Raw genomic sequence first — 56,244 nt, 5'->3', positions numbered from 1 at the left:
AATTCCACGGCGTGATCGACGCGCACACGCCGATCGGCTGCTTGAGCACGAACATGCGCTTGCCGCCCTCGGGAGACGCGAGCACGTCGCCGTCCACGCGCTTGGCCTCCTCGGCGAACCATTCGATGAACGAGGCGCCGTAAGCGACTTCGCCTTTGGCTTCGGCGAGCGGCTTGCCCTGCTCGGCGGTCATGATGGCGCCCAGGTCGTCCTGGGCCTGCATGATCAGGTCGTACCAGTGGCGCATGATGCGCGCACGCTCCTTGCCAGTCCTGGCGCGCCATTCGGGCAAGGCCGCCTCGGCGGCCACCAGCGCACGTTCGGCTTCCTTGGCGCCGAGGTCGGCCACCTGGGCGATCTCGGCGTCGGTGGCGGGGTCATGTACGGCGAACGTGGCTTGCGAGTCGGCCTTCGTCCAGTCGCCGTCGATGTAGGCGTCGGACTTGAGCAGTTCGGGATCTTTCAGCTTGGCCAGCGCGGGATGGGCCTTGGGCGCCTTGGCGGAACGGCCCTGGGAACGCTGCGACGAACGGGTGGTTGACACGATCGACTCTCCTCTCGATGACCGGGCGGCGCGGACCGCTGAGCCCGGGCCGCACGGGGGCGGCAACGGATATGAACGATACGAGCGATACAGACAATACAGGCGATGCGGACGCTACAAACGACAGGAACGGGTGAATCGGATACGGCAGTCTGTCGCGTGTCGGGCGCCGGCCGATACCGGCGTCGGCCTCTCTTATGGGCGCAGAGGCTCGATGTCGCTGCGGGCGACGTGAAATGAAAAACGCCGGCAGCCGCTACGGCCGCCGGCGTTCGCTGCCCGGCCCCCGCGGGTGGCCGGGCCGGTTTTACAGGCCGAGATCCTGATAGAGCCTGGCCATGCGCGCGTCGACGTCGGCGGTCATTTCGATGGGACGTCCCCATTCGCGCGAAGTTTCGCCCGGCCACTTGTTCGTTGCGTCGATCCCCATCTTCGAGCCCAGGCCGGCCTCGGGAGACGCGAAATCGAGATAGTCGATCGGCGTGCGCTCGACGAGCGTGGTGTCGCGGGTCGGGTCCACTCGCGTGGTGATCGCCCAGATGACTTCCTTCCAGTCGCGGATGTTGACGTCTTCGTCGACCACCACGATGAACTTCGTATACATGAATTGGCGCAGGAAGCTCCACACGCCGAACATCACGCGCTTGGCATGGCCGGGATAGGCCTTCTTCATCTGCACGATCGCCATCCGGTAGCTGCAGCCTTCCGGGGGCAGGTAGAAGTCGGTGATCTCGGGGAACTGCTTTTGCAGCAGCGGCACGAACACTTCGTTGAGCGCCACGCCAAGGACGGCGGGCTCGTCGGGCGGCTTGCCCGTGTAGGTCGAATGGTAGAGCGCGTTGCGCCGCAGCGTGATGCGCTCGATCGTGAAGACCGGGAACCACTCCTGCTCGTTGTAATAGCCAGTGTGATCACCGTAAGGACCTTCCAGCGCATGGGCGTAGCCGGCCGTCGCGCCCCGGCTGGGGGGCGGCGGTGCGCCCTCGGGCACGACGGGCGGCTGCTCGGACGGGTAAATGAAGCCCTCGAGCACGATCTCTGCCCGCGCGGGCACGCGCAGCGACTCCAATCCCGGCGTGAGGCACTTGGCCAGTTCCGTGCGGCTGCCGCGCAAAAGGCCTGCGAACTGGTATTCGGACAGCGTGTCGGGCACCGGTGTGACCGCGCCCAGCATGGTCGCCGGGTCCGCCCCGAGCGCGACGGCGATCGGGAACGGCTTGCCGGGGTGGGTCTGCGCGAATTCGCGGAAATCGAGCGCACCGCCGCGATGCGCGAGCCAGCGCATGATCACCTGGTTGCGGCCGATGACCTGCTGGCGGTAAATGCCCAGGTTCTGGCGCTTGCGATGCGGACCCTTCGTGATGACGAGGCCCCAGGTGATGAGCGGGGCGGCGTCGCCGGGCCAGCACGTCTGAACCGGCAGGCGTGCGAGATCCACGTCCTCGCCCTCCCAGACGATCTCCTGGCACACCGGCGAGCCGACTTCCCTGGGCGCCATGTCCCAGATGGCCTTCGCCATGCCCAGCAGCTTGCCGGCGTCCTTCAGGCCGCGCGGCGGCTCCGGTTCCTTGAGTGTCGAGAGAAGCCGGCCGATGTCGCGCAGCGAGGCCAGTGCGTCCTCGCCTTTGTCGATGCCCATGCCGAGCGCCACTCGTTCAGGGGTGCCAAACAAGTTGGCCAGTACCGGCATGTCGTAGCCTGTCGGACGCTCGAACCGGAGGGCGGGACCGGCCGCTTTGAGCACGCGGTCGGCAAGCGCCGTCATCTCGAGCACCGGCGAGACTGGCACGTCTACGCGACGAAGCTGCCCGGATCGCTCCAGTTGCGCGGTGAAGTCACGAAGATCGAGATATTTCATGAAACAAACCGTTACCAAAAATTTTTTACAGTTTTCAAACGCCCGATGAAAACGGGCGTTTGAATCGTGTTTTGTCCGGGTGACACCCTGTAAACGCGGGGTGAGGCAGGGCATTTTACCGGTCGAGGCGGACGAACGTCACGGCAAAACCGCCGTTACAAATTACTTTTAGTAATTATTTTTAGTATTTATAGTATTGACGGTTTATATGTGACTGCTACAATCCGCCCGTTGAATCCAGAAAGGCGGCTTTGACGACGGGTAGGCCGACCCGCGTGAGCTTAGCGACAACTACAACATCGACGTGGATTTTCAGTGGCTGGTTTTCTCACCGAGGTCGGGAAACCAGTGTTTTAGGAAGCAGCGCGAGCGATAGCTCGTCAGCGCCGGGGACCTGAACAGGTCGGCGCGCTGCGGCGGTACCGGCATCGTCCATGACAACACGATGCGCCGCCTTGTCCATATGCCGTAAATGAGCGCTTCACGGGATGCCTGGCGGGCATACCGGCTCGTTTCCTTACGCCGCGGGGCCACCCCGTGGTGACGGCGTAACCGGAGTACGTAGTATGAAGAAGTCTGGTTTATCACCCTGGCTACTGGCCGCTGTCGGAGCGCTTCGTGCGCGCGGCGCGGCGACGGTAGCCGCGGCTCGCCGCGATTGGCGTCGCCTCGCATGGCACGGCGGTCGTGCTGGACTGTATGCGTCCAGCGCGGTCGGTCTGGTGGCCGTGGTCGGCACGCTGGCGTTGTGGGCCCGACCGGCCTGGCGCGCCGATCTGGCGTCGCGCGTCGGTCCGCTGCTCGAGGCAGCCACCGGTTCGGCCGACGCGACCGCCGGCCCGGGCGCCAACGGCAACGTCGTTGCAAAGGGTTCCCCGTCCGATTCGGCGATGATGGCGCAGGCCGCACAGCATGTGCCGTCCGCTGCCGTGCTTGCCGCGTATATCCCGAACCAGCGCGTAGCCGCCGATGCGCGAGCCACCAAGGCGCTGGACACCCGCGAGCAGATCGCCGTGGCCGACTATCTGGCCCGCCGCTATCGGGTCGCGGGCGATGTCACGGGCAATCTCGTCCGCGCAGCGTATTCGACCGGCAAGGAAGTGGGCCTCGATCCGCTGCTGCTGCTGGCCGTGATGGCCATCGAATCGGGCTTCAATCCGTATGCGGAAAGCACGGTGGGCGCCCAGGGGCTCATGCAGGTGATGTCGAAGGTCCATCAGGACAAGCTGGAATATTTCGGCGGTCCGGAGGCAGCGCTGCATCCGCTCGCGAACATCAAGGTCGGCGCCCTGATCCTGAAGGAATGCATCGCGCGCGGCGGTTCGCTCGCCGGCGGCCTGCGCCTGTATGTCGGCTCGACCAGCGCGGGGGATGGCGGCTATGGCGCCAAGGTGCTCGCCGAGCGTGATCGTCTGCGCAGCGTGGCCATGGGGCGCAAGGTTTCGCCCAATGCGCCGCAGGCGCCGGTGATCGTGAGCTCGGCCAAACCGGTGACGAAGCCGGTCGCGGCGGACAAGGCCGACGACACGACGCAAGCCTCGCCGGCGCCGGCAGCCGCCACGCCGACGGGCAAGGCGGCTGCGGCCAAGCCGCTCGAAGCCGACGACAGCACGGCTGCCTGAGCGAGATCGGCGGCGCCTGCGCATCGCGGCTCCAGCATCGCGGGTTGAGCATCGCGGGTTGAGCATCGCGATTGCAGCCAACAAAAAACCCATCGAATCGCTTCGATGGGTTTTTTGCTTTCCGGCGCGTTGGCGCGTTGGCTTGCGCTTCAGTTCGCCGCGAATACTTTCCCGATGCGCTCCATCGCCTCGTGTAGTTGTTCGAGCGACGTCGCATACGACAGTCGGATGTACTGGCGCGGTTGCGCGAACCCGAAGTCGAGTCCCGGCACCAGCACCACGTCGGCCTGCCGCAGCAGCGACTGGGTGAGGCGATCGCTGTCGGCGGCGTCCGGATGCGACACGCCCGTGCAGTCGGCGTAGACATAGAACGCGCCGTCCGGCATGACCGGCACCTTGAAGCCCAGACGCGCCAGAGCCGGCACGACGAAGTCGCGCCGCTGGCGGAAAGCGTCCTTGCGGGCTTCGTAGATGGCGAGGGTGTCCGGCAGAAAACATGCCGTTGCGGCGCGTTGCGCCACGGCCGACGGGCAGATGAACAGGTTCTGCGCGAGCTTCTCGAAGGTCGGCACCAGCGATGGCGGCACGACGAGCCAACCCAGGCGCCAGCCCGTCATGTTGAAGTACTTCGAGAAACTGCTCACGACGAGCACGTCGTCTCCGAAGGACAGCGCCGTCGTCGGCTTGCCATCGTAAGACAACCCCTGATAGATCTCGTCAACGAGCGTGAAGCCGCCCCGTGCGCGCACGGCGGACACGATGCGCGCCAGTTCGTCCGCTTCGATCGACGTGCCCGTCGGATTCGACGGCGAGGCAAGCAGCACGCCCTTCGTCGCCGGCCCCCAATGCGACTCGATGCGCGCCGCCGTCAATTGGAACCGCTCGGCAGGCCCGGAGGGAATCAGAACCGGCTTGCCGTCGAAGGTCGAGACGAAATGCCGATTGCAGGGATAGCACGGATCCGGCATGAGGACTTCGTCGCCCACGCCCACCAGCGCCGCGCAGGCGAGCACGAGCGCGGCGGAAGCCCCTGCTGTCACGACGATGCGAGACGGATCGACGTCCACGCCATAGAAACTGCGGTAGTAGCCGGCGATGGCTTCGCGCAGCGCGGGAATGCCCATGGCGCCCGTGTACTGCGTGCGTCCGTCGCGCATGGCCTTCGCGGCGGCTTCGATGACGGCCTCGGGCGCCGTGAAATCCGGCTCGCCTATGCCCATGTGGATCACGCGATGGCCGGCCTTTTCACGCAGCGCAGCCTGTTTGGCGAGCTCCATTACGTGGAAGGGGGCAATATCGTCGACGCGTTGCGCCAGTGTCAGCGCGGGAGCGAGGTCGGGCGTGCGGTCCATGATGTTGTCGGGGAGGGGGCGAAAGAGGTTACGGGAAGGGGGCGACGGCGGCGTCGCCCCGTCTGCGGCCCGGGTGCGGCCGGTGCGCCGCCCACCGTCGCGTTGGGGTGGGCGCCGGGCGCGTCAGGGGCGCTAGAGGCGTCAGGCGCTTTTGCCGCGGCCGCCGTTGCGATTGGCTGCGTTGGCAGCGACTTCATCCGGGCGCACCTCGGCGGCAAACTTGTCGAGCACGCCGTTCACATAGCGGAAGCCCTCGACGCCGCCGAAGGTTTTGGCCAGTTCGACGGCCTCGTTGATCACCACGCGGTACGGAATGTCCAGATGGTGGATCAGCTCGTAGGCGCCGATCACGAGCACCGCGTGTTCGACCGGCGAGAGTTCGGCGGCCGGGCGGTCGAGGTACGGCTGCAGGCGCTGCGACAAGGCGTCCGCTTCACGGATGCTGCCATGAAGCAGCGCGTCCAGGTGGGCGCGGTCGGCCTTGTCGTAGCCGGGGGTCGTGCGCAGATGCGCATCGATCTCCCCCGCGTGAGCGCGCGAAAGCAGCCATTGATACAAGCCTTGCAGCGCAAATTCGCGTGCGCGGCGGCGGGCACTCTTCATTACCGATCTTCCTCTTCTTCGTTTTCTTCCAATGCGTCGTCGTCGCCGAAAAACTGATCGACGCTTTCGAGCAGATTGGCCATTTCCACTGCCACCCGGGCCGCGTCACGACCCTTTTCCGCGGCGCGCACTTCCGCCTGCGCATCGTTTTCGGTCGTCAGCACCGCATTGGCGATGGGAATGCCGAAATCGAGACCGATGCGCGTGATGCCGGCACCGCTCTCGTTCGATACCAGCTCGAAGTGATACGTTTCGCCGCGGATCACCGCCCCGAGCGCGATGAGGGCATCGAACTGGCCGGTCTCGGCGAGCTTTTGCAGCGCCAGCGGAATTTCCAGGGCGCCGGGCACGGTGACGAGCAGCACGTCGCTCTCGTCGACGCCCAGGCGCTCGAGCTCGGCCACGGCGGCATCGCGCAGCACCGTGCAGAACGCGTCGTTGAAACGCGCCTGGACGATACCCACACGCAGGCCTTCACCGTCGAGTTCCGGCTCCAGTGTTTCGATCTTCATAATGGGCTTCCTTTAAAAAGTGCCGTCCCAGGCGGTGCGACCAACAGGAGGCCGGCACGCCCGAGACAGGCAATGCTCGGCAAGGTGGCGCCCCGCCGGCATTGGCGGCGGGGCGCAGATACGGGATTGCTCAGGCGGCGTCGGCGCCGGGCATCGGCTGGAAACCGGTGACCTCGAGGCCGTAACCCGCCATGTTCGGAATCTTGCGCGGGCTGGAGAGCACCCGCATTTTACCGACGCCCAGCTCGCGCAGGATCTGCGCGCCAACGCCATGCGTGCGGAAGTCCACCGGGCGACGCTTCGCGCGCGCGACCTTCTGCGTTTCGTCGAGCGCTTCGAATTGAGCGAACAGGTGCTCGGGCGTTTCCACGCAATTGAGCAGCACGACCACGCCCTTGCCGGCCTCGGCGATGGCCTGCATGGCCCCGGCGAGCGTCCAGGAGTGGGTCGAGACACCGGTCTCGAGCAGGTCGAACACCGACAGCGGCTCGTGTACGCGCACCAGCGTCTCGTCGGCGGGCGTGGGCGTGCCGCGCACCAGCGCCAGATGCGGATTGCCGCTCGGCTTGTCGCGGTAAAGCGTGGCCTGGAACGGACCCCATGCGGTCTGCATCTCGCGCGTGGCGACCGTCTCGATCATCGATTCGGTGCGGCTGCGGTAGTGGATCAGATCGACGATGGTGCCGATCTTGATGTCGTGCTGCTCGGCGAACTCCAGCAGCTGCGGCAGACGCGCCATCGTGCCGTCGTCGTTCATGATCTCGCAGATCACGGCCGCGGGCGTGAGGCCGGCCATGGCCGTCAGGTCGCAACCGGCCTCCGTGTGGCCGGCGCGCACGAGCACGCCGCCGGGCTGCGCCATGATCGGGAACACGTGTCCAGGCTGGACGATGTCTTCGGGGCGCGCGTCGCGCGCGATCGCCGTCTGCACCGTGTGGGCGCGATCGGCCGCCGAAATCCCCGTCGTCACGCCTTCGGCCGCCTCGATCGACAGCGTGAAGGCCGTGCCGTATTGCGTGCCGTTGCGATAGGTCATCAGCGGCAGGTTGAGCTGCTTGCAGCGCGCCTGCGTGAGCGTGAGGCAGATCAGCCCGCGACCGTACTTCGCCATGAAATTGATGGCCTCGGGCGTGGCGAACTCGGCCGCCATGACCAGATCGCCCTCGTTCTCACGATCTTCCTCGTCGACGAGGACTACCATGCGGCCGGCCTTCAGCTCGGCAATGATTTCTTCTGTAGTGGCCAACGGCATAGCGGGCAACGCGGGGGCTGAATTTGGAAAGGCTCTATTCTACGCCAAGCCGGTGTCCGGCAGCGGCCGAATCTCTTGCCGCGGCAGCCTGACGACGTCGGGCAATGCTGTTTCAGGCGCCGTCCGAATCGAGGGCGGACGGATCGCCCCCCGAAATGCGACATCGATATCGCCATCGTCGGAACATTCTGAAAACAAAGGCATTGACCTAAGTGATATCCGGCTCTATAGTTAGGTACATGACTAACCAATCGATACCGCTCGATCGTATTTTCCAGGCGCTGTCGGACCCGACGCGCCGGGCGGTCGTCGAGCGTCTCACGCTGGGGCCGGCGTCGGTGAGCGAGCTGGCGCGTCCGTTCTCGATGGCGCTGCCGTCGTTCTCGCAGCATCTGAACGTGCTGGAGGAGAGCGGTCTGGTGGTCTCGCGAAAGCAGGGCCGCGTGCGCACGTACTCGCTCGAGACCGAAACGCTGGCCGGTGCGCAGGACTGGCTGCAACGGCAGCGCGACACATGGACGCGCCGCCTCGATCAGCTCGACAACTACCTGTTACAGATGAAGGAGACGTGAACATGAGCCGTGCCAATCTTTTCTCCGTCGACCCGAAGCTCGACCTCGTGCTCGAGCGCTACATCGACGTGCCGTGCGAGCGCGTCTGGGCCGCGTGGACGCAACCCGAGCACATCAAGAAGTGGTTCACGCCAGCGCCCTGGAAAACGGTCGACTGCGAGCTCGATCTACGCCCGGGCGGCTTGTTTCGCACGGTGATGGCGTCGCCCGAAGGTCAGCAGTTTCCGAACGACGGCTGCTATCTGGAAGTCGTCGAAAATTCGCGCCTCGTCTGGACCAACGCCATGTTGCCGGGCTTTCGTCCCGCACCGCCGCCCGCGACCGATCACTGCGGCAGCTTTCTGTTTACCGCGGCGGTGCTCATGGAGGCGCACGGCAAGGGTACGCGCTACACGGCGATGGCAATTCATCGCGACGAGGCCGCACGCGCCCAACATGAGGCGATGGGCTTTCACGAAGGCTGGGGCAAGGCGCTCGATCAGCTGGTCGAATTGATGCAGTAAGGCGGGCGCGGCACGGCGGAGCGCAGCTTACCCGCTCTCGCCGTCACGGCGCAAACAGATGCTCGGCGGTGAAGTCGACGAAGGCACGGATCTTCGGCGACAGGTGGCGGCTCGATGGCCACAGTACGTGGAACACCATTTCCTGCGCCGTGTACTCGTCGAGCACGGTCACGAGGCTGCCCCGTTGCAATTGAGCGCGAACGGCAATTTCAGGCACGCACGCGACGCCCAGTCCCTGCTCGGCGAAACACACCTGCGGATCGAGCGTATTCGTCACCATGCTGGGAGGCAGTTCGATCGCGGGCGTCTCGCCCGACGGGTTGCCCAGCGGCCACACGTCGAGCTTGCCCGTGCTGGGGTAGCGATAGAGCAGACAGGCGTGCTGCGCCAGGTCTTCCGGGCGGCGCGGCGTTCCGGCCACGGCGAAATAGGAGGGTGAGCCCACGACGACCTTGCGGCACGTGCCGAGCCGTCGCGCAATGAGCCGCGAGTCGCTCGGCGGCCCGGTGCGAATCACGGCGTCGAAGCCTTCCTCGATGACGTCGACGAGCCGGTCCGAATAATCGATGTCGAGCTCGATGTCCGGATACTGCCGTTTGAAATCCCCCAGCTTCGGCATGAACACGGTCCCGACGGACGGCAGGCTGATGCGCAGCTTGCCGCGCGGGGCTTCGCGCGTTTGCATCAGTTCCGCTTCGGCCGATTCCACTTCGCAGAGAATGCGCCGGCAGCGCTCGAGGAACATCGCGCCCTCGGGGGTGAGCGTAACGGTCCGCGTAGAGCGGTGAAACAGCCGCACGCCGAGCCGCGCCTCGAGCCGGGCGATGGCCTTGCTCACGGCCGACGCCGAAATGCCCAACTGGCGGCCCGTCTCGGTAAAGCTGCGCGACGTGCAGACGCGAACGAACGCATCGAGCGATCCCAGATTCTCCATCCGACATTCCCTATTGATGACTTTGGTGTCACAAATATTTTGCACTGTAGCCTGTTTTTCTTCGATACGGAGGTCGGCACCATGGCGATGTGTCGCCCGACGGGCGTTGGAATGGTCTGGAATCGAGGAGAAGCGTTCATGAATGAATTGACGGCAGGCGCATTGCCGAAGGATGTGGAGCGGTTGCCCCTCGGCGGGCTGCTCGCGCTGGCCATGGCAGCCTTTATCACGCTGCTGACCGAGATCATGCCGGCGGGCTTGCTGTCGTCGATCGCCCGAGGGCTCGACGTGACGGACAGCCTCGCCGGCCAGTTCATCACCGCTTACGCGGCCGGCGCGCTGGTGGCGGCGATCCCCGTCACGGCGCTCACGCAAGGTGTGCGGCGGCGCGCGTTGCTGCTGAGCGCGATCGCCGGCTTTGCCGTCGTGAACCTGGTGACGGCGCTCTCGGGCTGTTACGCCGTATCCCTGGTTGCCCGATTCCTTGCCGGTGTGTTCGGCGGCATCGTATGGTCGCTGCTGGCAGGCTACTCGGTACGGATGTCGCCGGCGCGCTACGCCGGACGCGCCATTGCGATCTCCGGGGCGGGCGCGACGGCCGCACTGGTGCTCGGTGTACCCGCGGGCACCTTGCTGGGACGTGTGATCGGCTGGCAGGGGGCGTTCGGTTTGATGTCAGGGCTGTGCGCGCTGCTGATTGCGTGGGTGCTGGCCGTCGTCCCCGATTTCCCGGGGCAGTCGCGGCAGCAGCGCCATGCGCTCGGCAAGGTGATCGCGATGCCCGGCATCCGGTCGGTACTGTTTGTGGTGCTCACCTTCGTGGCGGCTCACAACGTCCTCTACATCTACATCGAGCCGTTCCTGCAGCCGTCGGGCCTGTCGGCGAGCGTCGGCGCCGTGCTCTTCGTCTTCGGGGCCGGCTCGATCATCGGTCTGTGGATCGCGGGCGCCATCGTTGACCGCGAGTTGCGGGTGCTGACGGTGTCCGGCCTCGCAATGTTCGGTCTGGCCGCCCTGCTGCTCGGCCTGTGGGGGCACAACCCCCGCGTGGTGTACGTGGCGGCGCTTGTGTGGGGCCTCGCCTTCGGCGGCTTCTCGACGATCACCCAGACGGCGCTTGCCCGTCTTGCGGGCGATGCAATGGACGTTGCGCAGTCCGCCTACGTGACCGGTTGGAACATCGCGGTTGCGACGGGCGGCGTTCTGGGCGGCATGCTGCTCGATCGCGCCGGCTCCGGCGCGTTTGCATGGGCGATGATGGCAATGCTGCTGACGTCGTGGGCAGCCACGGTGTTCGGCATGAACCGGGCGCTCTCGTCGCGCTCCGCGTGAGCCGGCGCCGGCGATAAAAAAAGACGTGCCCATGGGCACGTCTTTGTCCTCCAGCGCCAGCGCGTGGCACGCGCTGTGGCGTGCCCGCATCAGCTGCTTGAATCAAGCGCCAAGATAGGCGCGCTTGATGTCGTCGTTGGCGAGCAGGTTTTGCGCGGAATCGGCCAGCACGACGCGGCCGGTCTCGAGAACATAACCGCGATCGGCCACATGCAGCGCCTTGTTCGCGTTCTGTTCGACGAGGAATACCGTCACGCCTTCGTCGCGAATGGCTCGAATGATGTCGAAGATCTGGGCGATCACGAGCGGGGCGAGGCCAAGCGTCGGTTCATCGAGCAGCAGCAGGCGCGGACGGCTCATCAGCGCTCGGCCGATCGCCAGCATCTGCTGCTCGCCGCCGGACATCGTGCCCGCGCGCTGCTTGCCGCGCTGCGCAAGCCGCGGGAACAGCTTGAAGACATGCTCCATGCCGGCATCGATGTCTTCCTTCGAGGCGAAGAACCCGCCCATCTTCAGGTTCTCGATGACGGTCAGGCTCGGGAACACGCGCCGGCCTTCCGGCGAAATGGCGAGCCCCATGCGCATGATCTCGTGCGTGGGGCGGCCGGTGATGTCGTGGCCTTCGAATGTCACGCGCCCGCTCGAGGCGCGCGGCGTGCCGCACACCGTCATCATGAGCGTGGTCTTGCCCGCGCCGTTGCTGCCGATGAGCGTGACGATCTCGCCCTTGTTCACTTCGATCGACACGCCCGAGAGCGCCTCGACGGCCCCGTAGTGGGTGTGGATCTGTTCCAGCTTGAGCATTATTCCTCTCCGAGGTAGGCCTTGATGACGCGCGGGTCGTTGCGCACCTCGTCGGGCTTGCCGATCATGATCGGCTTGCCGTGTTCCATCACGAGAATCCGATCGGAGACGCCCATCACGAGACTCATGTCGTGCTCGATGAGCAGCACCGAGATCCCGAACTCGTGGCGCAGATTGTCGACGAGCTGCTGCAGCTCGATCTTCTCCTGCGGGTTCAGGCCGGCGGCCGGTTCGTCGAGCATGAGCAGACGCGGCTCGGTGATCATGCAGCGCGCGATTTCCAGGCGGCGCTGATGACCATACGAAAGCGTGCCCGCTTCGCGGTTGGCCACCGCCGTGAGGCCCAGGCGGTCGAGCCACGCCTTGGCGCGCTCCAGCGCCGTGCGCTCGGCGCGACGGAACGCTCCCGTGGAGAAGAGTCCCTGCAGGAAGCCGCTGTGCACGCGCATGTGCTGCGCCACGAGCAGGTTTTCCACGACCGTCAGTTGGCGGAACAGGCGAATGTTCTGAAACGTGCGCACCAGACCGCGCCGCGCGACCATGTGGCTTGGCAGACCGGTGATGTCGTCGCCGTCGAGCGTGATCGACCCGCTCGTGGGACGGTAGAAGCCGCCCACGCAGTTGAACACCGTGGTCTTGCCGGCGCCGTTCGGGCCGATGATCGCGAAGACTTCGTTCTTGCGGACGTCGAACTCGACGCCGTCGACAGCCAGCAGGCCGCCGAAGCGCATCTGCAGGCCGGAGAGTTTCAACAGTTCTGCACTCATTGCGGCAACTCCACATGCGGGCGGGTGGCGGGCAACAGGCCCTGCGGACGCCACATCATCATCAGCACCATCACCAGACCGAAAATCAGCATGCGGTATTCGGCGAAGTCGCGCGCGACTTCCGGCAGGATCGTGAGCAGGATGGCCGCGAGAATCACGCCGATCTGCGAGCCCATGCCGCCGAGCACCACCACGGCGAGAATGAGCGCCGATTCGATGAACGTGAACGATTCGGGCGTGACCAACCCCTGCCGGGCCGCGAAGAACGCGCCGGCCAGGCCCGCGAACGACGCCCCCAGCGTGAACGCCGAGAGCTTGATGCGGGTCGGGTTCAGGCCCAGCGAGCGGCATGCGATTTCGTCTTCGCGCAGTGCTTCCCATGCGCGGCCGATCGGCATGCGGATGAGGCGGCTCGTGACGAACAGCGTAAAGCCCACGAGGGCGAAGGCGAGCAGGTACAGGAAGATGACCATGTGCGAGCCGCTGTAGTCGAGCCCGATCAGTTCGTGGAAAGTCTTCGCACCCTCGACGCTGGAGGAGCGTGCCATTTCGAACCCGAACACGCTCGGCTTCGGAATGCCCGACACGCCGTCGGGACCGCCCGTGATGCTGGTGAGGTTGTTGAGCAGCAGGCGGATGATTTCACCGAAGCCCAGCGTCACGATGGCCAGATAGTCGCCGCGCAGGCGCAGCACCGGGAAGCCGAGCAGAAAGCCGAAAGTGGCCGACATGAGCGCGGCGATCGGCAGGCATTCCCAGAACGTGAAGCCGAAGTACTGGTTGAGCAGCGCATACGTATAGCCGCCTACCGCGTAGAAGCCGACGTAACCGAGGTCGAGCAGGCCGGCGAAGCCCACCACGATGTTCAGGCCAAGGCCGAGCACGCAGTAGATGAGGGCGAGCGTCGCCACGTCCACCGCACCGCGCGAGCCGATGAACGGCCACACCAGACCGACGGCGAGCAGCACCCACATCGCGCTCAACTGCTGCCGGCGGCCCAGGGCGGGCACGCTCGGCACCTTGATCGCGCGCGTGGAGCGCAGCAGCAGCGGCTTGATCAGCTGGAACACGAAGACGACGGCCGCGGCGATCCAGACGGGGCGCCAGTGTTGCTCCAGCACGACCTTGTAGCCTTCGAGCTTGAGTTGCAGGCCCAGGATAGGGGCCGTGAGAACGATCGTCATGAGCGCGGAGATGACCGCGCCCTTGAGCGTATCGCCTGCCGGCGCGCGTTGTGCGGTGCCGGACTTTAGCGTGAGTTGTTGTGTCATGGTCGACCTCAGACTTTCTCGACGTCGGGCTTGCCCAGCAGGCCGGTCGGGCGGAACAGCAGCACGAGCACTAGCAGGCAGAAGGCCACGATGTCCTTGTACTCGGAGGGCATGTAGCCCGAGGCGAGGGTCTCCGCCAGCCCGAGCAGCACGCCGCCGAGCATGGCGCCGGGAATGCTGCCGATACCGCCGAGCACTGCCGCGGTAAACGCCTTGATGCCGGCGATGAAGCCGATGTACGGATTGAGCTTGCCGATGGTCAGGCCGATCAGCACGCCGCCCACGGCCGCGAGCATGGCGCCGAGCACGAACGTGAACGAGATCACGCGGTTCGTGTCGATGCCGAGCAGGTTGGCCATGCGCATGTCCTCGGCGCAGGCGCGGCAGGCGCGGCCCATGCGCGAGTTGGCGATGAACAGCGTGAGCAGGATCATCAGCGCGACCGTCACGCCCACGATCAGCATGCGAGCATAGGGAATGGTCACCGTGAACTCGCCCATCGGAATGTCGATGGCGCCGGAGATCAGCATCGGCACGGAAACGTCACGCGCGCCCTGGCCGATCTGCACGTAGTTCTGCAGGAAGATGGACATGCCGATCGCGGAGATCAGCGGTCCGAGGCGAGGTCCGCCGCGCAGCGGGCGATACGCCACGCGCTCGATCGCGAAACCGTAAAGGCCCGTGACCAGCACCGACACCAGCAGCGCCGCCCCGAGCACGAGCGGCAGGGGGTAGCCCGCTGCGGTGCCGATGGCAGTCAGTGTGACGAGCCCGACATAGGCGCCGATCATGTAGATCTCGCCGTGGGCGAAGTTGATCATACCGATGATGCCGTAGACCATTGTGTAGCCAATGGCGATCAACGCGTAGATCGCGCCCAGCGTCAGGCCATTGACCAGTTGCTGGGCAAGCTGTGGGAAAAAATCGTTCATGCGGGAAGCCTCGCGACGAGCGGGGGCCGAACGCGAATGCGCGCCGCCCGCCAGAGGCGGCGGGCGGCAGGGGGTGATTCGCTGGCCGGTAAAGCGTCAGGGAATCAGTTGGCGGCGGTCTTGGTGGCGTCCTTGTGCCAGGTGTAGACCACGAACTTGAACGACTTCAGGTCGCCCGCCGCGTCATACGCGACCTTGCCGATCGGGGTGTCGAACGTGTTCGCGTGCAGGTACTTGGCCACCTTCTCCGAGTCCGTGCTCTTGGCGCCGGCGATGCTCTTGGCGATCAGTTGCACGCCCGTGTAGGCCGGCATCTGGAACGGGCCGTTCGGATCGCGCTTGGCGTCGGCGAAGGCCTTCACCAGCTTGGCGTTGGCCGGATCGGCGGCGAAGTCGGCCGGCAGCGTGACGAGCATGCCTTCCGAGGCCGGGCCGGCAATTGCCGTCACGTCCTTGTTGCCCACGCCTTCCGGTCCCATGAACGTGGCCTTCACGCCTTGTTCGCGTGCCTGGCGCAGCAACAGGCCCATTTCCGGGTGGTAGCCGCCGAAGTACACGAAGTCCACGCCTTGCGACTTGAGCTTGGTGATCACGGCCGAGTAGTCCGAGTCGCCGGCGTTGATGCCTTCGAACAGCACGACCGGGATCTTGGCGGCGTCGAGGTCCTTCTTCACCGAAGTGGCGATGCCCTGGCCATACGACTGCTTGTCGTGCAGCACGGCGACCTTCTTCGGCTTGACCTTGTTGATGATGTACTGCGCGGCGGCCGGGCCCTGCTGATCGTCGCGGCCGATGGTGCGGAAGATGAAGTGGCGCTTCTTGCCTTCGGTGAGCTGCGGCGCCGTGGCCGACGGGGTGATCATCACCACGCCTTCGTTTTCATAGATGTCCGACGCCGGGATGGTCGATCCCGAGCACACGTGCCCGATCACGTACTTGATCTTCTGGCTGACGATCTTGTTGGCGACGGCGACAGCCTGCTTCGGCTCGCATGCATCGTCCATCATCACGGCTTCGAGCTTGTTGCCGTTTGCGCCTCCTGCGGCGTTGATTTCCTCGATCGCGGTCAGCGCGCCGGCCTTGACCATGTCGCCGTATTGCGCGACCGAGCCGCTGAACGGGCCGGCGATGGCGATCTTGACGGTTTCGGCATTGGCAGCCGTGCCGATCACGGCGAGGGCAGCGGCGACGAACAGGGATTTGTGACGGAACTGCATTGTGGACATCTCCTTGATTTGTATTTTTTGACTACCCGAGCGTGCGGGGTCTCGATCGACTGCTGAACCTGTCGGAATTTGATCATTCTTGCCAATTCAGGCGCGAACGATGCGCCATAGTAGCGTAATACGACGTTAATTTGGAACAGATGTGCGGAAGGCCTTCGAGACCCGCATGAATAAAGGATTTCAAAAGGGTCGGAAGCGGGAAATAAGAGTCGTCACACGGCTTCTCGGTAGTACTACGCAGATCGCGAAATGCGCATCCATGCGCCTTCGGCATAAATCGGGGACACGATGAATCCCGGCCATCGGCGCCGAGCCGGGCGGGAATCAGGACATTTTGGATACAATCCGCGCGCCAGGGGTATCCAATTCGCCCGCTTTGCATCCGATCCGGCATGGGCGGCATGAGGAGATATGGGCGATTCGTATGCTGCGCAGCCGCAGCCGCAGCCGCAGCCGCAGCCGCAGCCGCAGCCGCAGCCGCAGCCGCAGCCGGGGCTGTCGTCACATGGCGAGCGCGCGGCGCTGGGTCCGCGACTGGCGGATGAGCGCCAGAAACGCTGCCAGAATCGGCGAGTCGTCGTCGCGCCGATACATGCAGTTCAGTTCGATGGAGCGCAGGTTCGGTGACTTCAGCGGCCGGTAGACCACGCCGGGCAAGCGCAGGTTTGCCGCCGACTCCGTGGTCACGCATACGCCGAAGCGGCTCGACACCAGCGCCATCGACGTCACCACGTCCTCCACTTCCTGCTCCACGCGCAGCGTCACGCCCTCCGCGCGAAAGGCCGCGGCCACCTCTTCGGCGAGGCCGGGCACCGGCGCGTTCGGATAGAGGATCATCCGTTCGTTCTCGAGATCGGCCAGGCTGAGCGTGGCGCGCTCGCACAGCGGATGCCCTTCGAAGAGCGCCACGAGAAACGGCTCGCGATGAATCCAGTCGACGACCAGGTCCGGCTCGTCCGGGATCAGGCGATTGAAGCCGATGGCGATGCGACGCTCGCGCAACGCGGCAATCTGCTCGGTCTTCGAGAGGTTGTGCAGGCCGATCTTCACCTCGGGCCGCTCGGTATGGAAGCTCGCGAGCAGCCGGGGGATCACGTTGAGAATGCCGGAGCTGAAGATGCCGACGTCGAGCCGCCCGATATAGCCCAGGCCGGCCAGCCGCGTCTGCTCCTGAGCGCGGCGCGTGAGTGCGAGGATGTTCGGCACTTCGGCGAGCAGCGTCTGTCCGGCTGCGGTCAGCGTGGCGCCCTTGGGCGTGCGCACGAACAGCGGTGTGCCCAGTTGCGCCTCGAGTGCGTGGATGTGGCGCGTGAGCGGCGGCTGCGCCATGTTCAGTCGCTCGGCCGCGCGTCCGAAATGCCCTTCCTGCGCCACGGCCAGGAAGTAGCGCATTTGCTTGATGTCCATGAAATCCTCGTTGCCCTTTGCGCAGCTTTGCAGCAGCGTGTGTGCGGCTCGCGTGCGACGTGCGCGCCACAGCGGCGCAATGCCGCCAAACTCGATACCGAAATGGTATCGCAATTGGGAAATTTGGTATTGGACGGTATCCTGCCGCTCGCGCATCATGGAGCGACGACGTTGCTCCATTCGGCATTTTCAGGGGACAGAATCATGCCAATCGTACATATCAATCTGGTGGAGGGTCGCGACGACGCCACCGTGAAGGCCTGCGTGAAGGCCGTGGCGCGCACCGTGCACGAAACGCTCGGGGCGCCGCTCGAGTCGATCCGCGTGTACGCCACGCAGGTGCCGGCCGCGCACTGGGCCGTCGGCGAGCGCACCAAGGACGAGCCGGCCGCGCCGGCCAGGGCGGGTGCGTGATGGCCGCCCAAACGCAAACCTCACAAGCCGCGCCGCGCGAGGCCGCCACGCAGGCGCGCCTGCAGCAGGCTGCCGACGCGCTGCTCGAGGCCGAGCGCTCGCATCGGTTCATCGCACCGTTGCGCGACACGTATGCGCCGCTCACCATCGAAGACGCCTACGCCATCCAGCGCATCAACACCGAGCGCCGTCTGGCCGCCGGGCGCCGCATCGTCGGCTGCAAGATCGGCCTCACGTCGGTCGCCGTGCAGAAGCAACTGGGTGTCGACCAACCCGATTTCGGCATGCTGTTCGACGACATGGGCTATGGGGACGGGGAGCCGATTCCCGCGTCGATTCTCACGCAGCCGAAGATCGAAGCCGAGATCGCGTTCGTGATCGGCCGCGATCTGAACGTCGAAAACCCGGGGCAGCTCGACGTACTGAACGCCATCGACTACGCGTTGCCGGCGCTCGAAATCGTGGGCAGCCGCGTGGCCGACTGGAACATCCGCATTACCGACACGATCGCGGACAACGCGTCTTCGTCCGCGTATGTGCTCGGCAACACGCCCAGGAAGCTCTCGGAATTCGACGCTCGCATGTGCGGCATGGTGCTCGAGCGCCGCGGCGAGCCCGTCTCGGTCGGCGCGGGCGCGGCCTGTCTGGGCAGCCCGATCAACGCCGTGGTGTGGCTTGCCCGCACGATGGCCGCCGTCGGCACGCCGCTCAAGGCGGGCGACCTCGTGCTCTCGGGCGCACTCGGCCCGATGGCGGCGGTGACGCCCGGCGACATCTTCGAGACCCGTATCAACGGCCTGGGATCGGTCCGCGCCGTCTTTGAACCTGCCAGCGAGGCTGCACGATGAGCCACATCCAAGACTACGCCAAGCTGCTCGACGACGCGGCCCGTTTCGCCCACGAAGTCGAGCAGTTCGACACCGACAACCGTCTGTCGCTCGAGGACGCCTATGCCATTCAGAAGGCGTCGCTCGCGCGCCGTGCCGAGCGCGGCGAGACGCGTGTCGGCGTGAAGATGGGCTTCACCAGCCGCGCAAAGATGATTCAGATGGGGCTCTCCGACGTCATCTGGGGGCGCCTGACTTCGGGCATGCAGGTCGAAGAGGGCACCGCCATCGATTTCAAGCGCTACGTGCATCCGCGCGTGGAACCGGAGATCGCGTTCATCCTGAACAAGCCGCTTGAAGGCAACGTCACCGGTCCGCAGGCGCTGGCGGCGGTCGAGGCGATCGCACCGGCCATCGAGATCATCGACTCGCGTTACAAGGACTTCAAGTTCACCCTGCCCGAGGTGATCGCGGACAATGCGTCGTCGAGCGGCTTCGTGATCGGCGCCTGGCACAGCCCGCACGTCGATTTCTCGAATCTGGGGCTTGCGATGACGATCAACGGCCGCACGGTGCAGGTCGGCTCCACGGCGGCGCTGCTCGGCCACCCGCTGCGCTCGCTGGTGGCGGCGGCGCGGCTGTCGGCCGCGGCCGGCGAGCCGTTGCAGGCCGGGTGGATCGTGATGGCGGGCGGCGCTACGCCGGCCGAATACATCCAGCCGGGGCAGTACGTGTGCGTGGAGATGGAGACGCTCGGTCGCGTGGGTTTTCACGTCTGAGCGCGAGGCGCGGATGAGCGGCCGCGCAGCGGGCGGCCGCCGCGAAGGACGGCGGGGTGTGCCGGGCGGCGCACGCATTTTCCATGTTTTCCGCGTCTTGCACTTTCCCGTTCGCGGCGAGGCAGCCCTCCGGCGCGCTAGCCGCAACGTCACTTACTGGCGGCGAAAACGCGCCATGATGCGCAGGTCCTCTTCGATCATGCGCACGTCGGTGAAGGACAACGCGAGCTTGTCGTCGAGCGAGCTCAGCGCGGGCAGGTTGAACATGCCTTGCGCGTCGCCCACGAGGCAGGGGGCAAGATAGGCCAGCAGCTCGTCCACGCAGTGCTCGCGCAGCAGCGAGCCATTGAGCTTGAAGCCGGCCTCCACGTGAATCTCGTTGAGCTGGCGCTCGCCGAGCGCGCGCAGCAGCGCCGGCAGTTCGACCTTGCCGTTCGCATTGGGCAGGTCGAGCACTTCCACGCCGAGCTGGCGCAGACGCGCGGCACGTTCGGCGTCGCCGTTCGCGCACACGACCAGCGCATTGCCGTCCTTGAGAACCCTGGCGGACGGGGAGATGTCGAGCCGCGAGTCCACGACGATGCGCAGGGGCTGACGCGTGGTTTGCACTTCGCGCACCGTGAGCGCCGGATCGTCCTCGCGCACGGTGCCGATGCCGGTGAGGATCGCGCACGCGCGTGCACGCCATGCGTGGCCATCGGCGCGCGCCGCCGGCCCGGTGAGCCACTGGCTCACGCCGTTGTGCAGCGCCGTCTTGCCGTCGAGGCTTGCCGCGACTTTCATGCGGACCCACGGCGTGCCGCGCGTCATGCGCGCGACGAAGCCGATGTTCATCTCGCGTGCTTCCTGTTCCAGCAGACCGCAGCGCACCTCGATGCCGGCCTCGCGCAGCATCGCGAGACCGCGCCCGGCCACCAGCGGATTCGGGTCCTCCATGGCCGCAATCACGCGTTTGACGCCCGCTTCGATCAATCCTTTCGCGCACGGCGGCGTGCGGCCGTAGTGGCTGCACGGCTCGAGCGTGACGTAGGCGGTCGCGCCACGCAGCGCTTCGCCGCGCACGCGGGCGTCCTTCATTGCCTGCACCTCGGCGTGGTCCTGGCCGGCGGGCTGAGTGAAGCCTTCGCCGATCACACGCCCGTCCTGCACGATGACGCAGCCCACGCGCGGGTTCGGCGAGGTCGTGAACATCGCGCGCTCGGCCAGCGCCAGCGCGCGGCGCATATAGGCAAAATCCTGGTCAGAAAACATGAGGCGTCAGATCATCAGCGGCCGGTCGGTCAGGGCATTGTCCGACTCGGCGCCGGCGTGAGCCGGCAGGGATTCGCGCGCAATGCCGCGCAGGGTGTCGAGAGCGCCGAGCACGCTCTCCACATAGCGTTCGTCACGGAAGCCGGCGCTCATCTGCGCGACGACGGCATCCCATTTCCGGGCGGGCACCAGCGCGTTGACGCCCTTGTCGGCCACTAGCTCGATATCGTGGTCCGCGACGTTGATATACAGCAGTATGCCCGTGCGCTCGCCGGTGTGCGCAATGCCCAGCTGGCGAAACAGATGCACGGCGCGCTGCCGGCAGCTCTGGCCTTGCCACACCGCCGCGAGCGGCATGGCCGCCTCGATGACCAGACGGATCTCGCAGCGGTGCTCGCGCTCGGACGCGCGGATCGCGGCTTCCAGCGCGTCGAGCGCCTTGTCGGGAAAAAGCCAGCGGGCGTGGGCGCGCCAGGTGCCAAAATGGCGCAGCCAGCGTGAGATGTCGTGTGGCTTGTGCTGCATCGCGATTGCCTCGTGTGTCATGGCCGTCACCAGTTCCCGGACGAGCCGCCGCCGTCGAAGCCGCCACCGCCGCCGCCGCCGAAACCGCCGCCACCGCCGCCGCCGCCGCCACCGAAGCCACCGAAGCCACCGTCGCCACCGCCGCGCCCCCAGCCGCCAAATCCGCCCAAGCCGCCCCCCAGGCCGGTCCCGAAGCCGCCCGCGCCGATGCGGCCGCGCTGGCCGGTGAGCACGCGCGAGCGCGGGTCGTTCAGGTCGGCGCCGGGCAGCCCCGGCCCTCGGAAGCGCCGACGGCTCTCCATGAGCACCACCATGCCGATGATGAAGACAATGAAGAGCAGCGGCAGGAAGTCGGACAGATCGCCGTGCGGCGCGCGCGTCGACGGCAGGTTCGGCGCCGGCAGCGCCTCGTTGTTCATGGCCGCCTGCACCGCTGCGACGCCGGCGGCGAGGCCGCCGAAGAAGTCGCCGCTGCGCAAGCGCGGCGCCATCACGTCACGCAGGATCCGGCCGGCGATCGCGTCGGTGAGCGAGCCCTGCACGCCGCGTCCGACCTCGATGCGCATCTTGCGCAAGTCATTCGGATTGTCCTTCGCGATGAGCAGGATGACGCCGTCGTCCACGCCCTTGCGCCCGGCCTTCCATGCGTCCGCCACGCGGATGCTGTACTGGTCGATGGTCTGGGGCGCGGTCGTCGGCACCATCAGGATGAAGATCTGGCTGCCGCGCTGCTGCTCGTATTGCGCGAGCTGGGTCTCGAGCGCGTTGCGCTGCTCGGCCGTGAGCGTGCCCGTCAGGTCGGTGACGCGCGCGGTGAGGGCGGGCACGGCCACCCCTTCCTCGGCGCTGGCGGGCAGCGCGAACCAGCACAGGCATGCCAGCAGCACGGCATAGAGCGCACCAAGGCAGGCGCCAAGGAGCGAACCAGACGACGAACCGGGCGACGAACCGGGCGACGCGCCGAGCGGTGCGCGGCGTGCCAGCCTTGGCGCCGGCACGTCCGTGCGCGGCCGACCCAGCCGGTGCGGCAGGTGCGCCGCGGCGGGCGAGGACGATGACCGGAACAGCGCAACGGCGGCCATGGCGCGACTCTCAGAACTTGACCGTCGGCGCCGTCGAGATGGCTTTCTCGTTCTCGACCGTGAAGTTCGGCTTCGGTCCGTAGCCGAACATCTTGGCGGTCAGATTGTTCGGGAATTGGCGCACGTACACGTTGTAGTCCTGCACCGACTGGATGTAGCGATTGCGCGCTACCGTGATGCGGTTCTCCGTGCCTTCGAGCTGCGACTGCAGATCCCGGAACAGGCCGTCGGCCTTCAGGTTCGGGTAGTTCTCCGACACGGCCATCAGGCGCGAGAGCGCGCCCGAGAGTTCGCCCTGAGCCTGCTGGAATTTCTTGAATGCTTCGGGATCGTTGAGCGTCTCCGGCGTGACGGTGATCCTCGTCGCCTTGGCACGGGCGTTGATCACGTCGGTGAGCGTCGTTTGCTCGTGCGCCGCGTAGCCTTTCACGGTGTTCACCAGGTTGGGCACCAGATCCGCGCGCCGCTGGTACTGGTTGACCACTTCGCTCCACGCCGCCTTGACGGCTTCGTCCTTGACCTGGATTTCGTTGTACCCGCACGCGCTGAGCAGCGACGCGAGGAGTCCCATGGCGAGCCAGCGCAAGATCGACTGAGGCAGGCGGGTCGGCAGCAGCATTTGCATGATGAGTTTCCTTGTTATGGTCGAACGGAATGACCGGTAGCGGGATCGGGCGTGCGCCGCGCGCACATGACGCTCATGCGAGCGTGCGGAATGCGTCGCGCGCGGCCTCGAGGGTCGCGTCGAGGACCGCGTCGTCGTGCGCGGCCGAGACGAAGCCTGCTTCGAATGCGCTCGGTGCGAGATAGACGCCGCGATCGAGCATCGCGTGGAAGAACTTGTTGAAGCGCGCGACGTCGGAGGTCGTCACCTCGGCGAAGCTCTGCGGCACGTTCGCACGGAAGTACAGGCCGAACATGCCGCCCACGCTGTCGCCCGAGAACGGCACGCCGGCGGCCTGCGCCGCCTCGACGAGGCCTGTCACCAGTTTCGACGTGCGCTTGGCCAGATCCTCGTAGAAGCCGGGCGCCTGAATGAGCTTGAGCGTCGCGAGGCCCGCGGCGACGGCCAGCGGGTTGCCCGAGAGCGTGCCGGCCTGGTAGACGCCCCCCAGCGGCGCGAGGTGCGACATGATGTCGCGGCGTCCGCCGAAGGCCGCGGCCGGCATGCCGCCGCCGATCACTTTGCCCAGGCACGTGAGATCGGCCGTGATGCCGTAGAGCGCCTGCGCACCGCCCAGCCCGACGCGGAAACCGCACATCACTTCGTCGAAGATGAGCACGGCGCCGTGGGCCGTACACAGCTCGCGCAGCGTCTGCAGGAAATTACGCGAGCCGCGCACGAGGTTCATGTTGCCGGCCACGGGCTCGACAATCACGGCCGCGATTTCGCCGCCCTGGCCGGCGAACAGTTCGCGCAGCTGCTCGACATTGTTGTACTCGAGCACGAGCGTGTCGCGCGTGACCTCGGGCGGGACGCCGGCCGACGACGGCGCGTTGCGCGTGGAGTCGGCGAACGTGAGCAGCCCCGAGCCCGCCTTGACGAGCAGGCTGTCGGCGTGGCCGTGGTAGCAGCCTTCGAACTTCACGATCTTGTTGCGGCCGGTGAAGCCGCGTGCGAGGCGCAGCGCGCTCATCGTCGCTTCGGTGCCCGAGGACACCAGGCGCACCTGTTCGATGGACGGTACGAGACGGCAGATTTCCTCTGCCATGGTCACTTCGGCCTCGGTCGGCGCGCCGAAGCTGAAGCCTTGCGACATGGCGTGCTGCACGGCGGCGACCACTTCCGGGTGGAGATGGCCCACGATCATCGGTCCCCACGAGCCGATGTAATCGATGTAGCGCGCGCCTTCGGCGTCCCACATGTACGGGCCCTGGGCGCGGGCGATGAAGCGCGGCGTGCCGCCGACCGAGCGAAACGCGCGCACGGGCGAATTCACGCCGCCGGGAATGGTCTGCTGGGCGCGCTCGAAGAGCGCGGCATTCGTGCTGTGTTCGGACATGGTGCCTCTTTACCTGATAAGGCCGGCACGGGCGGGGCGTACAACGCGGGCGGGCGAGCCGCGGCGTCGTGCAGCGCGTTGCCGGCACGGGAAATGAAGGATGCGTCTGGCCGCCGGAGGGCGTTGCGGCGCGGCAAAAACGGCTGCGCGACGCAGGCCCGGCGGGCGGTCCCGAATGCGTCGATTCTAGCGGATGCGGCCAGAGTCCGGGACTTCTCGCGGCGCGGGCCTTCTGTTAGATTGAAGGCAATTCACTCAACGTCAAGGAAAAACAGGCCCATCGACATGTCCACCGTCAACTCGCAACGTCCTTCGATCACTGTCTCGAGCCTCGACCTCGATCGCCTCGAGGCGCTCATGGCGCAGGCGCCGCGCGCGGCATTGCCGTATGTGGAGGCACTCGAAACAGAGCTCGCCCGGGCGAGCGTCGTCGAGCCGGAGCAGATGCCGGCCGACGTCGCCACGATGAATTCGGTGGTGCGCTATCGCGATCTGGCCACGCAGCAGGAGCATCGCGTGACGCTGGTCTATCCGCAGCATCTCGCGAACACGGAGAACGGTATTTCGGTGTTGGCGCCGGTGGGCAGCGCGCTGCTCGGATTGCGCGTCGGCCAATCGATTCACTGGCAAGTGCCGGGCGGTCATCGCATCGAGCTCGAACTGCTCGGCATCGACTACCAGCCCGAAGCCGCCGGCGAATACCACCGCTGATTTCCCTCCTGGCAACGCCATTGGGAGATTCGGATCTCCCGAGTCTCCCAACCTCCCGCCCCCTCAGCCGTTTCGCGACACCTTCGCGCCGCTCCCGGCAAATTCCTGACAAGGCTTCAGACAATCTTCGGCAGATCGACGACCGGTCCGGTATTGGCGAGCATTGGCGGGCATTGGCGGGCATTGGCGGGCATTGGCGCCTGGGCGCTTCGCGTCATCGACGCAGCCAGCCGCGCGCGATCGGCCAGGCCAGCAGGCGGCGGTAGACGCCTTCGAGCACGGCGGCGGCAATGCGGCTCGTCTCGCGCGCGGCGCCCGTGCGCATGACGAGCGCGGCGACGATCGACACGCACAGCCCGCCGAGCATGTCGATCGGCCAATGCACGCCAAGATAGACGCGCGCCCAGCACACGGGCAGGGCGCAGAGCAGCACGAGCTTGCCGAGCATACGGGGCGTTCGCGCCACGGTGCCCATCAGCACGAACGCCGAGGTGAACATGATCGACGCGTGATTGCTCGGAAACGCGCTCGTCGGCGCATGCGCCAGCAGGTTCGTGCCGAGGCCGACGACGAACGGACGCGGCTCGAACCACGCCAGCCCGATGACGAAGTTGATCAGCAGCACCAGCGCCACGCCGAGCAGGCCATGCACGGCTCCTTCGCGATCGCGCCCGCCGGCGAGCCACAGCGTGACGAGCCCGGCCGGGAGCAGCAGGATCAGGTACTTGGCGAGGAATACGGCGATGGCCAGTTCGCCTTCGCTGACGTTGGGCGAGGCGTTGATGGCCAGAAAGACGGCGCGGTTGAGCGATTCCATGAGTTCCGGAGCGATGCCGGCCGCGGGGCCGCCATACCGTCCGGCAGCATGGGGCTTCACGCGCGATGCCGGCGTATCGACGGCCGCCGGCAGGCGGTTGATGACGAAAACGTGACAGATTCTGACTGAGTCGCCGCGCACTGCAAAGTTTCCATTGTCATCATTTTGTAACACCTTGAATTGTCACTTTTCTTTCGACGCACTCGAGGGTAGAATCGCGCCGTCATAGCTCTCAGGAGATCCTTCCGTGGACAGTTGTTCTAGTGGTAGTTGCCGGTCGACGCAGGTCGACACCACCACCGCGAGTTAGTCCCCGGGATTTCCCCGCCGCTGACTCGCATAGCCGGGTTGGCGCGCACCTCTGATGTTCGTCTCGAGTTCGCCTCAAGTCCGTCGCGGATTGTCTCGATTCGCGGATTTCGCTGATTCCTCTGGCCTTCGCGCGCCTGGCGCGCGGCGACGCGCCGGATCGCAGACGTTCATCGTTCGTAGCACGCTCCCTAACCAGTTTTACGTTTGCCGCACGGGCGACTCGGCCGTGCGCATGCGCTTGCTGTCCGACCGTTCGCCCCGGGTCAGATGATCCGGGCGGCGGCGGCGACCGCCCGCGCATGATGCGCGCCGGGCGCGACGCCGTGAGGCCGGGAGATTCGTCGTGTTCCGTTATTCCATGACCCTTCGCGCGGGCAATCCGCAAGCCCTCATGCTGCCGGCCGAGTGTCTGCATCACTATCGCGTCGGTGCGCCCCCCGAAGCTGGCGAGGCGCGGGGCGAGCGTGGCCGGGGCTGGGGCGGTCTTGGCCCTCTTGATCGTCTCGGTCGTCCCGGTCGTCTCGGTCGGTGGCTGCGCGCGCAGGTCCGTCGCGCGAAAGCGACCCGCTGACACACCGTTTCATGACTTTGGCGAGGCGCGGCCGACGCGCCCGCCTCGCATTTCCTCAAGGATGTATCCGATGCAACAAGCTCTCACCCTCGGCGAGCGTTTCATCGCGGTGCTGGGCGCGCGCCTTGGCCTGCGCCTTTTCCGCCGCGGCGACATGCTCGAAACCCTCGATGCGCCGAATGCCGGCCACCTGGCACCACCCGGTCTGCCCGGTCTGCTCGATGCCGCGCGCGAGACCGGCCCGGATCTGCTCGCGCGCCTGGGCACGACCCGCCAGGGCCTGTCCGACGACGAAGCCGCGAGCGTGCGCGCGCACGTTGGCACCAACGAAGTGGAGCACGAGAAGCCTCTGCCGTGGTGGCGTCATCTGTTCCAGTGCTATCGCAATCCGTTCAACCTGCTGCTCTCGGCGCTGGCCGCCGTGTCCTATGCGACCGACGACACCGAGGGAACGATCATCATCTCGTCGATGGTGATCATTTCCACGGTGTTGCGGTTCATGCAGGAGGCGCGCTCGAACAAGGCGGCGGAAAAGCTCAAGGCGATGGTGAGCACCACCGCGACCGTGCTGCGCCGCGAAGCGCTGAGCGGTGCGACCGCAGGGCTCGACAATGTGCGGCACCTGGGCCGCATGGGGCGCGAGATTGCGCTCGCGCAGCTCGTGCCCGGGGACATCGTGCTGCTCGCGGCGGGCGACATGATCCCGGCGGACGTGCGCATTCTCGCGGCCAAAGACCTGTTCGTCTCGCAGTCGGCGCTCACCGGCGAAGCGCTGCCGGTGGAAAAATTCGCGCATGCGGGCGAGGGCAGCGTTGGCGACAATCCGCTCACCTACGACAATCTCGCATTCATGGGCACCAACGTGGTGAGCGGCTCGGCCACGGCGGTCGTGGTGGCGACGGGCGCGCGCACCTTCTTCGGCTCGCTCGCCCAGCGCGTGACGGCGCAGCGTCCGGCCGTCACGTCGTTCCAGCAAGGCGTCAATCGCGTCTCGTGGGTGCTGATCCGCTTCATGCTGGTCATGACGCCGATCGTGCTGGTCGTCAACGGCCTCACCAAACACGACTGGCTCGAAGCGTCGCTCTTCGCGCTGTCGGTGGCCGTGGGTCTCACGCCCGAGATGCTGCCGATGATCGTGACCGCCACGCTCGCCAAGGGCGCGGTGGTGCTCTCGCGCAAGAAAGTCATCGTCAAGCGGCTCGACGCGATCCAGAACTTCGGCGCCATGGACGTGCTGTGCACCGACAAGACCGGCACCCTCACGCAGGATCGCATCTGCCTGGAGCGCCACACCGACGTGTGGGGCCACGCCAGCGAAGACGTGCTCGAGTACGCCTACCTGAACAGTTTCTACCAGACCGGTCTGAAGAACCTGCTCGACGTGGCCGTGCTCGATCACGCCGAGCTGCACCAGCGTCTGGACGTGGTGAACCGCTATCGCAAGATCGACGAGATTCCGTTCGACTTCGAGCGCCGTCGCATGTCGGTCGTCGTGAGCGAGAACGGCGAGCATCACGAGCTCATCTGCAAGGGCGCCGTCGAGGAAGTGATGGCGGTGTGCAACCGTGTGCAGCACGGCGCGAACGTCGAGCCGCTCACACCGGACGTGCTCGCCCGCCTGCGTCGGGTAACCGCGGACCTGAACGCCGAAGGCCTGCGCGTGGTAGCGGTGGCCACCCGCCATCTGCCGCCCGTGCGCGAGCGCTACAGCGTTGCCGACGAGCGCGAACTGGTGCTCGTGGGCTACATCGCGTTCCTCGATCCGCCCAAGGAGTCGACCGCACCGGCGCTCCAGGCGCTGGCGGCTTGCGGTGTCGACGTGAAGGTGCTCACGGGCGACAACGACCTCGTGACCGTCAAGGTGTGCCGAGAAGTGGGGCTTGCGGTGACCGGCTGCGTGCTCGGCGATGAGATCGAATCGATGAGCGACACCGAACTGGCCCGCACTGTGGAGCGCGCCAACGTGTTCGCGAAGCTCACGCCGGCCCACAAGGAGCGCATCGTGCACATGCTGCGCGCGAACGGCCACGTGGTGGGCTTCATGGGCGACGGCATCAACGACGCGCCGGCACTGCGCGCGGCGGACATCGGCATTTCCGTGGACACGGCGGTGGATATCGCGAAGGAAGCGGCCGATCTGATCCTGCTGGAAAAGAGTCTGATGGTGCTGGAGCAGGGGGTGATCGAAGGGCGTCGCACCTTCGCGAACATGCTCAAGTACATCAAGATGACGGCCAGCTCGAACTTCGGCAATGTCTTCTCGGTGCTGATCGCCAGCGCCTTCCTGCCGTTCCTGCCGATGCTGCCGCTGCAGCTGCTCACGCAAAACCTGCTCTACGACCTGTCGCAGACGACGATCCCGTTCGATAACGTCGACCCCGAGCAGCTCATGCGCCCGCAGCAATGGAACCCGGCCGACCTGTCGCGCTTCATGGTGTTCTTCGGGCCGATCAGCTCGATTTTCGACGTACTGACGTTCGTGGCGATGTGGCATCTGTTCGGCGCGAACGGCGCCGCGCACCAGAGCCTGTTCCAGTCGGGCTGGTTCGTCGAGGGCCTGCTCTCGCAGACGCTCATCGTGCACCTGATTCGCACGCGCCGCATCCCGTTCGTGCAAAGCCGCGCCGCGTGGCCGCTCCTGCTCATGACCGGCGCGGTGATGCTGATCGGCGTGATGCTGCCGCTCTCGCCGTTCGCCGAGACGTTCCGGCTGCAGGCGCTGCCGCTCGCGTACTTCCCGATGCTCGCCGCGATCCTGCTCGCCTACGCGGTACTCACGCAGATGATGAAGGGCATGTTCGCGCGTCGCTTCGGGTGGCAGTAACGCGCGAGCGCCGGTTCGGCGACACGGCGATGTCGAGCGCCGCGTAGAGCTCGTCGAGCGCCTCGCGCGTGCCGACGAGCCGCGCGGTGACCTCGCCCGTGAGGTCCGTGACGACGCTCACGAGCATTTCCTGGCGCGTTTGGGCCTGACACGCCTCGCGTGCGGCCACGAAGCGCGTGGCGGTGAGCGCGGCGAGGGTGGCGAAGCGCTCGGCCTGCACGAGCCCGTTGATCCGAAAGACGGGCTGTGCCGCCCCCGGGGCGCGCGGTGCGAGGCGCACGTGCGTGCCGTCGCTGACCGCGCCGAGCGCGGCAAGCAGCCTGTCACGGGACGAAGCGCCCAGCACGCAGCGCTCGCCGTGGACCCAGCGAGAAATCGTGCTGGCGGCGATTCCGCTCGCGCAGGCGAGCCGCGCCAGCGTGGTGCCCGAGAGCTTGATGAGCAATCGGGCGACGGTGCGGTGGCGTTGATCGATGTCATCCATGGGCGAGCTCACGCAAGGGGAAGGTCGCGTGTGGCGGTGCGGCTCAAAAGGCCATCGTCACTTCGAGCTGCGCGTCGATGTCCCGGCGAAGCCCATCGGTACATGGCATGAGCGGCCGGCGCACGGCCGGCCCGCACAAGCCGAGCGAGGCGAGCGCGGCCTTGATCGCTACCGGATTCGGTTCGCTAAAGAGTCGCCGGATGAGCGGCCTCATGCCATTGAAGAGCGTCGCGGCGCGCGACAGATCGCCATCGCGCACGTACCGCACGAGCTTCAGATAGAGATCGGGGCGCACATGCGCCGCGGCCGAGATGCCGCCGGTGGCGCCGGCGCGCAGCGCGGCGAGCAGCTGCATGTCGTCGCCGCACAGCACGCGCAGCGTCGTCTGCGACGGCAGATGCACGAGCGGATGCGCGTCGCATTCCTTGATTGCGGCGAACGCGTCGTGCGATGCCAGCTCGCGAATCGTCTGCACCGCGAGCGTCACGCCGGTGCGCAGCGGTACGTTGTAGAGCACGAGCGGCTTGCGCGTGCCGGCGGCGAGCGTGCGGTAATGCCACAGAATGCCTTCCTGCGACGGACGCAGATAGTACGGTGGCGGCACGAGGTAGCCGGCAAGCGGCAAATCGTCGAGATGGCGCATCTGCCGCGCTGCATTGGCGGTGTCGGCCGCACCCACCCCGGCGAGCACCGGCGCGTGGCCGTGCGCGAGATGGCATGCGGTCTCCACGAGCCAGCGGCGTTCGTCTGGCGCGAGCAGGGCGCCTTCGCCGGTCGTGCCGGCCACCACGAAGCCGTCCACTCCCGCAGCAAGGTAGTAGTCGACCAGCCGCGCGAATGCGTTGCGATCGATGTCGGCGCCATTGGCACCGGTCATTGGAGTGACGAGCGGAATCCACACGCCCTGAAAAATGGTTGCGTTCATGGTGAGAAAAAACGGAAACGAATCGGGGCGACGCCAAAATGGGCCGGACGGCCTGGCGCTCAGGCGGCAGGCTGCCGGCGCAGCGCGCCGAATTCGGCCTCGGGCAGCGACTGCATGACCACGTGCATGGCATGCGAGGCTTGCCCGCGCGGCAACGCGATCGACACGACGGCCGCCGTGTCGCGCCGGATCGGACGGATCGTCTCGACGCGCCACGGCAGCGGCAGGCTCATCGCGAGCGTGATGGCAAGCGAGGAAACGGCGGCGCGGCTCAGCGTGATGTCCAGCGTGGCGTCAAGACGCAAGCGCGGGGAGGTCGCGCGGCGCGCCCGCATGGGCGAGGCTGGCGCATCGGGTGCACCGGGTGCATCGGGTGCATCGGGAGGTTCGAGACTGGCGCGTTCGGCAATGACGGGCATGGCGGCGTGTCGATAAAGACGGGAGTGAGGACGAAGCCAGTCTAGGGACGCGCGAATAAAAAAGGCGTCAAGATTCTTGACGCCTCGATTCCTCGATTTTGGCGGTGGCGCGGCCGTCTCAGAACGCGTCGGGATGCTGCGCGTCGCCGTATTGCGCATCATTGAAGAGCACGCACGCGCCGTGCGGCGCTGCACCGACGTTGTCGCGAAACAGTTGGAACAGGTTGCGCCACGGATCGAACGGCCGCGGCGGCACCGGCTCGGGCGCGCGGGCGGCGAGCGTGGCGTCGTCCACTTCGCAATGGAGCAGGTTCTTCTCGCAGTCGATCGAGATGATGTCCCCGTCCTGCACCCTTGCGAGCATGCCCCCGTCGTGCGCTTCGGGCGAGAGGTGAATGGCCGCCGGCACCTTGCCCGACGCTCCGGACATGCGGCCGTCGGTCACGAGCGCCACATGGTGGCCCTCGTCCTGCAGCAGGCCGAGCATCGGCATGAGCTTGTGCAGCTCGGGCATACCGTTCGCGCGCGGCCCCTGGAAACGCACCACCACGATCACGTCGCGCGTGAGCTCGCCCGCCTTGAATGCCGCCTGCGCCGATTCCTGATCGGAGAACACGCGTGCCGGTGCGCGCACTGTCCGATGCTCCGGCTTCACGGCGGACGACTTGATCACCGCCCGACCGAGGTTGCCGTGGAGCATGCGCAGGCCGCCCTCCGGCGCGAACGGGCGCGAGGCCGGCCGCACGATGGTCTCGTCGAGACTCTGTGCCGGTGCCTCCTGCCACGAGAGCACGTCGTCGCGCAGGAAGACTTCCTGCGTGTACGCGCGCAGGCCATGCCCCATGACGGTCGTCACGTTCTCGTGCAGCAGGCCGGCGTCGAGCAGCTCGCGGATCAGGAAGTTGAGCCCGCCCGCGGCGTGGAACTGGTTCACGTCGGCCTTGCCGCTCGGGTAGACATGCGCGAGCAGCGGCGTGACATTCGACAGATCGGCGAAATCCTCCCAATCGAGCAGAATGCCGCCCGCGTGCGCCATCGCCACGAGATGCAGTGTGTGGTTCGTCGAGCCGCCGGTGGCGTGAAGTCCCACCACGCCGTTCACGAAGGCGCGCTCGTCGAGAATTTGCGACGTGTTGATGCCCGACCTGGCGAGCGCCACGGCGCGCGCGGTGGCCGCCTGCGTGAGCGCGTGCCGCAGCGGCGTGTGCGGGTTGACGAACGACGCGCCGGGCAGGTGCAGGCCCATGAATTCCATGAGCATCTGATTGCTGTTGGCCGTGCCGTAGAACGTGCAGGTGCCCTGGGTATGATAGGCGGCCAGCTCGGCGTCGAGCAGCGCGGCGCGCGTAATGCGTCCGGCCGCGTATTCCTGCCGGATGCGCGACTTTTCGTCGTTCGGCAGGCCGGAGGGCATGGGGCCGGCCGGCGCGAATACGGCCGGCAGATGGCCGAACGCCTGCGCGGCGATCACGAGCCCCGGCACGATCTTGTCGCACACGCCAAGGAACATGGCGGCGTCGAACGTCTGGTGCGAGAGCGCGACGGCCGAGGCGAGCGCGATCACGTCGCGCGAGAACAGCGAGAGCTCCATGCCGGCGTAACCCTGCGTGACGCCGTCGCACATCGCCGGCACGCCGCCGGCGACCTGCGCGCTCGCGCCGTGCGCGCGCGCGGCGGACTTGATGATGTCGGGAAATTCGGCGAACGGCGCGTGCGCCGAGAGCATGTCGTTGTAGGCGGTGACGATGCCGATGTTGGGCGCGCGTTCGGTGCGCAGCTTGAGACGGTCGTCGGCGGGCGCGGCGGCCATGGCGTGCGCGAGGTTGGCGCAGCCGAGCTTCTCGCGCCCGGGCTGCCCGTGCATGGCGCGCGCGACGCCTTCGAGATACGCCTGGCGGGTCGCCCGGCTGCGGCGGATGAGTCGCTCGGTCACGCGCTCTACCACGGGATGCAGCGACACGTTGTGCGAAGACTGAGTCATGGTGATTCCGGGACGTTGTGGGTCGCCCCATGCGGGTCACGCGCCCGAAGCCTGCGGCGTGTCTCGCATGCTGGCTGGGTGCGCCTTGCGCTGCATCGCCTTCGATGTAGTCAAAGCACGAGATTTTGTTGATTTGCAGTGTAGTTAAACTACAATGCAGTGTCAAAGTTGCGCTTTTCCGGTGACGCCGACCGAGTCCATCCGCGCTTTGCGCAAGCCTCGGACGCGTCTGACTGCACGGAGTCCACGCTGTCCATGAACACGCTTTCACCCTATACCTTTGTCCTCTTCGGCGCCACCGGCGATTTGTCGCTGCGCAAGGTGCTGCCGGCCCTGTTCCGGGCGTTCTGCACCGGGCAACTGGAAGCCGGCGCGCACACCGACACCGCCGGACGCATCCTGGCCGTGGCCCGCACCTCGATGGACGCCGCCGGCTATCACGCCTGGTGCGAGCAGCACGTGCGCGCGCACATCAAGCCGGACGTGTGGGACGAGCCGACGTGGAAGCGCTTTCTCGCCACCATCGATTACATGCCGCTCGATCTCGGCCGCGAGGCCGAGTTCCGGGTGCTGGCCGAGCGGCTGTCCAGGCGCCAGGGCGTGCGCATCTTCTATCTGGCGACCGGGCCGTCGCTGTTCATCCCGATCTGCGAGGGCCTGCGCAGCGCCGGGCTCAACGAGAACAGCCGCATCGTGCTCGAAAAGCCGCTCGGCAACGATCTGGCGTCCTCCGAAGGCATCAACGACGCCGTCGGCGCCATCTTCCGCGAAGACCAGATCTATCGGATCGACCACTACCTCGGAAAGGAGGCGGTGCAGAACCTGCTCGCGCTGCGGTTCGGCAACGCGATTTTCGAGCCGCTGTGGCGGCGCGAACTGATCGATAGCATTCAGATCACCATCGCCGAGGCCATTGGCGTGGAAGGGCGTGGCGAGTTCTACGAGCAGACCGGCGCGTTGCGCGACATGGTGCAGAACCACTTGCTGCAACTGCTGGCCATCGTGGCCATGGAGCCGCCGCTGTCGATGAACGCCGATGCGGTGCGCGACGAGAAGCTGCGCGTGCTGCGCTCGCTGCGGCAGATGGACGACGAGAGCGTGGCGCACAACGTCGTGCGCGGCCAGTACGGCGGCGGCGCCATCGACAAGTCCGCCGTGCCCGCCTACGTGGACGAGCCCGGCGTGCCCCCGGACAGCCAGACCGAGACGTTCGTCGCGCTCAAGGCGGAGATCGACAACTGGCGCTGGGCCGGCGTGCCGTTCTACCTGCGCACGGGCAAGCGGCTCGGCGAGCGCGTTGCGGAAATCGTCGTCAACTATCGCGCCACGCCGTACCCGCTGCTTGGCGAAGCCACCGCGCAGCCCGGCGCAAATCGTCTGGTGATCCGCCTGCAGCCCAACGAGTCGATCCGCCTGTACTGCCTCGCCAAGCAGCCGGGCGAAGGCATGAACCTGCAGACCGTACACCTCGATCTGGCGTTCGACCAGTTCTTCAAGGGGCACCGGATGGACGCCTACGAGCGGTTGCTGCTCGACGTGATCAACGGGCGTCTCGCCCTCTTCGTGCGCCGCGACGAGCAGGAGCAGGCATGGCGCTGGGTGGCGCCGATCCAGGCGTACTGGGCGCGGCAGGCCAAGGGGCCGAAGCGCTATGCCGCCGGCACGTGGGGGCCCCCGGCGGCGAGCGCATTGCTCGCGCAGTCGGGCCGATGCTGGGTGGAAGAAGAGAACTGACGCCACCCCGGCGAACGGGCCGGGGCGCACAAGGGCAAAGCCCCAAGTCTTCGGAGACGGACGCGCATGATCCGCTGGAGAACCTATCCTACGCGCGAAGCGCAGGCGCTCGCGCTGGCAAACGCCGTCGTGGCAGGCATCGACGAAGCGCTCACGATCCGGCCGCGCGCGTTGCTCGCCGTCTCGGGCGGCACGAGTCCGCGGGCGTTTCTCGCGCAACTGGCGCGCCTGCCCGTGGCGTGGCGCGACGTCGACATCACGCTGGCCGACGACCGCTGGCTGCCGCCCACGCACGAACAGAGCAACGCACGCCTGCTTGCCGAGACGCTGCTGCCCGGCGCAACGGGGGCGCGCTGGCTGCCCCTCGTCGACACGTCGAGTGCCGCCGCGCTGCACGTGCGCACGCTCAACGACACATGGACGCACGGCGTGCCTCAGATCTGCGTGCTGGGCATGGGCGAGGACGGCCATACCGCGTCCCTGTTCGCGGATGCGCCGCAGTGGCGCGAAGCGATCACCACGCGCGACAAGTTCGTGCTCGTGCAGCCGCAGCGCGCGCCGCATCTGCGCGTGTCGTGGTCGCTCGCCGCGCTTGCCTCTTGCGAGCGCCTCGTCCTGCAGATCCAGGGCCCGGCCAAGCGCGCCGTGCTCGAGGCGGCGCAGGCCGAGCCGCAGGACAACGCCATCTCCCGGTTGATTCACACTGAAGGAGTCTCGATCGATGTCTTCTGGAGTGAGACATAGTCCACCGCACGTGAGCGGCCCGCGTCTTCTGGCCGACATCGGCGGCACCAACGCCCGCTTCGCGCTCGAGATCGCGCCCGGCGAGCTCGTGGAGATCCGCGACTACGCCTGCGACGACTTCGCCGGCGTGCCCGAAGTCATCCGCGCCTATCTCGAGGACGCCGATCACGCCGAACCCGTGCAGCACGCGGCCGTCGCCATCGCCAACCCGATCGAGGGCGACGAAGTGCGCATGACCAACCGCGACTGGCACTTTTCGATCGAGGCCACGCGCCGCGCACTGCGCTTCGAGACGCTGCTCGTCGTCAACGATTTCACCGCGCTCGCCATGGCGCTGCCTTATCTGTCCGAGCACGAGAAACGCCAGGTGGGCGGCGGCGAGCCCAGGCCCAACGGCGTGCTCGGCTTGCTCGGACCGGGCACCGGCGTGGGCGTCTCCGGCCTGATTCCGGCCGGCGATCGCTGGATCGCGCTGGGGAGCGAAGGCGGGCACACGACCTTCGCGCCGGCCGACGATCGCGAGATCGACGTGCTGCGTTACGCCTGGAAGCACTTCCCGCATGTGTCCTTCGAGCGTCTGGTGGCGGGGCCGGGCATGGCGCTCGTCTATCAGGCGCTCGCCGCGCGCGAGGGGCGAGCGCTCGACGCGCTGGAGACGCCGGCGATCGTGAAGCGCGCGCACGCGGGCGATGCGCTCGCGCGCGAGACCGTCGACTGCTTCTGCGCGATGCTCGGCACGCTTGCCGGCAACGTCGCGGTGTCGCTGGGGGCGGTCGGCGGCGTGTATCTGGGCGGTGGCGTGATCCCCAAGCTCGGCGAACTGTTCGAGGCGTCGCCGTTTCGTCAACGCTTCGAAGCCAAGGGGCGCTTCGAGGCTTATCTGAAGAAGATTCCGACGTTCGTCATCACGGCCGCACACCCGGCGTTCCTCGGCACGTCTGCGATCCTTGCGGAGCAGCTCGGCTCTCACGCGGCCGGCGCGGGGGCGTTGATCGACCGGCTGCACCGGTTGCGCGATCGCCTGAGCCCGGCGGAGCAGCGCGTGGCCGACCTCACGCTCAAGCAGCCGCGCGCGCTGCTGGCCGAGCCGGTGGCGGACATCGCGCGTCTCGCACGGGTGAGTCAGCCCACCGTGATCCGTTTTTGCCGCAAGCTCGGCTGCCAGGGACTGTCCGACTTCAAGCTCAAGCTGGCGAGCGCCCTCACGGGCACGCTGCCGGTGCGTCACGGTCAGGTGCACGTGGGCGATTCGGCGGCCGAATTCAGCGCGAAGGTGCTCGACAACACCGTGTCGTCGATCCTGCAGATGCGCGAGCATCTCGACGCCCGCACCGTCGAGGCGGCGGTGACGCTGCTCGACGGCGCACGCCGCATCGAGTTCTATGGCCTCGGCAACTCGGGTGTCATCGCGCAGGACGCGCACTACAAGTTCTTCCGCTTCGGCATGCCGACCATCGCCTATGGCGACCCGTACCTGTTGCAGGCGTCGGCCGGGCTGCTCGGGGAAGGAGACGTCGTGGTTGCCATTTCGGCGTCGGGCCGTTCACCGGATCTGAATCGCGCCGTCGACATCGCGCTCAAGCGCGGTGCGAAGGTGATCGCGCTCACGGCGCGCAATTCCCCGCTGGCGCGCAAGGCAACGCTGGTGCTGCCGAACGATCACGTCGAGACGATGGGCGCGCACGTGACGATGATCGCGCGCATTCTGCACCTCGCGGCGATCGACGTACTGGCCGTCGGCGTGGCCGTGCGGCGCGCCGGACCGGGCAGCGAGGGCAGCCGGGGCGAGGGCGCGCTCGACTGGCTCGGCCATGGCAGCGGTCGCGATTCGGACGTGCAGGCCGCCTGAGTCGCCGCGTATTCCGGTGCGCGAAACACGCCGGGAACCTCCCTGAACCGGCAAGCGCCGCGAGCGGGCGGCCCACCGGCCGCGGCGCCGGTTCCGGCTTGATATCGCTAAACATGTTTAGCATAATGCGGCCTATGAAAGTGTCCGATTCCGCCCAACGTTTCGGCTTTCTCGTGGCAGACATCCAACGTCTGTTCGGGCGCCGCTTCGAGCAGTTCGCGCAACGCACGCTGCCGATGACGCGTGCGCAGTGCCGCTTGCTCGTCTACCTCGCCGACAATCGCGGCGTGAGCCAGACCGTGCTGGCCGACATTCTCGAAACTCCGCCGCAGACGCTCGCCCGCATGCTCGAGCGCATGGAAGAGGCGGGCTGGGTGCGTCGCCGTCCCGACGCGCGCGACCCGCGCATCGAACGCCTGTTTGTCACGCGCGCCGCGGTCGAGCAACTGAAGATCGCCCGCGCGCTCTCAGACGAAGTGCGCAACGAGGCGTTGCACGGGCTGACGGCCTTCGAGACGGTGCAGCTCACGCAGTTGCTGCAGAAGGTGCGCCGCAATCTCGTCAATGTCGTTCCGACGCCGCTCGACACCGTGGTGCCGGCCGTGCTGCGTCGCGCACAGGAGGACGCGCAGCGCTTGCCGCACGCGTGTGCGCCCGGGCTCGAGCGCGACGACGGGGCTGCCGGCCGTCCCGGTGGCGACGCGCCCGATGACACCCTGTCGGAATACACCGACTTGCGGCCGCAGTAGCATGCGCCTAGGATGGAAAGTCTCCTCACTCACCCGGAGACTGTCATGACCGATCACGTCTACAAGCACATCGAGCTGACGGGCTCGTCGACGAAGTCCATCGACGACGCCGTCAAGTGCGCCATCGAACGCGCGAGCAAGACGCTGCGCAACCTGAACTGGTTCGAGATCACCGAAACGCGCGGCCATATCGAAGACGGCGAGGTCGCTCACTGGCAAGTCACGCTCAAGGTGGGCATGCGGCTCGAGGACTGAGCGCTGCCTCGCTGTCGTCGCATTCGCGCGGGATGGCGCGGGATGGCGCGGGGCGGCGCGGGCCGGCGCGGGCCGGCACTTTCGGCGGCACACGCATGCCTCGCACGCCACCGCGCGCGTCATACAGTCGTGTCACAATAGGCGCATACTCGACATCATGAAAAAGACAGAAGAGGTTTGCGCATGTCAGAACAAGAACCGGTCCATGCCACCCGATCGATCACCGATCCGGTGGAAGCCGTCGCCTACCTGAAGACGATCTACGACGCTAACACGGCCTATCTGCGCGCCGCTTTCGAACGATTCTCGACCGACAAGGATCTCGCGCGCCGCGTGAGCGCGCATTACCCGTTCATCCGCATCACCACCGAAGAGATCACCCAGCTCGACAAGCGTCTGTCGTATGGCTTCGTGTCCGGGCCGGGCAGCTACCAGACGACCGTCACGCGTCCCGACCTGTTCGAGAACTACTACGTCGAGCAGCTTCGCCGGCTGGCGCACAACCACGGTGTGGCGTTCGAAGTGGGCGTCTCCGACGAGCCGATCCCCGTGCACTTCGCTTACCAGGACGGCGTGTATCTGGAAGGCGACCTCGACCAGACGCACCTGCGTGCCATGCGCACCGTGTTCGACGTGCCTGATCTTGCGACGATGGACGACAGTATCGTGAACGGCACGCGCGACCCGCTGCCCGACGAGATCCTGCCGCTGGCGCTCTTCACGGCGCCGCGCGTGGATTATTCGCTGCACCGCCTGCGTCACTACACGGCGACCTCGCCCGAGAATTTCCAGAACTACGTGCTTTTCACGAACTACCAGTTCTACATCGACGAGTTCGTGGAGTTGGGGCGGGAGTTGATGAGTGCGAGCGACGATCCTGCCGTGCGCGAATACCGCAGCCAGTACACGGCATTCGTCGAGCCGGGCAATGTCACGCACTGGAATCAGAACATCGCCGCGCGGGCGTCGGAAGGCACGGCGCCCGCGCGCCTGCCGCAGATGCCGGCGTACCATCTCGTGCGCCCCGACAACACGGGCATCACGATGGTGAACATCGGCGTCGGTCCGTCGAACGCCAAGACGATCACCGACCACATCGCCGTGCTGCGCCCGCATGCGTGGATCATGCTCGGCCACTGCGCCGGGCTGCGCAACTCGCAGCGTCTGGGCGACTATTGCTTGGCGCACGGTTATGTGCGCGAGGACCACGTGCTCGACGACGATCTGCCGCTGTGGGTGCCGGTGCCGCCGCTGGCCGAGGTGCAGGTCGCGCTCGAGCGGGCCGTCGCCGACGTCACGCAACTGGACGATTTCGAGCTCAAGCGCGTGATGCGCACGGGAACGGTCGTTACGGTCGACAACCGCAACTGGGAGTTGCGCGATCACCGCGAGCCGGTACAGCGCATGAGTCAGAGCCGCGCGATTGCGCTGGACATGGAAAGCGCGACCATCGCGGCGAACGGTTTCCGCTTTCGCGTGCCATACGGCACGCTACTGTGCGTGAGCGACAAGCCGTTGCACGGCGAGCTGAAGCTGCCCGGCATGGCCGACCGCTTCTACCGCGAACGCGTCGACCAGCATCTGAAGATCGGCGTGAAGGCAATGGAACTGCTGCGCGACAACGGCCTGGACCGGCTGCACAGCCGGAAACTGCGCAGTTTCAACGAAGTCGCGTTTCAGTAACGTCTGGCGGACGGCGTGTTCGCTCAGGCGAACACGCGCTTGGCGTGAATGCCGAGGCCCAGCGCCACGCTGGCCAGACGATCGCCGAAGACCGGCGCCGCGTTGGGGAATGCGGCGCACATGGCGCCGGACAGACAGCGAAGACCGGTCGAGCCGCCGGTGAAGTAGAGCGCATCGACGTCCTCGGCCCGCAAACCGGCCAGCGACGCGGTATGCACGGCGCCCGCCGTAATGCGCGCGATCTCCTCGCTCACCGCTTCCACCAACGAGGCTTCCGAAAATGCCACGCCGAGGTCGCGCTCGATGACGCCGAGGTCGATGCGCGTCTCGCCGCCCGAGGCGACGTCGATCTTCGCAGCTTCCGCATGCCCCACCAGCGCATGGCCGAGGCGCTGCTCGACGGTGCGCATGAGGCGACGATGATGCGCCGGATCGGCGTACAGATGCGCGGTGAGCGCGAGTTCACCCACGCGCTTGGGCGTGTACACGGTGTTGATCAGGTGCCAGGTGGCCAGATCGAAATAGATCCGGCTGGGCACCTCCTTGCCGTCGGGGCCGAGCGACTTGTAGCCGAGCTCGCGCAGGATCGTGGCGAGCTCGATGCGGCGATCGAAGTCGGTCCCGGCGATGTGCACGCCGTGATGCGCCAGCACGTCGTCCTTGCGGTTCAGATGGCGCGCACGTTCCGGACCCACGCGAACGAGCGAGAAGTCGGACGTGCCGCCGCCGATGTCCACGACGAGCACCTGCTGCTCCTGCGTGAGGCGCGACTCGTAGTCGAAGGCCGCGGCGATCGGCTCGAACTGGAACTGCACGTCCTTGAAGCCGACGTCGAGAGCGCTCTGTTCGAGCGAGCGCTGCGCGGCGGCGTCGGCGCGCGGATCGTCATCGACGAAGAATACCGGCCGGCCGAGCACCACTTGCTCGAGGTCGCCGCCGCTCGCCCTGAGCGCGTGCGAGCGCAGGTGGCGCAGGAACGTGGCGATGATGTCGATGTAGCGCATTGCGCAGCCGTTGCCGAGATCGGTGGTGCTCTCGATCAGGGACGAGCCGAGCAGGCTCTTGAGCGAGCGCATCAGGCGGCCGTCGTATCCGTCGATATATTCGGAGATGGCCTGACGGCCGAACGACGCGCGACCGCCTTCGTCGGCGTTGAAGAAGACGGCGGTCGGCAGCGTGCCGTAGCCGGCTTCGAGCTCGACGAGACGCATGGCCGCGCCGTCTTGCACGGCGACGGCGGAATTCGAAGTGCCGAAATCGATGGCGCAGAAACTCATGGCATTTGCGGCCCGCGCGCGCGAGCCGTAAAAGGTCGGCAGTGTAGCACGGCCAGGCGGCTGGCCAGATGTCGGCCCGGCACGCGTGCGGGCGCGGGCGTCATCCGCGTGCGGAGCGTGCACCCGGCTGCGCGGACGGCAGCGTGCGCAGGCTGCTGACGACGGCCGCAACCGCGGCGAACGCCGCGGCCACGTAGAGCGATGCGCGCGTGCCGGCGCCCTGTGGCGCCACGCTGAAGACAAGGGCGACGAGTGCCGCGCCGGTCGTCTGTCCGGTCAGGCGCGCGGTGCCCAGCATGCCGCTCGCGCCGCCGCTGCGGTGGGCCGGCGCGGACATGAGCATCGCGTAGTTGTTGGGTGACTGGAACAGGCCGAAACCGAAGCCGCACAGCGCCATGCGCCATACGATGTCGCCGGTCGTCGCATGCTGTGGCAGCAAGCCGAGCGCGAGCAGGCCGAGCGCGAAGGCCGCAAGTCCCACTGCGCCGAGCAGGCCCGGCTTGTAGTGTTCGAGCAAACGTCCGGCCATTGGCGCCACGACCATGATGGTGAGCGGCCAGGCGGTCATCAGCAGGCCGGTCTGCACGTGGTCGAAGCCGAGCGTGTCCTGCAGGAAGAAGGGCAGCGACACGAACGCGAGCATCTGCGCGCAGAACGACGCCATCGACGTGCAGATCGACAGGCCGAAGATCGGGATGCGCAGCAAGTCGACCGGCAGCAGAGGTACCGGCTGTGTGCGTTGACGGCGCACGAACACCGTGCCGATGACGACCGCCGCGGCCAGTTCGAGCCCTACGAGCCAGCGGTCCTGACCGTGCCCGAAAGCGTCGATGCCGGAAATCAGCAAACCGAAGGTCAGCGCGCTGAGCACGGCGCCAGTCCAGTCGAACGCATGCGAGGCGCGCTTGCTGTCGGGCAGCGAGCGCACGGCGATCGCGAAGGCGACCACGCCCAGCGGCACGTTGATCGCGAAAAGCCATGGCCAGTGCGCGACCGAGAGCACGCCCGCCGCGATGGTCGGACCGGCTGCCGACGAGAAGGCGACGATCAGCGAGTTGAGCGCGACCCCGCGCCCGAGCCAGCGCGACGGGTAGATCGCCTTCACGAGCGCGGTGTTGACGCTCATGATGCCGGCCGCGCCGAAGCCTTGCGCCACGCGGGCGACGGTCAGGGTGACGAGCGAGTCCGAGAGTGCGCAGGCGAGCGATGCCAGCGTGAAGAGCGCCAGCCCGACGGTGTAGACCTTCCGATAACTGACGATTTCGCCGAGCGCGGCGAGCGGCAGCAGCGAGATGGTGATGGCGAGCTGATAGGCGTTGACGATCCAGATGGATGTGGCGGGGCTCGCGTTCAGATCGCGCGCGATGGTGGGCAATGCCACGTTGGCGATCGCGCCGTCGAGCACCGAGAGCGAGATGGCAAGCATGACGGTGGCGACCGCCCAGACTCGGGCGGGCATGGGCATGCCGTCGGTTTGTGTGTTGGACATGAGTGCGATGCTGGACAAAACGGATCGCGTGCCCACAAAGAACGGCCGCGGCGCGCGCAGACTTGCATCCTGCCTCAATTTCGCCAATGCGGCGGCGACGGCCCGCAACGCCTTGTCGTTAAAGGCTTTCCGATTTTGACTGCGTGTTTTGTCTGATGAAATTTAAGTTTCGTCCAATAAAACAAATGCTCCGACGTGAAGCGACGAATGTATCAATCCGCCGGCGGCATGAAGCGGGCGATGCGGATATTGCTCAGCGGATGGTAGGTGATGCCGGCGGCCACGGCGGGCAGATCGATGCCGGAATCGAGTACCGTCTGGACGCCGACGGCCGCGATCGTGCCGGCGGGCGCGCGGCCCGGGCAGGCATGTGCGCCGCGACCGAAGGTCCAGGCGCTGTCGTCCGCCGCGGCGCTGGGCGCCGCCGACGCCAGCACCACGAGCACCGATTCACCTCGCGCGATCGTGCGCTCGCCGATGACGGCCGGCGCATGCAGGAAGCGGCGCGTGTTCTGGACGGGAGGGTCGAAGCGCGTGACGTCCGCGATGGCGCACTGGGCGTGCCTGAAGCTGTCCGGCGGCGGAGCGTGGTCGGATGTCAGCGGCCCGCGAGCACGCGTTTCGCGGCGCGCGAGCCAACGCAGTCCGTTCGCCACGAGCCCTGCGGTGGCGTCGTGCGCTTGCGTGAAGAGACCGACGATGTTCGCCGTGAGCCCGCCGAAGTCGATGGCCTCGTCGCGCTGCGCGCCGCGTGCCGTGGCGTGCAACCAACTGCCGGACGCGGCGTCGCCGTCGAGCCAGCGAGTCGCGCGAGCCTGCATTGCCGATGCGGCGTAGTGTCCGCGCGCGATCGTGTCGTCATCGAGCGTCGGGCGCGCCGCCCGCGCCACGGCGGCCACGAGGCGCCGGACGTCGTCGTGTATGGCGCGCCACTGGTCGTGCGGCACGCCGATCCACGCGGCGAGCGCATAGACGGGCTGGCGGAAGACGAAATCGTCGAGCCGTGCGGGCAGGGCGCTGGCGTCGGCCGCCAGGGATTCGGCGGCGTGGCTCCAGGCACACCGGCTCGCAAGCCGAAGCCGCGCCAGCGCATTGGCGTCGGGCTGCAGCGTTGCGAGCCGCGCCTGCAGCCAGGACTTGAGCGCCGCATGCCCCGGGCCGTCGTTCATGCGAACGAGGGCGCCGAACCACTCGCCCGCGGCGCCTCCCGCCAGCGCCGCAGGAACGACGGCCCCCGCAGGGCGAACGCCGCACGCCGGATGCCGGAGCACGGCGCTCACTGCCTGCTGTCCGGCCGCGATCCACATGCCGAGCGATGCGTCGAAGTCGAACGAGCGGCACGCGGCCAGTGCCTCGTAGTAGGGATAGGGGTCGGGATGCGCTACGGCGGCCAGCGCGTTTGCCGGTGCGCTTGTTAGTGCGTCGGTTAGTGTGTCGGTGAGTGCGTTCGTTGGCGCGTTTGCCGACACCGGCATCGCATCGGAACTCGTGTGAACGTCGGACATGAAGGCACCTCCGGTGTGGGGTAGTCGAAGATCGCGGTGAAATCATGTTGCGACAGTCGATGCGCGGCACGTTTCACCACGCGCTGAAGTATCGAACGCGCAGGCCGGCCTATACTGCGGGCATGTACGGCAAAGGAGCGGTGCGATGGACGTTGCACGAGACCATGCCCCGAGCGTCAGTTCGCTGGCGGCGCTGCTCGCCGACGCGGGGCGCATGACGATGCTCTGGGCATTGATGGACGGTTCGGCGCGCCCGGCCGGAGAGTTGGCGCTGGCGGCCGGCCTGTCGCCGTCAAGCGCGAGCGCTCACCTGGCGAGACTGGTCGACGGCGGCGTGCTGGCGCAGGAGGCGCGCGGGCGTCATCGGTACTTTCGCATTGCCACGCCGGAAACGGCCGCGGCAATCGAAGCGCTGGCGAGCGCGGTGCTGGCCACGCAACAGGTGCGCCCACGTCCGGCGCCGGTGAGCCGCGCCACCCCGGCGCCGCTGCGCCACGCGCGCACCTGCTACGACCACATGGCGGGCGAGATTGCCGTCGAGTTGTTCGCGCGCATGCGTGCGCACCGGTGGATTCGCGTCGACGGCAGCGACGTTGTGCTGACCGACGCGGGCACGAGCGGCTTCGCCGCGTTGGGCGTCGATCTCGACACCGCCCGCGCTCGCCGCCGTCGTTTCGCCTGCACCTGTCCCGACTGGAGCGAGCGCAAGCCGCATCTCGGCGGCGCCTTGGGGGCGGCGCTGCTCAGCGCCTGTCTCGAAGCGAAGTGGCTGGAGCCGGCGAGCGAGCCGCGCGCCTTGCGCGTCACGCCGCTCGGGCAGCGCGAGCTTGCCGCCCTTGCCGTGTGATCCGATTGCACGACGCATCATCCGCACGATTCCGGCCATCAAAAAAACACCCCGCCCAGATGCGGGGTGTCATTCACTGCCGGCGAGCTATCGGCCGATCAGTTGCCTCGATAGGTCGAGTTCATCAGCACGGTCGAGCCCTGCACACGCGCGGCGAGCGGCGTGCCGTAGGGTTTCAGGACCGGATACTGGCTGTCGGTTTGCGTGAGCGCGCCTTGCGCGTCGATCAGCGCCTCGCGCACCTGCGCGCGCGGCACGGCAAGTTTTTCGCTGTACACGCTCGACTGCCAGAAGAGATTCTCGTCCGGATAGCCATTGCCACCGGTGCCGGCGAACGCGGCCGGAGCAGCGGCCACGGCAAGGGTCGCGGCCAACATCAGACGGGTAAGTGTGCGGCTCATGATTTTTCTCCTGTCATTGCTTTCCGGGTGGTCGGCCGGCGCACTCGAGTGCCCGGCACCGCCTACGCTTCTACGGTAGGACGACCACGCCGCGGGAGAAACCGCACGCGACGCAACAGTGAATTGCGGATAACGCATCGCCGCGAAGCCCTTGCCATGCAAGGGCTTCGGGCTCATCGCGCTCATCGGGCTCATCGTGCATTACGGAGGCAATCGAGCCGCGACTCTAATGAAGACGTCAACTCCCCGCGACGCGACGAACTGTCGCAGGTGGCGACGGCGACGTCGCTGCGGCTCAGAACCGGTCACCCACAGCCGCGAGGAAGATGTCGCTGTCGCGGTCGTAGCCAGCGACGACGCGATTATTGTTGGCAGGGTCCTGACTTCGCGAGTTCGGCGTCGATGGCGGCGAGCAGGCGCGGGTCGTCGGCCTTCACGTCGGGTGAAAAGCGCGCGACCACCTGACCATTGCGGCCGATCAGGAACTTCTCGAAGTTCCACAGGATGTCGGCGGGGTTCTCGCGCTCGATGCCGAAGCCCTTCAGACGCTCCCGGAACGGGCCTTCGCCGATGGCTTCCGGCTTTGCCTGGACGAGCGCCGTATACAGCGGGTGACGATCGTCGCCGAGCGCGGAAATCTTGGCGAACAGGGGGAACGTGACGTGGTACTGCGTGGTGCAGAAGTCGCGGATCTGCGCATCGGTGCCCGGTTCCTGGCCCTTGAAGTTGTTCGCCGGGAATGCCAGCACTTCCAGACCCGCCGCGCGTTTCTCTTCGTACAGGCGCTGCAGCCCTTCGTATTGCGGCGTGAGACCGCACTTCGAGGCGACGTTGACGACCAGGCGCACCTTGCCGGCGTAATCGGCCAGTGACGCGTCGCTGCCGTCGTTGCGCTTGACGGCGATGGTTTCGATGTTCGTGCTCATGAGATTCCCTGTGTTGAGTCGTTCGCCGAGTTTAGTCGAGGTGGCGGGAGTTCGCTGGAGGGACTCGGCGCGCCGGATTGACATGGCCGCGACCGGCATGGAAGTATCGCGCATTGTCCGGCGCTCCCCGATCCCTTTTCAATGTCTTCCTCTTCCCCCGGTACGCTGACGTTCGCGCAGGCGATGGCGCTGGCGAATTCCCATTGGCAGGCCGGACAGGCGGCGCAGGCCGAAGCCTTGTGCCGGCGGGTGCTGGCAGTCGCTCCCGAGCATCCTGACGCCCACTATCTGCTGGGGCTCATGGCGCACGCTTACGGCAAGCGTGACATGGCGATCGGGCATCTGGAGACCACGTGCCGGGCGCCGCATGCCCACGCCGCATGCTGGTCCGATCTCGCGGAGATGTATCGTCAGGCGGGGCGGCTCGAGGACGCGGTGCGCGCCGGGCGGCGCGCCGTCGAAATCGATCCGGCCTTCGCCGCCGGCTGGAACAACCTCGGCATTGCCCTGCAGGAAACCGGACAGCTCGAGCAAAGCCTGTCCTGCCTCACGCGTGTGAGCGAGCTGCAACCCGGCTCGGCCGATGCGTACAACAATCTCGGCAACACGGCGCGCTTGCTGCGCCGTTTCGATTTGGCCGAAATGCATTACCGCCAGGCGCTCGCGCTTGAGCCGCAGCGCGCCGATACGCTGAGCAATCTCGCCTCGCTGCTCAGTGCGCTGCGGCGTTTCGACGAGGCCGAGTCGCTGGCGCGGCGCGCCATCGACCTCGCGCCGGACTTTGTCGACGCTTACCGGAACCTGGCCGATATCGAGCTGTCGCGAGGCAACGTGGCGGCGGCATTGCAGATCGTCGAGGTGATGTCGGCGTTCGCGGCGCAGCACCCGTCGACGCTTGTGGCGCGCGCCACGGTTCTGCGACTCGTGGGCCGTCTGGACGAGGCTCTGGCGAGCGCACGCGCCGCGGTCGAACTCGTGCCGGAAAGCGCCGGCGCGCGGGCGGCGCTGGCGGCGGCAGAAGCGGCGGCAGAAGCGGCGGCAGAAGCGGCGGCGCAAGCGGCGGCGGGAGGGCGTGCGGCGCGAAGCGCTTCGGACACCGCGACAGCGCTCGTTGCACCGGTTGCCAACGCGTCGCAAGGGCAGACGACGCAGACGCTGGCCGCCATCCACGAGGCGGCCGCCAAGCGCATCGAATCGCAGGATTTCGAGGGCGCGGAGGCACTGCTGCGGGAGGTGGCTCGCGCGGGAGCGGCACCGATGTCGGTGTGGCGCCTTTTCGCGCTGGCCTTGCGCGCCCAGGGCAAGGCGCATGAAGGTCGGGACATTCTCGAGATGCTCGCACGCCAGGTGCCGGGCGATCTGTCGAATCGCTTCGATCTTGCCGAGACGTTGCTTCTGCTGGGCGACTTCGAGCGCGGCTGGCGGGAATATCGCTATCGCTACAGTCTCGTCCACACCCAGTCCATCGAGCGCAAGGTGCAGCGTCCGCGCTGGGAGGGGCAGCCGATTCCGGGGCAGACGCTGCTCATTCACGACGAGCAGGGCTATGGCGACACGTTCCAGTTCATGCGCATGGCGCGATGGGCTCGCGAGCGCAGCCAGGCGCGCGTGATCTTCGAGGTCAATCCGCAAACGCTGTCGATCGCGAAGCGCATGTGGGGCGAGGCGGACCTCGTCGCGCGCGGCACGCTGCCGGTCGCCTTCGATCAGCACTGCGAACTGATGAGTCTGCCCATGGCCATGGGCCTCAAGCTGGAGGACCTGCCGGGCGACACGGCGTACCTGAGCGCCGATCCCGCCCGGGTCGCACATTGGCGCGATCGCCTGGCCGACGTGCCCAGACCGTGGGTCGCCGTGGTGTGGGCCGGCAGGCCCGAGCATCCCAACGACCGCAACCGCTCCATGACGCTCGGACAGCTCGCGCCGCTGGGTGCGAGCGGCGCCACGTTCCTGTCGATTCAGAAAGGCCCGGCCTCCGCGCAGGCCGCTACGCCCCCGGCAGGCATGTCGATGGTGTCGCTGAGCGACGAGATTCGCGATTTTGAAGACACGGCCGCCATCCTGCATCTCGCCGATCTGCTGATCTCCGTGGACTCGTCGCCCGTGCATCTGGCGGGGGCGATGGGGCGTCCGGTATGGGTTCTGCTGCCGTTCGTTCCCGACTGGCGCTGGCTGCTCGATCGCGACGACTCGCCGTGGTATCCCGGCATGCGCCTGTTCCGGCAGCCGGCATTGGCACAGTGGCAGCCCGTGGTGGAGCGTGTCGCAAAGGAACTGGCGGCTTTCGCGAGCGCCTGTCGTCATGGCCAAGGCTGAGGCGCGCTCGCACCGGCACGGGGCCGTGCCGCATGCGCTTCATTCGCTTCATGCGGCTCGTGCGGCTCGTGCGGCTCGTGCGGCTCGTGCGGCTCGTGCGCCGTGGCGCATTCCAGGTCGTGTGGCGGCGCTTGTCGCGCTGACGCTCGTTTCCGGCTGCGCGAGCTTCGATCGCAACGCTCACGCCGACTCGCTCGCGCGGCCCGCAGGACTTCGCCGGGAAGTGATCACGGCGGGGGAATTCAAACTCACGGCCTTCTCCCGAATCACGCGTGCAGACGCGCCGGTGCGCATCTATATCGAGGGCGATGGACTGGCGTGGGTGTCGCGCACGGAGCCGTCGCTCGATCCCACGCCCGTCGCGGCGACAGGGCTCGCACTCGCTGCCGCCGACCCGGCCGGGAACGTGGTGTATCTCGCGCGTCCGTGCCAGTACACACCGATGGAGGACGACCCGCACTGCGAGACGGCGTACTGGACGGGCAAGCGGTTTGCGCCGGAGGTCGTCGCGTCGATGGATGCGGCCGTCGGACAAATGGCGTTGCGCGTGCCGGGCCAGCCCGTGGAACTGGTCGGTTATTCGGGCGGCGGCGCAATTGCCGTGCTCGTCGCGGCGCGCCGCCGCGACGTGGCATCGCTTCGCACGGTGGCCGGCAATCTCGACGTCGAATACGTCAACCGAATGCATCGGGTCTCGCCGATGCCGGCCTCGCGCAACCCCATCGACGTCGCCCGCGAGGTGGCGACGATCCCGCAGACACACTTCAGCAGTGCGCAGGACACCGTGGTGCCGCCCGAGGTCGCACGCCGATTTGCGCGGGCGGCAGGCGGCACATGCGTGAGAACGCCCGTGGTGCCCGGTGTGGCGCACGACGGCGACTGGGCGCGACGATGGCGCGCGCTGCTGGCACAGGCGCCGTCGTGCGGTGCGCCGATGGCGCGCGCTGCTGGCACAGGCGCCGTCGTGCGGTGCGCCGTGAGCCGCCTGCGCGCAGCAGGTGCGTTGACGATATCCCGCCTCAGCTCTCGCGCACGAGGGCCGCGATGGCTTCGTTGAGCGTGACCTCGCCGCGCAGGGCGTGCTGCCCGCCGTCGCGAAAACGGAAACTGCCGTCGTTGAAGCCGTCTAGCATCTGAATGCGCGGCAGCGGATTACGCATGCCCTGCGCACGAAACAGGGGGTCCCAGGCGGCGCGCGGTACGGCTTCGGCGTGCACGTCGCGAACGAGCGCACGGGCGAGGGCGGCGGCGATGTCGTCGGGGGAGTAGCGCTCGGGCCCTTCGATTTCCCAGATGCGCTCGTCGTGGAAGTCGTCCTGCATGGCGCGCGCCGCGAAGTGTCCGACGTCGCTCGTCGACACCATCGGAATCGCGCGGTCAACCGGCTGCAGATAGCTCGGGAACACGCCGCGCTCGCGCGCCGGGGCGATGTCCCATGCGAAGTTCTCCATCAGCCATGCCGGGCGCAGGAACGTCACCGGCAGCGCGAGCGACGTCATTGCCGTCTCGAACATGCCCAGCGCACTGAGCAGGCTCGGCGCGTCGCGGTCCGCGCCGATGCTCGACAGGCACACGACGCGCTTCGGGCGCGCGGCCGCCAGTGCTTGCCGGACGGCGTCGATCAGATGCCGCGCGTGCGAGAAGTCGGGTTCGGGATCGGCGTTGGGCGGCAGCATCACGAATACGGCCTCGCTGCCGCGAAACGCATGGGTGAGCGCCTCGACGTCGCCGTGCTCGGCCACGGCGATCTCGCCGCCCAGCGTCGCCCATCGGCTCGATCGGACAGCGTCCTGAACGACGGCCCGCAGCGGCAGTCCCGCCGTGAGCAGATCATGCCCGATCACCCCGCCAACCCGCCCCGTGATGCCCATCACCGTGTACATGGCCACTCCTCGCGCGCTTGAACGTTGCCGTAAAAGTAACACGGGAGCGGTGGTGGCTCACAGGTGAATGGCGTCCGCGGCGGAGCTCACCCGCGCTTGCGGCGGCTGGCGCCGCGCGTTGAGCAGCGCTGCCCCGGCATCGGCCAGGCGCACGGCTTCGCGCGCACGCTCACACATGTCGCGCTCGTGCGACGCGATGGCTTGCGCGAGCGTGATGTGTCCATCCGCGACATGCTGCAGATGCGCCGCCAGCCGCTGGGCGTCGCGCAGCGCGGTATTGGCGCCAAGGCCGCCCGCGGGGCTCATCGTGTGGACGGCATCGCCGAGGCCCGTCACGCCGTCGATCTGCCACGGCAGCGGGCTCGCCGTGCTGCGCACCGGCATTGTGCGGACGGTGTCCGGGGCGGCGTGCGTGAACAGCGAGCGCAGGTGCGGGTGCCACGTTTCGGTCAACGATTCGATGCGCGCGAGCGGCGCGCAGCCGCTGAACTCTGCGCTGACGGGGGGCGGGCCCAGCAACGTCTCCGACGGGCCCGCGAACGCCCAATAGAGGTAATCGGTCACGGGCGAGAGCGGCATGTGCTCCGGGCCGGCGTGCGCGGGCACGGACGGCGCCGGGCGGCGGAACAGCATGGCGTCGATGACGACGGCGAAGCCGTCGGCGAAGACGACCGTGCTGCCTTCCATCACCGTGGCTTCACCTTGCCGGTCCATGAGCACGAGCAGTGCGGTGGTGAGCGGCGTGAGGCCATAGACGCACACGTCGCCCGTGGTGCGCGGCGCCATGCCCGGCAGCACGTACTCGCGCACGCGCGAGTGCGTGCCGTCGGCGGCGACCACGAGGCCCGGCGCGCTGCGCGTGCCATCTTCGAAGTGAGCGATGCGACGGCCGTAGTCGTCGGTCGTCGTGCGCACGAAGGTCTTGCCGAAATGGACGCGATCGAGAATGCCGTCGAGCAGGATTTCACGCAGCGTCTGGCGGTGCAGGCTGAGGTCGCCGGGAATGCCGTCGGATGCCGAATCGCGGCGTGCCGCGGCTGACGGCCCGCGGCGGCCATGGCCGCTCACGCCTGCATCGGTGTGCGCGTCATGCCAGCTCGGCGGCAGCGCGACGTTGGCCGCGTCGAGTTGCGGCGTGACGAAGCGCCCGCCCATGCGCGCGACGGCGGCACGCTCGCGCAGGCGCTCGGCGTGCGCTTCGGGCACGCATTGCGAGAGCGCATCGAAGCCGTCGGCGTCGATGCGCAGACGGTATCCCTGAAAGCGGGCGGCGGGCGCTTCGTCGCGCTCATAGACGTCGAACGAGATGCCCGCGCGGCGTAGCCCCTGGGCAAGGCACAGGCCGCCAAGACCCGCGCCGACGATGGTGACATGCAAGGCTGACATGGTGTAAATGGGCCGCCCCGAGGCGGCCGGCAGTGGCACTTCCGCCATTGTCTGCGCGCTCGACGTTGACCTGATAACATCGTTTGGTCATAAAACAATGTGAAACGGACAAAGCGATGCTGACCGATCTGTCACCTGTGCCGATGTTGACGCCACGGATCGCGCTGGACGATACGCCGCTCGCCCGCGCCAAGCCGAACGACCGCCTCGATGGCCCGCCCGTATGGGCGTTCGGCGGACGCGACCAGGAGCGCAGCCTTTTCCGCGTGGGCACCCGCGAGCTGGACTGGCATTCGCACGTGCGCGGGCAACTGTTCTGTATTCATTCAGGGCTCGTTCAGGTTCACACGCCAATGGGCGCGTGGCTGCTGCCGCCGTATCGGGCGGGGTGGATTCCGCCGGGGATGACGCATCGCGTGTCGCTCACCGGCGTGGTGAGCGGATGGATCGTGCTGGTGGCCCCGCATGCGGCGGCGGGGCTACCCGACGCGCCGCGTGTGGTCGGCGTGTCGGAGTTGCTGGCGGCGCTCGTCAATCGGGCGTGTTCGTGGGCCGCGCGCGAGACGTTGAGCGAGGACGAGATGCGTCTGTCGCAGGTGCTTGTCGACGAGATCGGGCGCTCGCCGGCCGAGCCGCTCGGGCTGCCGATGCCGAGTGACGCGCGGGCGCTGCGGATCGCGCGCACGGTGCTCGGCGATCTGGGCGCGCATACGCCGCTCGAGGCGCTCGCGCGGCGCGCCGGTGTGTCCTCGCGCACGGCCAGGCGGCTGTTCGTTGCCGAGACCGGTATGGCGTTCACGCAGTGGCGTCAGCAGGCGCGTCTGGTCAGCGCGCTCGAGCGGCTGGCCAACGGCGAGCCGGTTGGCACGATCGCCGACTCGCTGGGTTATTCGACGCCGAGCAACTTCATTGCGATGTTTCGGCGCGCGTTCGGTGAGTCGCCGGGGCGCTATTTCCGGCAGGTGGGGCCGCGCGTGCAGGCGCATGAGGAGGACGCGGCATGACCGGGCGCGACGCGGCAGCGATGCGGCACGTCGATACGCTCGTGGTCGGCGGCGGCCAGTCGGCGCTCGCAACGGCATATTTCCTGCGTCGCTGGGCGGTGGACTACGTCGTACTCGACGATCAGCCCGCGGCGGGCGGGGCGTGGCAAAACGCGTGGCCGTCCTTGCAGCTTTTTTCCCCCGCGCAGTGGAGTTCGTTGCCCGGCTGGCCAATGCAAGGCGGCGAGCGGCACTACCCGTCGCGCGACGACATCGTGGCGTACTTGCGCGAGTACGAAGCGCGCTACGCCATACCGGTGCGCCGGCCCGTCCATGTGTCGACGATCGTCGCCCGCAACGACGGGCTTCATGTGCGGACCGATCACGGCGACTGGCTGGCGCAAACGGTCGTCAGCGCGACCGGGTCGTGGCGCGCGCCGTATGTGCCGGCATATCCGGGGCAGGAGGCGTTTCGGGGGCGTCAGATGCACTCCGCAGACTACCGGGGGGCGCAGGCGCTGCAGGGGCCGAAGGTGCTGGTCGTCGGGGGAGGCAATTCCGGGGCGCAGATTCATGCCGAGGTGTCGCGATGGAGCGAGGCGACATGGGTTACGCTCGCGCCGCCGTCGTATTTGCCCGACGACGTCGACGGGCGGGTTCTGTTCGAGCGTGCGACGGCGCGATGGCAGGCGGCGCAACGCGGCGAGCCCGATCCGTACCCGAAGGGCGGCTTGGGCGATATCGTCATGGTGCCGTCGGTGCGCGAGGCACGCGCGCGGGGTGTGCTGCACGCGGTGCGACCGTTCTCGCGCTTCGTCGATGACGGCGTGGTGTGGCCGGACGGCACGCATTCGCACGTCGACGTCGTCATCTGGTGCACCGGCTTTCGCCCAGCGCTGCAGCATTTGGATGGGCTGCAACTTGCCGACGCGCAGGGGCGAATACGCGTGTCGGGAACGCGCGCCGCCGACGAGCCGAGGTTGTGGCTGGTGGGCTATGGCGAGTGGACGGGGTACGCGTCGGCGACGTTGATCGGTGTCATGCGAAGCGCGAGGGCAACGGCGCAGGAAATCGTCGCCCATCTCGAAGGACGGCCAACGTTGGGAGATTCAGGCGCGCCAGGTGAACACGCGTGAACGATCGTTTCCACGAGAGCCTGAAGCTCCTCTTGTTTGTCCGTCGAGGACGCATCAAACGGTTCGAAAACCGAAAACGCCCAGGCCAGCAAGCGTGGAGAGTACCGAAAGTGCGCCCCTTCGGATGCGGACGATGCTCGTTGAGCTCAGGAAAGGTTCTCAGGAACGTGGCAAAGAACATCCTGTCCCCGGTCTCGCGCTTCGCGCTTGCACATGCGGAAAACATCAACGCACGACGCGATTCCTCAATACGCCGATGCCCTCCACCTCCAGCTCGACGGTATCGCCCGGCGAGAGAAACCGCATAAGCTCAAGTCCGCAACCGCCTTCGACGGTGCCTGACCCGATGAATTCGCCCGGGTAAAGCGTTTCGCTGCGCGAGATATGCGCGATCAGGTCTTCGAACTTCCAATACATCGTGTTCGATCGGGCACGTGTCCATTCTTCGCCGTTGACGCGGGCAATCATCGTCAGGTTATAGGGGTCGGTGAGTTCGTCGGCAGTGACGAGGCAAGGCCCCATCGGATTTGCCGTGTCGAAATCCTTGCCTTTTGCAGGACCCAGTTGACCTCCCATTTCGGCAGTCTGTGCGTCGCGGGCGGTCATGTCGTTGAAGATCGTATAGCCGTATATGTAGCTGCGCGCCGCTTCCTTCGACACGTCCGTGGCTTGCTTGCCGATGAAGAAGCCGAACTCCAGCTCGAAGTCCAGGACATTGCTGTAAGCGGGCCAGCGAACATCGTGGTCGGTGCCGATCACGGCGAACCGGTTGGCCTTGTAGTAGATGGGCTGCTCATAGAACGTCTTCGGAACGGCGAGAATGCCCTCGCGCTCCAACTCGGCGAACTTCGCTTCGGGGTCGGGAAACTGCTGCGCACGCAGCCTTCGGGCATTGCGAAACGCCTGGACCAAATGGCCTTCGAAGCACAGGCAATCTCTCATCTGTACGGGGGGCTGAACCGGGGCGTCCAGAATCACGTCGGCGCGCGGAATGCGGGCGCTGGCGGGAGCACTTCGGATAGGGATTTCGCGCTCGCTGTTCCACTACGAATCACGCCGCCGAGTTGACGACGAAGCGCTGACTGGCCGGATGATGGCCATCGCCGCGCAGAAGCGTCGCTACGGCTATCGCCGGATTCACGTGCTGTTGCAGCGGGATGGGCCTACGAAGCCGGTGTCACGCTGTCGTTCATTCGGCCTGGCAAGCCGGTGGAGAACGCCTATATCGAGAGCTTCAACGGGCGGTTCCGCGATGAATGCCTGAACGAGCACTGGTTCGTCTCAATGCGCCACGCCAAGCGACCGATTGAAGAATGGCGTATCGAGTACAACACCGAGCGGCCTCATAGTTCGCTCGGCTATCTGACGCCTGTGCAGTTCGCCCGGGCGCACGACGCGAAGCAGTAGTTTTTAACCTCGAGCTCTAACTGCAGTCCGGACTAAAACCGGAGGCAGGTCAATCTCGATAGAAGTCCGATTACTGGGATGCACTGCTCCTCACGCTTGCCGACAGAGTAATGGATCGAGGCAAAAAGCCACATCCCTGATCGGGGCATTGCAGCGTGCTCCATGGCGATTTTGCGGAATATTCCGCAATCTGTGGATAACTACGTTGGTGAGTGCTTCGGCGGAACGCCAAGAATTCTAGTGGTGCCCAGGGCCGGA

51 protein-coding genes and 2 pseudogenes (1 of these 53 only partly in view) are annotated in these 56,244 nt (G+C 67.0%); 22 read left to right on the top strand and 31 right to left on the bottom strand.

Translation table 11 applies throughout. The features are described from left to right. Together CDN36_RS16530 and CDN36_RS16525 are read right to left on the bottom strand one after the other, a co-directional pair. A protein-coding gene (locus tag CDN36_RS16530; RefSeq protein ID WP_287497336.1) for an NAD-dependent succinate-semialdehyde dehydrogenase crosses the window boundary here: on the bottom strand, positions 1-475 show its 5' end (the start). It extends 977 nt beyond the left edge of the window; only the first 475 of its 1,452 coding nucleotides appear in the window; it begins with the start codon at positions 473-475; its stop codon lies off the left edge, out of view. Positions 476-851: 376 nt separating this feature from the next. After that, entirely contained in the window at positions 852-2,402 is a 1,551-nt protein-coding gene (locus CDN36_RS16525) for a UbiD family decarboxylase (RefSeq protein ID WP_150556522.1), read from the bottom strand. A 566-nt stretch (positions 2,403-2,968) separates the two neighbouring features. Between CDN36_RS16525 and CDN36_RS16520 the strand changes: the two genes are divergently transcribed. Beyond that, complete coding sequence (locus tag CDN36_RS16520; protein ID WP_287497307.1) at positions 2,969-4,024, top strand: transglycosylase SLT domain-containing protein; 1,056 nt, start codon at positions 2,969-2,971, stop codon at positions 4,022-4,024. A 149-nt stretch (positions 4,025-4,173) separates the two neighbouring features. Here CDN36_RS16520 and CDN36_RS16515 read toward each other — a convergent pair whose 3' ends face one another. The 4 genes from CDN36_RS16515 to ribBA all read right to left on the bottom strand — a co-directional run bounded on the left by CDN36_RS16515 (position 4,174) and on the right by ribBA (position 7,743). Then, positions 4,174-5,376 (bottom strand): pyridoxal phosphate-dependent aminotransferase, encoded by a 1,203-nt coding sequence (locus CDN36_RS16515; protein ID WP_150556524.1) that lies wholly within the window; start codon positions 5,374-5,376, stop codon positions 4,174-4,176. 141 nt (positions 5,377-5,517) lie between these two features. Next, the gene (gene nusB, locus CDN36_RS16510; protein WP_150556525.1) at positions 5,518-5,979 is read right to left on the bottom strand and encodes a transcription antitermination factor NusB; all 462 of its coding nucleotides are present in this window, start codon (positions 5,977-5,979) and stop codon (positions 5,518-5,520) included. Then, positions 5,979-6,491: a 6,7-dimethyl-8-ribityllumazine synthase gene (ribH, locus tag CDN36_RS16505; protein ID WP_150556526.1), complete on the bottom strand. Its 513-nt coding sequence runs from the start codon at positions 6,489-6,491 to the stop codon at positions 5,979-5,981. The genes nusB and ribH overlap by 1 nt, the downstream gene beginning before the upstream one ends. 130 nt (positions 6,492-6,621) lie before the next feature. Next, on the bottom strand, positions 6,622-7,743 hold the full coding sequence (ribBA, locus tag CDN36_RS16500; protein ID WP_150556527.1) for a bifunctional 3,4-dihydroxy-2-butanone-4-phosphate synthase/GTP cyclohydrolase II: 1,122 nt from the start codon (positions 7,741-7,743) through the stop codon (positions 6,622-6,624). A 239-nt stretch (positions 7,744-7,982) separates the two neighbouring features. On the opposite strand from ribBA, the gene CDN36_RS16495 reads away from it, so the two are divergent. Then, entirely contained in the window at positions 7,983-8,315 is a 333-nt protein-coding gene (locus CDN36_RS16495; protein WP_150556528.1) for an ArsR/SmtB family transcription factor, read from the top strand. Between the two features lie 2 nt (positions 8,316-8,317). Continuing rightward, entirely contained in the window at positions 8,318-8,818 is a 501-nt protein-coding gene (locus CDN36_RS16490; RefSeq protein WP_150556529.1) for an SRPBCC family protein, read from the top strand. A gap of 43 nt (positions 8,819-8,861) precedes the next feature. Here the strand turns inward: CDN36_RS16490 and CDN36_RS16485 are convergent, their stop codons facing one another. Next, positions 8,862-9,752, bottom strand: a complete 891-nt coding sequence (locus CDN36_RS16485; protein WP_287497306.1) for a LysR family transcriptional regulator — start codon at positions 9,750-9,752, stop codon at positions 8,862-8,864. A 138-nt stretch (positions 9,753-9,890) separates the two neighbouring features. Between CDN36_RS16485 and CDN36_RS16480 the strand changes: the two genes are divergently transcribed. Continuing rightward, entirely contained in the window at positions 9,891-11,084 is a 1,194-nt protein-coding gene (locus tag CDN36_RS16480) for an MFS transporter (protein WP_287497305.1), read from the top strand. A gap of 102 nt (positions 11,085-11,186) precedes the next feature. Here the strand turns inward: CDN36_RS16480 and CDN36_RS16475 are convergent, their stop codons facing one another. The 6 genes from CDN36_RS16475 to CDN36_RS16450 all read right to left on the bottom strand — a co-directional run bounded on the left by CDN36_RS16475 (position 11,187) and on the right by CDN36_RS16450 (position 17,491). After that, entirely contained in the window at positions 11,187-11,888 is a 702-nt protein-coding gene (locus CDN36_RS16475; protein WP_150556531.1) for an ABC transporter ATP-binding protein, read from the bottom strand. After that, complete coding sequence (gene livG, locus CDN36_RS16470; protein ID WP_150556532.1) at positions 11,888-12,655, bottom strand: high-affinity branched-chain amino acid ABC transporter ATP-binding protein LivG; 768 nt, start codon at positions 12,653-12,655, stop codon at positions 11,888-11,890. The genes CDN36_RS16475 and livG overlap by 1 nt, the downstream gene beginning before the upstream one ends. Next, positions 12,652-13,926 (bottom strand): high-affinity branched-chain amino acid ABC transporter permease LivM, encoded by a 1,275-nt coding sequence (locus CDN36_RS16465; RefSeq protein WP_287497304.1) that lies wholly within the window; start codon positions 13,924-13,926, stop codon positions 12,652-12,654. The genes livG and CDN36_RS16465 overlap by 4 nt, the downstream gene beginning before the upstream one ends. 8 nt (positions 13,927-13,934) lie before the next feature. Further along, complete coding sequence (gene livH / locus CDN36_RS16460) at positions 13,935-14,858, bottom strand: high-affinity branched-chain amino acid ABC transporter permease LivH (RefSeq protein WP_150556534.1); 924 nt, start codon at positions 14,856-14,858, stop codon at positions 13,935-13,937. A gap of 104 nt (positions 14,859-14,962) precedes the next feature. Beyond that, positions 14,963-16,075 (bottom strand): branched-chain amino acid ABC transporter substrate-binding protein, encoded by a 1,113-nt coding sequence (locus CDN36_RS16455; protein WP_287497303.1) that lies wholly within the window; start codon positions 16,073-16,075, stop codon positions 14,963-14,965. A 510-nt stretch (positions 16,076-16,585) separates the two neighbouring features. Then, the gene (locus CDN36_RS16450) at positions 16,586-17,491 is read right to left on the bottom strand and encodes a LysR family transcriptional regulator (protein ID WP_287497335.1); all 906 of its coding nucleotides are present in this window, start codon (positions 17,489-17,491) and stop codon (positions 16,586-16,588) included. 204 nt (positions 17,492-17,695) lie between these two features. Here CDN36_RS16450 and CDN36_RS16445 point away from each other — a divergent pair, with 204 nt between their 5' ends. From CDN36_RS16445 to CDN36_RS16435, 3 genes are read left to right on the top strand one after another with little or no spacing between them, the layout of a single operon-like run. After that, positions 17,696-17,905: a tautomerase family protein gene (locus tag CDN36_RS16445; protein WP_150556536.1), complete on the top strand. Its 210-nt coding sequence runs from the start codon at positions 17,696-17,698 to the stop codon at positions 17,903-17,905. Then, positions 17,905-18,753, top strand: coding sequence for a 2-keto-4-pentenoate hydratase (locus CDN36_RS16440; protein WP_287497302.1), 849 nt, complete (start codon positions 17,905-17,907; stop codon positions 18,751-18,753). Before CDN36_RS16445 ends, CDN36_RS16440 begins: the two co-directional genes overlap by 1 nt. Then, positions 18,750-19,511, top strand: a complete 762-nt coding sequence (locus CDN36_RS16435; protein WP_287497301.1) for a 2-keto-4-pentenoate hydratase — start codon at positions 18,750-18,752, stop codon at positions 19,509-19,511. The genes CDN36_RS16440 and CDN36_RS16435 overlap by 4 nt, the downstream gene beginning before the upstream one ends. Before the next feature lie 153 nt (positions 19,512-19,664). On the opposite strand, the gene ribD is transcribed toward CDN36_RS16435, so the two are convergent. The 5 genes from ribD to hemL all read right to left on the bottom strand — a co-directional run bounded on the left by ribD (position 19,665) and on the right by hemL (position 24,372). Beyond that, the gene (ribD, locus tag CDN36_RS16430) at positions 19,665-20,762 is read right to left on the bottom strand and encodes a bifunctional diaminohydroxyphosphoribosylaminopyrimidine deaminase/5-amino-6-(5-phosphoribosylamino)uracil reductase RibD (protein ID WP_287497300.1); all 1,098 of its coding nucleotides are present in this window, start codon (positions 20,760-20,762) and stop codon (positions 19,665-19,667) included. 6 nt (positions 20,763-20,768) lie between these two features. After that, positions 20,769-21,308 carry a TPM domain-containing protein gene (locus CDN36_RS16425; protein ID WP_287497299.1) on the bottom strand — a complete coding sequence of 180 codons (540 nt, stop codon included), beginning with the start codon at positions 21,306-21,308 and terminating at the stop codon, positions 20,769-20,771. Between the two features lie 5 nt (positions 21,309-21,313). After that, positions 21,314-22,369, bottom strand: a complete 1,056-nt coding sequence (locus CDN36_RS16420; RefSeq protein ID WP_287497298.1) for a TPM domain-containing protein — start codon at positions 22,367-22,369, stop codon at positions 21,314-21,316. Positions 22,370-22,379: 10 nt separating this feature from the next. Further along, positions 22,380-22,994, bottom strand: a complete 615-nt coding sequence (locus tag CDN36_RS16415; protein ID WP_287497297.1) for a LemA family protein — start codon at positions 22,992-22,994, stop codon at positions 22,380-22,382. A 73-nt stretch (positions 22,995-23,067) separates the two neighbouring features. Next, positions 23,068-24,372 (bottom strand): glutamate-1-semialdehyde 2,1-aminomutase, encoded by a 1,305-nt coding sequence (gene hemL / locus CDN36_RS16410; protein ID WP_150556542.1) that lies wholly within the window; start codon positions 24,370-24,372, stop codon positions 23,068-23,070. 285 nt (positions 24,373-24,657) lie between these two features. Between hemL and rnk the strand changes: the two genes are divergently transcribed. Beyond that, complete coding sequence (gene rnk / locus CDN36_RS16405; protein ID WP_150556543.1) at positions 24,658-25,083, top strand: nucleoside diphosphate kinase regulator; 426 nt, start codon at positions 24,658-24,660, stop codon at positions 25,081-25,083. Between the two features lie 214 nt (positions 25,084-25,297). Here rnk and CDN36_RS16400 read toward each other — a convergent pair whose 3' ends face one another. Further along, positions 25,298-26,041: a phosphatase PAP2 family protein gene (locus CDN36_RS16400; protein ID WP_287497296.1), complete on the bottom strand. Its 744-nt coding sequence runs from the start codon at positions 26,039-26,041 to the stop codon at positions 25,298-25,300. An 812-nt stretch (positions 26,042-26,853) separates the two neighbouring features. Between CDN36_RS16400 and mgtA the strand changes: the two genes are divergently transcribed. Then, a complete protein-coding gene (gene mgtA / locus CDN36_RS16395) occupies positions 26,854-29,607 on the top strand; it encodes a magnesium-translocating P-type ATPase (protein WP_287497295.1) in 2,754 nt (917 codons plus the stop codon). Here mgtA and CDN36_RS16390 read toward each other — a convergent pair. The 4 genes from CDN36_RS16390 to edd form a co-directional block, all read right to left on the bottom strand. After that, on the bottom strand, positions 29,558-30,091 hold the full coding sequence (locus tag CDN36_RS16390) for a helix-turn-helix domain-containing protein (RefSeq protein ID WP_287497294.1): 534 nt from the start codon (positions 30,089-30,091) through the stop codon (positions 29,558-29,560). The two genes, mgtA and CDN36_RS16390, sit on opposite strands and share 50 nt — an antisense overlap. Positions 30,092-30,134: 43 nt before the next feature. Then, positions 30,135-31,016, bottom strand: a complete 882-nt coding sequence (gene dapA, locus CDN36_RS16385) for a 4-hydroxy-tetrahydrodipicolinate synthase (RefSeq protein ID WP_287497293.1) — start codon at positions 31,014-31,016, stop codon at positions 30,135-30,137. A gap of 59 nt (positions 31,017-31,075) precedes the next feature. Next, positions 31,076-31,435, bottom strand: coding sequence for a hypothetical protein (locus CDN36_RS16380; protein ID WP_287497292.1), 360 nt, complete (start codon positions 31,433-31,435; stop codon positions 31,076-31,078). A 118-nt stretch (positions 31,436-31,553) separates the two neighbouring features. After that, positions 31,554-33,416, bottom strand: coding sequence for a phosphogluconate dehydratase (edd, locus tag CDN36_RS16375; RefSeq protein WP_287497291.1), 1,863 nt, complete (start codon positions 33,414-33,416; stop codon positions 31,554-31,556). A 255-nt stretch (positions 33,417-33,671) separates the two neighbouring features. On the opposite strand from edd, the gene zwf reads away from it, so the two are divergent. The 6 genes from zwf to CDN36_RS16345 all read left to right on the top strand — a co-directional run bounded on the left by zwf (position 33,672) and on the right by CDN36_RS16345 (position 40,430). Further along, on the top strand, positions 33,672-35,150 hold the full coding sequence (zwf, locus tag CDN36_RS16370) for a glucose-6-phosphate dehydrogenase (RefSeq protein ID WP_287497290.1): 1,479 nt from the start codon (positions 33,672-33,674) through the stop codon (positions 35,148-35,150). Between the two features lie 66 nt (positions 35,151-35,216). Then, positions 35,217-35,894 carry a 6-phosphogluconolactonase gene (pgl, locus tag CDN36_RS16365; RefSeq protein ID WP_150556550.1) on the top strand — a complete coding sequence of 226 codons (678 nt, stop codon included), beginning with the start codon at positions 35,217-35,219 and terminating at the stop codon, positions 35,892-35,894. After that, entirely contained in the window at positions 35,872-37,743 is a 1,872-nt protein-coding gene (locus tag CDN36_RS16360; RefSeq protein ID WP_287497289.1) for a bifunctional transcriptional regulator/glucokinase, read from the top strand. Before pgl ends, CDN36_RS16360 begins: the two co-directional genes overlap by 23 nt. Positions 37,744-37,877: 134 nt before the next feature. Continuing rightward, entirely contained in the window at positions 37,878-38,492 is a 615-nt protein-coding gene (locus CDN36_RS16355; RefSeq protein WP_174966436.1) for a MarR family winged helix-turn-helix transcriptional regulator, read from the top strand. Between the two features lie 45 nt (positions 38,493-38,537). Continuing rightward, positions 38,538-38,747: a dodecin gene (locus CDN36_RS16350; RefSeq protein WP_150556552.1), complete on the top strand. Its 210-nt coding sequence runs from the start codon at positions 38,538-38,540 to the stop codon at positions 38,745-38,747. Positions 38,748-38,930: 183 nt separating this feature from the next. Next, positions 38,931-40,430, top strand: a complete 1,500-nt coding sequence (locus CDN36_RS16345; protein ID WP_287497288.1) for an AMP nucleosidase — start codon at positions 38,931-38,933, stop codon at positions 40,428-40,430. Between the two features lie 23 nt (positions 40,431-40,453). Here the strand turns inward: CDN36_RS16345 and CDN36_RS16340 are convergent, their stop codons facing one another. The 3 genes from CDN36_RS16340 to CDN36_RS16330 all read right to left on the bottom strand — a co-directional run bounded on the left by CDN36_RS16340 (position 40,454) and on the right by CDN36_RS16330 (position 44,701). Beyond that, complete coding sequence (locus CDN36_RS16340) at positions 40,454-41,707, bottom strand: Hsp70 family protein (RefSeq protein WP_150556554.1); 1,254 nt, start codon at positions 41,705-41,707, stop codon at positions 40,454-40,456. A 100-nt stretch (positions 41,708-41,807) separates the two neighbouring features. Further along, positions 41,808-43,196 (bottom strand): MFS transporter, encoded by a 1,389-nt coding sequence (locus CDN36_RS16335; RefSeq protein ID WP_287497287.1) that lies wholly within the window; start codon positions 43,194-43,196, stop codon positions 41,808-41,810. A 212-nt stretch (positions 43,197-43,408) separates the two neighbouring features. After that, positions 43,409-44,701, bottom strand: coding sequence for a cytochrome P450 family protein (locus tag CDN36_RS16330; protein WP_287497286.1), 1,293 nt, complete (start codon positions 44,699-44,701; stop codon positions 43,409-43,411). 145 nt (positions 44,702-44,846) lie between these two features. On the opposite strand from CDN36_RS16330, the gene CDN36_RS16325 reads away from it, so the two are divergent. After that, positions 44,847-45,548, top strand: a complete 702-nt coding sequence (locus CDN36_RS16325) for an ArsR/SmtB family transcription factor (protein WP_287497285.1) — start codon at positions 44,847-44,849, stop codon at positions 45,546-45,548. Between the two features lie 98 nt (positions 45,549-45,646). Here CDN36_RS16325 and CDN36_RS16320 read toward each other — a convergent pair whose 3' ends face one another. After that, positions 45,647-45,949 (bottom strand): hypothetical protein, encoded by a 303-nt coding sequence (locus CDN36_RS16320; RefSeq protein WP_287497284.1) that lies wholly within the window; start codon positions 45,947-45,949, stop codon positions 45,647-45,649. Positions 45,950-46,311: 362 nt separating this feature from the next. Continuing rightward, the gene (locus CDN36_RS16315; RefSeq protein ID WP_287497283.1) at positions 46,312-46,875 is read right to left on the bottom strand and encodes a glutathione peroxidase; all 564 of its coding nucleotides are present in this window, start codon (positions 46,873-46,875) and stop codon (positions 46,312-46,314) included. A 141-nt stretch (positions 46,876-47,016) separates the two neighbouring features. On the opposite strand from CDN36_RS16315, the pseudogene CDN36_RS22530 reads away from it, so the two are divergent. The 3 genes and pseudogenes from CDN36_RS22530 to CDN36_RS16305 form a co-directional block, all read left to right on the top strand. Further along, positions 47,017-47,751 (top strand): annotated as a pseudogene (locus CDN36_RS22530) (tetratricopeptide repeat protein); the annotation flags it as partial. Positions 47,752-48,030: 279 nt separating this feature from the next. After that, complete coding sequence (locus CDN36_RS22525; protein ID WP_306345256.1) at positions 48,031-49,191, top strand: glycosyltransferase family 9 protein; 1,161 nt, start codon at positions 48,031-48,033, stop codon at positions 49,189-49,191. 121 nt (positions 49,192-49,312) lie between these two features. Continuing rightward, a complete protein-coding gene (locus tag CDN36_RS16305; RefSeq protein WP_287497281.1) occupies positions 49,313-50,248 on the top strand; it encodes an alpha/beta hydrolase in 936 nt (311 codons plus the stop codon). Here the strand turns inward: CDN36_RS16305 and CDN36_RS16300 are convergent. Further along, a complete protein-coding gene (locus CDN36_RS16300) occupies positions 50,211-51,074 on the bottom strand; it encodes an NmrA family NAD(P)-binding protein (RefSeq protein ID WP_287497280.1) in 864 nt (287 codons plus the stop codon). The two genes, CDN36_RS16305 and CDN36_RS16300, sit on opposite strands and share 38 nt — an antisense overlap. 57 nt (positions 51,075-51,131) lie before the next feature. Next, positions 51,132-52,460 (bottom strand): FAD-dependent oxidoreductase, encoded by a 1,329-nt coding sequence (locus tag CDN36_RS16295; protein ID WP_287497279.1) that lies wholly within the window; start codon positions 52,458-52,460, stop codon positions 51,132-51,134. Positions 52,461-52,576: 116 nt separating this feature from the next. On the opposite strand from CDN36_RS16295, the gene CDN36_RS16290 reads away from it, so the two are divergent. Together CDN36_RS16290 and CDN36_RS16285 are read left to right on the top strand one after the other, a co-directional pair. Beyond that, a complete protein-coding gene (locus CDN36_RS16290; protein WP_306345253.1) occupies positions 52,577-53,464 on the top strand; it encodes an AraC family transcriptional regulator in 888 nt (295 codons plus the stop codon). Continuing rightward, positions 53,461-54,579, top strand: a complete 1,119-nt coding sequence (locus CDN36_RS16285) for an ArsO family NAD(P)H-dependent flavin-containing monooxygenase (RefSeq protein WP_353846865.1) — start codon at positions 53,461-53,463, stop codon at positions 54,577-54,579. The genes CDN36_RS16290 and CDN36_RS16285 overlap by 4 nt, the downstream gene beginning before the upstream one ends. A gap of 225 nt (positions 54,580-54,804) precedes the next feature. Here CDN36_RS16285 and CDN36_RS16280 read toward each other — a convergent pair whose 3' ends face one another. After that, positions 54,805-55,557 (bottom strand): fumarylacetoacetate hydrolase family protein, encoded by a 753-nt coding sequence (locus tag CDN36_RS16280; protein ID WP_287497278.1) that lies wholly within the window; start codon positions 55,555-55,557, stop codon positions 54,805-54,807. Between the two features lie 180 nt (positions 55,558-55,737). Here CDN36_RS16280 and CDN36_RS16275 point away from each other — a divergent pair. Further along, positions 55,738-55,986: pseudogene (locus CDN36_RS16275) on the top strand (integrase core domain-containing protein); the annotation flags it as partial. Between the last annotated feature and the right edge of the window lie 258 nt (positions 55,987-56,244).

The organism is Pandoraea sp. CB10b_02 (assembly GCF_002216225.1).
In the GTDB taxonomy this organism is placed as follows: domain Bacteria; phylum Pseudomonadota; class Gammaproteobacteria; order Burkholderiales; family Burkholderiaceae; genus Pandoraea; species Pandoraea nosoerga.
This window is presented reverse-complemented; position numbering and strand designations above follow the sequence as displayed.

Coding starts and splice junctions, on each gene's coding strand:
- CDN36_RS16525 (WP_150556522.1), bottom strand. CDS start 2,402: ATGAAATATCTCGATCTTCGTGACTTCACCGCGCAACTGGAGCGATCC.
- CDN36_RS16520 (WP_287497307.1), top strand. CDS start 2,969: ATGAAGAAGTCTGGTTTATCACCCTGGCTACTGGCCGCTGTCGGAGCG.
- CDN36_RS16515 (WP_150556524.1), bottom strand. CDS start 5,376: ATGGACCGCACGCCCGACCTCGCTCCCGCGCTGACACTGGCGCAACGC.
- nusB (WP_150556525.1), bottom strand. CDS start 5,979: ATGAAGAGTGCCCGCCGCCGCGCACGCGAATTTGCGCTGCAAGGCTTG.
- ribH (WP_150556526.1), bottom strand. CDS start 6,491: ATGAAGATCGAAACACTGGAGCCGGAACTCGACGGTGAAGGCCTGCGT.
- ribBA (WP_150556527.1), bottom strand. CDS start 7,743: ATGCCGTTGGCCACTACAGAAGAAATCATTGCCGAGCTGAAGGCCGGC.
- CDN36_RS16495 (WP_150556528.1), top strand. CDS start 7,983: ATGACTAACCAATCGATACCGCTCGATCGTATTTTCCAGGCGCTGTCG.
- CDN36_RS16490 (WP_150556529.1), top strand. CDS start 8,318: ATGAGCCGTGCCAATCTTTTCTCCGTCGACCCGAAGCTCGACCTCGTG.
- CDN36_RS16485 (WP_287497306.1), bottom strand. CDS start 9,752: ATGGAGAATCTGGGATCGCTCGATGCGTTCGTTCGCGTCTGCACGTCG.
- CDN36_RS16480 (WP_287497305.1), top strand. CDS start 9,891: ATGAATGAATTGACGGCAGGCGCATTGCCGAAGGATGTGGAGCGGTTG.
- CDN36_RS16475 (WP_150556531.1), bottom strand. CDS start 11,888: ATGCTCAAGCTGGAACAGATCCACACCCACTACGGGGCCGTCGAGGCG.
- livG (WP_150556532.1), bottom strand. CDS start 12,655: ATGAGTGCAGAACTGTTGAAACTCTCCGGCCTGCAGATGCGCTTCGGC.
- CDN36_RS16465 (WP_287497304.1), bottom strand. CDS start 13,926: ATGACACAACAACTCACGCTAAAGTCCGGCACCGCACAACGCGCGCCG.
- livH (WP_150556534.1), bottom strand. CDS start 14,858: ATGAACGATTTTTTCCCACAGCTTGCCCAGCAACTGGTCAATGGCCTG.
- CDN36_RS16455 (WP_287497303.1), bottom strand. CDS start 16,075: ATGCAGTTCCGTCACAAATCCCTGTTCGTCGCCGCTGCCCTCGCCGTG.
- CDN36_RS16450 (WP_287497335.1), bottom strand. CDS start 17,491: ATGGACATCAAGCAAATGCGCTACTTCCTGGCCGTGGCGCAGGAAGGG.
- CDN36_RS16445 (WP_150556536.1), top strand. CDS start 17,696: ATGCCAATCGTACATATCAATCTGGTGGAGGGTCGCGACGACGCCACC.
- CDN36_RS16440 (WP_287497302.1), top strand. CDS start 17,905: ATGGCCGCCCAAACGCAAACCTCACAAGCCGCGCCGCGCGAGGCCGCC.
- CDN36_RS16435 (WP_287497301.1), top strand. CDS start 18,750: ATGAGCCACATCCAAGACTACGCCAAGCTGCTCGACGACGCGGCCCGT.
- ribD (WP_287497300.1), bottom strand. CDS start 20,762: ATGTTTTCTGACCAGGATTTTGCCTATATGCGCCGCGCGCTGGCGCTG.
- CDN36_RS16425 (WP_287497299.1), bottom strand. CDS start 21,308: ATGACACACGAGGCAATCGCGATGCAGCACAAGCCACACGACATCTCA.
- CDN36_RS16420 (WP_287497298.1), bottom strand. CDS start 22,369: ATGGCCGCCGTTGCGCTGTTCCGGTCATCGTCCTCGCCCGCCGCGGCG.
- CDN36_RS16415 (WP_287497297.1), bottom strand. CDS start 22,994: ATGCAAATGCTGCTGCCGACCCGCCTGCCTCAGTCGATCTTGCGCTGG.
- hemL (WP_150556542.1), bottom strand. CDS start 24,372: ATGTCCGAACACAGCACGAATGCCGCGCTCTTCGAGCGCGCCCAGCAG.
- rnk (WP_150556543.1), top strand. CDS start 24,658: ATGTCCACCGTCAACTCGCAACGTCCTTCGATCACTGTCTCGAGCCTC.
- mgtA (WP_287497295.1), top strand. CDS start 26,854: ATGCAACAAGCTCTCACCCTCGGCGAGCGTTTCATCGCGGTGCTGGGC.
- CDN36_RS16390 (WP_287497294.1), bottom strand. CDS start 30,091: ATGGATGACATCGATCAACGCCACCGCACCGTCGCCCGATTGCTCATC.
- dapA (WP_287497293.1), bottom strand. CDS start 31,016: ATGAACGCAACCATTTTTCAGGGCGTGTGGATTCCGCTCGTCACTCCA.
- CDN36_RS16380 (WP_287497292.1), bottom strand. CDS start 31,435: ATGCCCGTCATTGCCGAACGCGCCAGTCTCGAACCTCCCGATGCACCC.
- edd (WP_287497291.1), bottom strand. CDS start 33,416: ATGACTCAGTCTTCGCACAACGTGTCGCTGCATCCCGTGGTAGAGCGC.
- zwf (WP_287497290.1), top strand. CDS start 33,672: ATGAACACGCTTTCACCCTATACCTTTGTCCTCTTCGGCGCCACCGGC.
- pgl (WP_150556550.1), top strand. CDS start 35,217: ATGATCCGCTGGAGAACCTATCCTACGCGCGAAGCGCAGGCGCTCGCG.
- CDN36_RS16360 (WP_287497289.1), top strand. CDS start 35,872: ATGTCTTCTGGAGTGAGACATAGTCCACCGCACGTGAGCGGCCCGCGT.
- CDN36_RS16355 (WP_174966436.1), top strand. CDS start 37,878: ATGAAAGTGTCCGATTCCGCCCAACGTTTCGGCTTTCTCGTGGCAGAC.
- CDN36_RS16350 (WP_150556552.1), top strand. CDS start 38,538: ATGACCGATCACGTCTACAAGCACATCGAGCTGACGGGCTCGTCGACG.
- CDN36_RS16345 (WP_287497288.1), top strand. CDS start 38,931: ATGTCAGAACAAGAACCGGTCCATGCCACCCGATCGATCACCGATCCG.
- CDN36_RS16340 (WP_150556554.1), bottom strand. CDS start 41,707: ATGAGTTTCTGCGCCATCGATTTCGGCACTTCGAATTCCGCCGTCGCC.
- CDN36_RS16335 (WP_287497287.1), bottom strand. CDS start 43,196: ATGTCCAACACACAAACCGACGGCATGCCCATGCCCGCCCGAGTCTGG.
- CDN36_RS16330 (WP_287497286.1), bottom strand. CDS start 44,701: ATGTCCGACGTTCACACGAGTTCCGATGCGATGCCGGTGTCGGCAAAC.
- CDN36_RS16325 (WP_287497285.1), top strand. CDS start 44,847: ATGGACGTTGCACGAGACCATGCCCCGAGCGTCAGTTCGCTGGCGGCG.
- CDN36_RS16320 (WP_287497284.1), bottom strand. CDS start 45,949: ATGAGCCGCACACTTACCCGTCTGATGTTGGCCGCGACCCTTGCCGTG.
- CDN36_RS16315 (WP_287497283.1), bottom strand. CDS start 46,875: ATGAGCACGAACATCGAAACCATCGCCGTCAAGCGCAACGACGGCAGC.
- CDN36_RS16300 (WP_287497280.1), bottom strand. CDS start 51,074: ATGTACACGGTGATGGGCATCACGGGGCGGGTTGGCGGGGTGATCGGG.
- CDN36_RS16295 (WP_287497279.1), bottom strand. CDS start 52,460: ATGTCAGCCTTGCATGTCACCATCGTCGGCGCGGGTCTTGGCGGCCTG.
- CDN36_RS16290 (WP_306345253.1), top strand. CDS start 52,577: ATGCTGACCGATCTGTCACCTGTGCCGATGTTGACGCCACGGATCGCG.
- CDN36_RS16285 (WP_353846865.1), top strand. CDS start 53,461: ATGACCGGGCGCGACGCGGCAGCGATGCGGCACGTCGATACGCTCGTG.